This window comes from Marinomonas sp. THO17, from assembly GCF_040436405.1.
Lineage (GTDB): Bacteria > Pseudomonadota > Gammaproteobacteria > Pseudomonadales > Marinomonadaceae > Marinomonas.
On record NZ_AP031575.1, the window covers coordinates 2,499,495 to 2,557,165 of the forward strand.

Genomic DNA, 57,671 nt, shown 5'->3' on the forward strand with positions numbered 1-57,671 from the left:
AAAGAGTAGCTTTTGTACCGCGATGCGGTAGTTTTCACTGCCTTCGATGCTGAGATAATTCTTTGATTTTTCCTGGAACAACAAACGCTCTTCCGCTTGCTTTACCGCCTTTAGAATGGGCGTATGGCCCTGTTCGTCCTTGTACACACCAACACCAAGGTTAATTTTGTTTGGGTTGGAATCTTTTTTGAAAGCGTCGTTTAGACCCAAAATTGGATCTGCTGGAGCAGCTTGGATATGTTCAAACATGTTAACTCCCCAAGAGGGTTATTTTCTTTTTTTATTATGGATTAGAAGATAGTAAAAATCAGATACATGGTACTCCAAGACATGAGTAACCGCTATAAAACAGGGAGAAAAGCGACAATAAAAACTGTAGCGAAATGTCACAATGTGACAGTGTTTGGTATTTTTACCGTAAAGAAACTAACGCCAAGTCAATAACTTGCCTGGTAAAGAGGGACCAACAACATATTTGCACTTAGGTAAGTGCAAATGGTCAATTGATGTAATTTCTAACGCTGAGAGAGTTAGTCATCCCAGCCGTTGGAAATATTATGATGTAAACGTTTTTGTTCCAAATGTTGCTCAATAGCACGTCGCGCTTTGAGCATGCGAGCGGCGTCTTCTTTTTGGTTGCGTTGCTTCTTCTCGTTATCCAAGCTGATGGAAGCGTGAAGAATATCGGTTTTTACTTCTGTTAGTGTTTCAGACAAATTGCTCATCCCAATCCCCCTCTTTTAGCCTTTCGATGTCTACAGATGTGCAATCAGCACTGTCATCGATCGTTGAAAAAAGTCAAAATAGACAGACAACTTACTTAATGAGTTATAAAAAACGTAAATCGATCAAAAATCAATCTGTTTTTACGTGTTTTTTATGACAAACCAATGAAATTAACCTTGGCGGACATCAATGGACGTTTCTTTTATTCTTGATTCTCTAAATGATAAACAGCGCGAAGCGGTAGCGGCGCCACTACAAAACAGCTTGGTATTAGCTGGTGCAGGATCAGGGAAAACCCGCGTATTAGTACATCGTATTGCTTGGTTGATGCACGCTTATGAACTGTCACCATACAGCTTGATGGCAGTGACTTTTACCAATAAAGCGGCTCGTGAGATGCAAGGGCGTATTGAAGAACTGGTTGGGGTGCCACCACAAGGTATGTGGGTCGGCACCTTTCACGGTTTAGCGCATCGCTTGTTGCGTGCCCATTGGCGTGACGCGGGCTTAAAAGAAAATTTTCAGATCATGGATTCTGACGATCAACTGCGTTTAATCAAACGTATTATGCGTGAGCTGAGCATAGATGATACTCGTTGGCCACCTAAGCAAGTGGCCTGGTTTATTAATGCGCAAAAAGACGAAGGTTGCCGAGCTGCGCATGTGCCAGACAGTCATGATCCTTTTATGAAGGGCATGCGAGAACTCTACTATCACTATGAAGAAGCTTGTGAGCGTGGTGGCTTATTGGATTTTGGCGAGTTGCTGCTGCGTGCTCATGAACTCATGCTGAGCACGCCGGCATTATTGCGTCATTACCAAGAGCGTTTTCGTCATGTGCTGGTGGACGAATTTCAAGATACCAATAGTATTCAATATGCTTGGTTAAGAGTTATGGTGGGGGATCAAGGCACCATCACCGCAGTGGGCGATGACGATCAGTCCATTTATGGGTGGCGTGGTGCAAAAATTGAAAACATTCACAATTTCAGTAAACACTTTACCGATGTTCATACTATTCGTTTGGAGCAAAATTACCGTTCTACAGGACATATTTTGAATGCCGCTAATGGCTTGATTCAAAACAATGATGATCGTTTAGGCAAAGAGCTGTGGACTGACAGTGGTGAAGGCGAGCCGATTTCCATTTATGCAGGTTTTAACGAACAGGATGAAGCACGTTTTATACTGGGAGTTATTAAAGAATGGCGTGACAAAGGCACTTCCCTGACAGATATGGCCATTTTATATCGTTCCAATGCCCAGTCACGTGTCATAGAGGAATGCTTGGTTAGGGAACAGATTGCTTATCGTATATATGGTGGACACAGATTCTACGATCGCTTGGAAATCAAAAATGCCTTAGCCTATGCGCGATTAGCCTTGGATCCTAACGATGATGGTGCCATGGAAAGGGTGGTTAATGTGCCACCACGTGGTATTGGTGAACGCAGTATTGGTACCTTACGCGAGATAGCACGAGATCAAGGCTGCTCTATGTGGCAGGCGGCACAAGAGGTGGTACGACAATCTTTGATGCCAGCGCGTGCGACCAATGCCATCAAAACTTTCTTACACTTGGTAGAAGGTTTGATTACCACGGTTCAGCAGCTGGACTTGAATCTTAATGACATTTTTGAACAGATTATCGACGAAGCCGGTTTGATTCCTTTCCATGAAAAAGAAAAGGGTGAAAAAGGCGAAGCGCGTATTGAAAACTTGAAAGAGTTAATTGGCGCGGCGGGTGGCTTCAGTTGGAACGACGAAGACGAGGAATTTAGCTCACCTTTGATGGCCTTTTTGGATCAAGCGGTTTTGGATGCGGGTGATGCGCAAGCGGATGAATATCAAGATGCGGTGCAGTTGATGACCTTGCACTCCGCAAAAGGCTTGGAATTTCCTTTGGTGTTTCTGACTGGGGTGGAAGAAAATATTTTTCCGAGCAAAATGTCCTTTGAAGAGCCAGGGCGCTTAGAGGAAGAACGTCGTTTGTGTTATGTGGGCATCACCCGTGCCATGGAGAAACTGTACATCACCTACGCTGAATCCCGTCGATTGTTCGGTAGTGAATCCTTTAACAGTCCATCGCGCTTTATCAAAGAAATTCCCCAAGAATGTTTACAGGAAGTACGCTTGCGCTCGCAGATCAGCCGCCCTGTGTCATTACAGCGTCCCGATTTTCAAGCTGAAAAAGCTAAGCTGCAAAACAGCAGTGTGTTAAATCGCTATCAAGCACCTGAAGTAAACGTCAGCATGGGGGATAAGGTAAAGCATCCGGTATTTGGCGAGGGCCTAGTGGTGAACTACGAGGGACAAGGGCCACAAGCGCGGGTTCAGGTTAACTTTGATGACGAAGGCACTAAGTGGTTGGTGTTGTCTTTTGCTAAGCTGGAAGTGCTGTAAGCAATTGAAAATAAATAACTGTCGCCTTTTTGTCACCTAAATGTCGTGACGCTTTTTAGATGGAGTCGCTAGTCTGATGAAAAACGGTAATCAGGATTTAAACATGGTGGTGAAAACACTTAGGTTACAAAGAGGTTGGTCGCAGGACCAACTTTCACAGCTATCTGGATTAAGTGTTCGTACTATTCAGAGAATTGAAAAGGGAAGCGCTCCTGGCCTAGAGTCATTAAAATCCTTGGCTGCCGTTTTTGGTGTGTCCATTAATGATCTTCAAGGAGAAAACACGATGACGGTTCAGACGGAAAAATCCGACAATATGGCGGAAAAAATAGCTGAAATTAGGGTGAATAAAATAAGCCATTTCTACAAACGCTCGATTCGATATGGTGCCATTATTTGTGTGTTGTTTGTTATCAATGTTTTTACCAATCCCGGTTATATTTGGGCCGTTTGGCCCCTGCTCGGTTTAGGGATCAGTCTTGCCATTCGTGGCTTAGATGCATTTGGTATCGTGAACTGGTTCGGCCCCGAGTGGGAAAAGCGACAACTAGATAAACAATTGATAGACAAATAATCGTGAGTTAGCAGTACTCACTTTTTATAGCGCCTTAGGTAAGAATGAATGAGCTTTATTCATTCTTACCTTTTATTTTCAACTCAGCAAATTTCTAATAATTTCTATAAACTACTCTTATCATAACAAAGATAAAAATAAGGGAGAGAAGTGATGATAAGAGTCGGTTTAGTTGGTTATGGCTTGTCTGGACAAGTATTTCACGCTCCTTTTATTGCCCATGACCCCAACATGACCTTAGCTTATGTATGCACTTCTAAGCTGCAAGAGGTTAAATCGACTTGGCCTGAAGTCAAAGTGGTCTCACAAGCGGAAGCCATATTTTTGTCAGCTGATGTGGATTTGGTGGTCATCACAACGCCTAATCAGTTGCACTTTTCACAAGCTAAAATGGCCTTAGAAAATGGTAAACATGTGCTATTAGAGAAGCCATCTGTAACCAGTATTCAAGAAGTAGAAGCACTTTGTATCCTAGCGAAACAACAAGAGCGTATTTTTTGTGTTTATCAAAATCGTCGTTTTGATGGCGATCTGTTGCGTTTAAAAGCCCTTATTGATAGCGGTGAATTGGGTACTCTTAAACATTTGGATTCACGCTTTGACCGTTTTCGACCTTTCCCACAATCTCGTTGGCGTGAGCAGCCGGGAGTGGGGACAGGCATTTTTTGGGATCTAGGTCCCCATTTATTGGATCAGGCGTTGTTTTTGTTTGGTCCACCAGTCTGGGTGCAAGCCAGCATTGATAGATTGCGTGAAGGAAGTGTGACTCATGATTGGTTTGAAGTAGAACTAGGCTATCAAGACAAGCGTATTCGCTTGGCTTCCACGCCTTTTGAGGCTGGCGCCATGCGACGTTTTAACGCCCGTTTTGATGGTGGCAGTTGGCACTGTGTTGGGCTTGATCCTCAAGAAGAAGCCTTACGTGCAGGACAAATGCCTTGGCAGCAAGACTTTCCATCACAAGGCGCTGCACAGCAAATTACGCGTTATGTGGCTCATTCCCAAGATCAAATTGAGGTAATTGAAGAGGTCGCAACACAAGGTCAATATGCGGATTTCTATGTCCAGCTGAGTGCAGCCATTTTGAGGAATGCACTGCCTCCTGTGTCCATGGAACAAGCTTGTCAGTTAGTGTATTTACTGTGTTTGGCAGAGCAATCAGCCGAAACGGGGCAGCGGGTTTCTTGGCATTATACTGTTGATTGTTAACTTTAATGCAGGATTTTATTGGAAATACTGACTTTTCATTCAAAAAAGGTTGAGCCTATTTCCGACAATTCTTATTATCTATCGCCCATTTGATGTTTTGTGTATCAAATGGGTGTTTTTCTGTCTGACCTCATAATAAAAAAGACCGTAAGTAGAACTGTTAAAGTCTGTTTATTGGCCACACCTCATTGTGTGACGATGATGATTGCTTATCGTGCCCACATATCCCAGACAGTTCTCAATAAGTAACTGGCTTCCTAAGGGAAATAATAAAATGCGTAATCTAATGCAATTGGGCAAATTGGCTTTGGCCGGTGTATTTGCCTTGTCTTTGGTCGCTTGCGGCGGCTCTGATAAAACGGAAGAAACGGCACAGGCCTCTCAAAAAATGGCAACTATCCACTGGAAAATGGTCACAACTTGGCCAAAAAACTTTCCTGGACTAGGAACGGGTGCGGAAGCGCTGGCGAAAAACATCAAACAGATGTCTAACGGTCGTTTGGACATTAAAGTGTATGCAGCAGGTGAACTGGTACCAGCATTGGAAGTATTTGATGCTGTGTCTCGTGGTACGGCTGAAATGGGTCATGCTGCCTCTTATTACTGGAAAGGTAAAGTACCTGCCGCTCAGTTCTTTACGACGGTGCCATTTGGACTGACAGCACAAGAGTTTAATGCTTGGATTGCCTTTGGTGGTGGACAAGCATTGTGGGAAGAAGTGTATGCCCCTTTCAATTTGATTCCTATGCCTGCCGGTAACCCTGGGGTACAAATGGGTGGCTGGTTCAATAAAGAAATTAATTCTCTAGAAGACTTTCAAGGTCTAAAAATGCGTATGCCGGGGTTAGGTGGTGAAGTACTTAAAAAGGTAGGTGCTACTCCAGTTAATTTACCCGGAAGTGAACTTTTTACTGCGTTGCAAACCGGTACCATTGATGCAACTGAATGGGTTGGTCCATATAATGATCTTGCCTTTGGTTTGTATAAAGCGGCGAAATACTACTATTACCCGGGCTGGCATGAGCCGGGTTCAGCAGTGGAAGCCATTTTCAATAAAGATGCCTTTGAAGCCTTGCCTGATGATTTACAAGCCATTGTTCGTGCTGCTGTGAAGCAGGCTAATTTGGATATGCTAAGCGAATTTACGGCGCGTAATAATGCGGCTCTGCAAACCTTGCTTGAAGAGCATAATGTAGCATTGAAAGCTTTCCCATCCGATTTACTATTGGCTTTGAAACAGGCTTCTTTTGAAACCTTGCAGGAAGTGGCTGCAAATGATCCTCAGAGTGAAAAAGTTTACCAGTCATTTAAAACCTTCTTAAACTCGGTTAGTAAATGGCATGATGTATCCGAACGTGCCTTTATTAACGCCCGTGCTGCTGAGTAATAGACTTTTTTAAGTCTTATAAATGATGAAAAGCGCTTTTATATCAGTATAAAAGCGCTTTTTTCGTTTTATGGTGGCAGAAATCGTAAATAAATAACAAAAAACCTTGAGGAGGAGCGTCGCAATTCATACTATCTCAATCACTTAGTGCAAAAAATGTGTCTATTCTTGGGGGAATGTAATGACCTAAGGGTGTGATTAGGGTTGCACATATAGAATGTTTTCAAAGCTAAGTCTTATAAAAATAAGTGAAAATAGCCTCTTGAGGGAAAAATAATGAGCATAATAAAAAACTGGAGCAAGCTGACATTGCTCGGCTTAACAACAGCAACTTTAGTGGCTTGTGGTGGCTCGGATAAAGCTGAAGAAACAGCTCAAGCCGAAACCAAAGCAGAAGTGATTAACTGGAAAATGGTTACCACTTGGCCAAAAAACTTCCCTGGTTTAGGTACTGGTGCGGAAAATTTGGCCAAAAACATCAACGAGATGTCTAACGGCCGCATTAACATTAAAGTATACGCGGCGGGTGAATTAGTACCGCCTCTCGAAGTGTTTGATGCGGTTTCCCGTGGTACGGCGCAAATGGGTCATGGTGCGGCGTATTACTGGAAAGGCAAAGCCCCTGCGGCGCAATTTTTTACCGCAGTTCCTTTTGGTTTTACAGCACAAGAAATCAACTCCTGGATTCACCAAGGCGGTGGTTTGAAATTGTGGGAAGAAGTGTACGAGCCTTTTAACCTGATCCCAATGGCCGCTGGTAATACTGGTGTACAAATGGGTGGTTGGTTCAATAAAGAAATCAATTCACTAGAAGATTTCCAAGGCTTAAAAATGCGTATCCCTGGTTTGGGTGGCGAAGTCTTGAAGAAAGTCGGCGGTATTCCTGTTAACTTGCCTGGTGGTGAAATCTTCACTTCCTTGCAAACCGGTGCGATTGATGCGACTGAGTTTGTTGGTCCATACAATGACTTGGCATTTGGTCTGTACAAAGCCGCTAAGTACTATTACTACCCAGGCTGGCATGAGCCAGGTTCTACTATGGAAGCCATTTACAACAAAGAAGCGTTTGAAGCTTTGCCAAAAGATCTACAGTTGATCGTACGTGCGGCGACTCGTCAAGCCAATGCGGAAATGTTGGATGAATTTACGGCCCGTAACAACGAAGCTTTGCAGACCTTGATCAATGAGCATAATGTCGTTTTGAAGCCTTTCCCTGATGATGTACTGTCTGCTTTGAAAAAAGCCTCAACTGAGACGTTAGAAGAAGTGGCGGCTTCGGATCCAATGAGCAAGAAAGTCTATGACGCTTTCAAAGATTTTGGTGGCAAGGTAAGAGCGTGGCACGAAGTGTCTGAGCGTGCTTACATTAATGCTCGTGAAATTGATTAAGTCATAAAAGCGAGTTTACAAAAACGCCTTTTGTCTCAGACAAAAGGCGTTTTTTTGTGGTGCAGAGTAACGGACGTTTAGTCGCTCATGCTGCCCAATTCCAGTAGGGTGGCATTACCACCAATCGCAGTAGTGTTGTTGGAAACAGTTCGTTCCGTCACAAAGCGTAATATGTAGTGTGGTTTAGCTATGGTTGACAGTGTTTCGCTATCCGTTTCAGCAACTAACTGACAAATAAGACCGGATTTTGCCGCGAGCGCTTGATTTAATTGTATGGCTTGGTTTGGCTCACATATTACTGCAACGCCGGCAAGGTCTTCTGCTTCAATAAGAGAGTCTTTAGCAGATTCTGCCACATTTTGAATGACGCCTTCAGGGACAAAAGGCATGATAAAGTCCATGATTTGCTGACCTTCTGGACCGACTGTGATCACCGTATTACCTGCGATAAGAGCAGTGAAAATCTGACCAACTAAACCTACTTTGGCCTTGTCTGAGGTAATGTTTGAATAGCATAAAAAAGTACCGCGCCCTTGGTTTGACAGGGTATTACTTTCACCCGTTGGGCCGGGCATAATACGTTTTTCTGCAATTTCTTTATAGGCATTGTCAATTTGCCACGACGCCATTTGCTTTTGTTCTGCTGAAAAGGCGTACAAGCTTTGTAACAGCTTTTCCGCACGGCCTTGTACTCCAAGCATGTCCCATTTTTCTAACACGGCTTGCGCGACCTGAATTTGAATAGGTTGTACGATTGTCATGTCTCTCTTCCTCCCTTATAGGTCTTGTTCTGTCGCGAAACGTTGCAGGTAGTGAGGTCCGCCTGCTTTAGGTCCAGTACCGGATAAGCCTTGGCCACCAAAAGGTTGCACGCCAACGACGGCCCCAACTTGATCACGATTGATATAAAGGTTACCGACACGAGCACGGTTAGCAATACAAGCACAAGTGGTTTCATTACGACTGTGTACACCCATAGTCAGCCCAAAGCCAGAGTGGTTGATGGTATCGATGATTTTATTTAGATCACGTGCTTTGTAGCGAACCAGGTGCAAAATCGGCCCAAATTTTTCGTCGCTTAACTGATCAATACTATCGATTTCGAATGCAGTAGGGGCCACAAAGGTGCCTTGGTCGGCGAATTCAGGCAGCTCTGATTGTGCGATCAGTTTACCAAGCTTATTCATGTGCTCGATGTGCTCAAGCAGCATTTGTTGAGCTTTCTGATCAATCACTGGGCCCACATCGGTACTGTGTAGATAAGGTAAGCCGACGGTTTGCTCTTGCATGGCACCTTTGATCATAGGAATAACGCGATCAGCAATGTCTTCTTGTACGAACATGACACGCAATGCTGAACAACGTTGTCCTGCCGAAGCAAAAGCCGAGCGAACGGCATCACGCACCACTTGCTCAGGTAAAGAAGTGGAGTCAATGATCATGGCATTTTGACCGCCTGTCTCTGCAATCACTGGCACAGGAGAAACATTTCGTGCTGCAAGAGTGCGGTTGATTAATTGCGCTGTCCCTGTCGAGCCAGTAAAGGCCAAACCAGCGATGCGAGGGTCGCTGGTCAAAGGAGCGCCCAATTTGGCCCCTTTGCCTGGTAACAAATGTAATACGTCACCTGGGACACCCGCTTCATGTAGTAACTCGATTGCGCGCACAGCGATCAGGCTGGTTTGTTCTGACGGTTTAGCAACCACGGTATTGCCTACCACCAAAGCGGCAACCACTTGACCGGTGAAGATGGCCAACGGGAAGTTCCACGGACTGATACAGGTAAAGACACCACGACCTTTTAACTGTGCTAATTTTTCTTGACCTAAAAAATCGGTGTATTTATGCGGTTCAGCAAAGTGACTGCGAGCTTGTTGTGCGTAGTAACGACAGAAGTCGACGGCTTCACGCACTTCATCAATGCTGTCTTGAATGGTTTTACCTGCTTCACGGTGACACAAAGCCATTAGTTCAGCGTAATGGGTTTCCATCAGATCGGCCATTTTGTCTAAGCAATCAGCACGTTCCCCGGCAGGACGTGCAGACCACTCAGGAAAAGCGGCTTGGGCAAGATCAATGGCTTTAGTGACGCTGTCTTGGTCAGCCCAATCGATTTCACCCACTGATAAAGAATGATCGTATGGACTCTTAATCTGATGGGTTAAACCCGTAGACAATTTTTCACCGCCGACGATGGGGTAAGCACGCCATTGTTGATTTTGTCCCATGAAAGCGTCTATTTTGGCTTTGAAAGGTTGCCATTCGGATTCGATTTCAATATTAGGGCCAAAAGAATTTTTTCGGTCAGTAAACAATTTACTTGGCAAATTGATGTGCGGATTAGCCAAAGATTGACGACTTTCCAGCGTGGTTACTGGATGGTGTACTAGGTCTTCAATTGGGTATTTGGCATCGATTAAACGGTGCACGAAAGAGCTGTTGGCACCATTTTCCAACAGGCGGCGAACCAAGTAAGGTAGTAAGTCTTTGTGGCTACCGACAGGCGCGTAAATACGCACGCACAGGTCATTTTCTTTGATCAAATGATTATAAAGAGCATCGCCCATACCGTGTAGACGTTGGAATTCAAACTCGTTATTGGTGGCGCCTAATTGTTTTGCCAAGCAACTGATGGTCGCTATGGTGTGTGCGTTATGGCTGGCAAACTGTGGGAAGATTTGTGCACGTGTGTGTGGACTCAATAAAAAGTGTGCACAGGCTAAATAAGACACATCTGTCGCTTCTTTACGGGTGTAAACGGGATAGCCATCTATACCTTTTTGTTGGCACAATTTGATTTCAGAATCCCAATACGCGCCTTTTACTAGACGTACCGGAATGCGATCTCCTTGTTCTTTGGCAAGGGCAGCAAGCCACGTCAATACAGGTAAAGCGCGTTTTGAATAAGCTTGTACCACAAGACCGAATAAGCCCCAGCCTTTAGTCACTTGATCACGATAAAGTTTTTCAAACAGGTGCAAGGACAACTCTAAACGATCTGCTTCTTCGGCATCTATAGTGATGCCAACCTTTAGAGAGCGCGCTTTCTCAATCAAACCTTTTACGCTGTCAAAAAGCTCGGTCATAACACGTTCTTTATTACCCGCTTCATAACGTGGATGTAATGCCGACAATTTGATGGAAATAGTCGGTCGATGACCCGTGTTATAGGTATCTTTGCCAACGGACTCTATCGCTTGTTCGTAGGATTTTAGGTATTTTGCGGCATCATCAGCTGTCAGAGCGGCTTCGCCCAGCATGTCGAAAGAGTAGGTGTAACCTTTGTCACGATAGCTTTTACCACGTGATAAGGCTTCATTAATGTTACGGCCAAGAACGAACTGATGTCCCATGATTTTCATTGCCTGATTCATGGCTTTACGAATCACGGGTTCGGAAACACGGTTTATCATACGGTTAACTAAGTTGGCTGGGGTGCCATCTTGGCGTTCGTCCATGGTGACTATCTTGCCTGTCAACAATAAACCCCAAGTAGATGCATTCACAAAGAAGGAGTCTGAATTTTGTGCATGAGAAGCCCAATCCGCCACGCTGAGTCTGTCTTTGATAAAAGCGTCCGCAGTTTCTTTATCTGGCACACGCATTAGGGCTTCAGCTAGGCACATTAACAAGATGCCTTCTTTCGTATCTAGGCTGTACTCTAGCAATAAGGCATCAATCATAGACATGCTATCGTCGTCTTTACGTACTTCAGCAATTAACTCGGAGGCCGCTTGAGTGTGAATCGCCAACTCAGCTTCCGTTGGTTTGGCTAAAGGCAAAAGCTCTTTCAACCAGCTTTCTTCGTCCGCTTTATAAAGAGGGGAAATGAGCTGCCATAACTGGTTTAATGGTTGCTCGATGAAGTTGGGTTGTAATACCTCAATCGCTTTAAACATGACTGTTTTCTCCCGTGAACAGCGAAGATCAAAAGTGTGTTTGACTGCTGTACATTGTTATAGAGCACATGGCACTTGATGAATGAATAGATTTAGTAAAAATCATCAAGCGTATGTCTGGATAATGGGCACACTTTAGTGACAGAAGGGGGAAACTGTCTTTCGAAAAAGTCGTTTTTTTTTATAAAAAAATCTGGCTCGAGTTAGGAAGTAGAGGATTTTGGTGATTTAAGCGGATTTTTTTGCAACATTTTTGAGGGAACCTGCCTGTCACTTATTAAGATTAGTTCAGGATGAGAATTTGTCTATTTAAGATTGCCAAATTGCTTCTGGTATCGCAAAGGCGTAATGCCTAAGGTTTGTGAAAACACATTTGTCATTGCACTTTGGCTAGAAAAACCGCACATTTCTGCGACTTGAATCGGGGGGAATCCTTCGCGTAATAGGGTTTGGGCGCGCTCAATACGTTTACGCATGAGATACTGATGTGGTGTCATGCCGGTACGTTCTTTAAATCTTTCATGGAACTGACTGACACTTAAAAAGCAGAAATTTGCCAACTGATCTATATGTACTTTGCGCGAAAGGTTCAGCTCGATGAATTGATCAAGTTTATCTATGTCCAGTTGATTGCCACGAGTACGTACATCCTTACTGTTGACCTGATGTCGAATGGCACTCAATAAGGTATTGCCGCAGGCACGCGCTAATATTTCATCATTTGGATACTGCTGTAACTCACCAGATAAGGCTGAGGCTAAAATTTGCAAGCGTGGACTGAGTTCGAAATAGGCGGCTTGATCGAAAATACGCGAGACAATTTCGTATTCTTCATCCGTGATGCTCTTTTGCGGTGGCACAGGTAAATTGACCACCATAATACGGTTTTCACCTAGACCAGCAAAAGCGTGAGTATTTGCTGAAGGTAAGATGCAACCTTCACCAGAGTGCAGTTCTTTTCCCTTGCCTTGAATATCAAAATCCGTATTGCCATCCAGCACAATGACCAACTGATGGTAATCATGATCATGGGCATCTGCCTCGTTGGGCAGACTAAATACATCGGATTCAGACGAAGTCAAAATTCACCTATTGGGCTATACGTAAAAATAAAGTATAGCCCTGTTAGTTAGGCTTTAATAGTGGTAGGTTTTTGTTGGGCAAGCTCTCAATTAAAAAGGGCACCCTGATATTGAGTGCCCTTTGTATAAGTTGTAGAGGGAAGTTACGCCTCGACTTGAATCACCAAATTGCCTAAAGCGCCTGACTTTAAAACTGCTTCATGAGCTTGAGGTAAGGCTTCTAAAGGGTAGCTTTGACGAATGACGGGTTTTAATACTCCCTTTTCAAACAAAGGCTTGAGGGCTTTCGCTATTAGGGCCAATTCAGCCGGTTTGACATTGGCTAGGGCCACACCCATAACAGCGGCATCGCGTGCCATTAAATCTCGTGGGTTAATTTCCACTGTGCCACGGTTACCCACAACAGCAACACGACCGCCAAATGCTAAGGCTTTTAAGTCTTGATCTAGGTTGTGGTTTGCTAGCATTTCAATAATGACATCAAATCCTGTTTCTAGAGATTGGAATGGCGCTAAATGGCCGTCTTCATTGTGCATGATAACGGTTTCAACCCCTTGTTCACGTAATAACTGAGCACCTTCGGTACTGCCTGCACTGGCAACAACGTCCATGCCAGAGGCCAGCGCCAGCTGAATGGTGGCAACGCCAACGGCACCTGTACCACCATGAATCAGTACTTTATCGCCTGCTTGGGCATTAGCGCGACCAAACAGCGCACGGTGTGCTGTGGTGTAAGGGATGCCCAAACAGGCGCCTTCAGCAAAACTCAGCGCGTCGGCTAATGGGTAAGTGTGGGTGGTGGCACACACACAATATTCAGCAGATGAGCCCGTTAAGTTGCGGCTAAAATAAACACGTTGACCAACTTTAAAACCACTTACAGCACTACCGACTTTGACGACCGTGCCGGCACCATCTGAACCTGGTGTGTGTGGAAAGTTGGCTGTGTAGTTGTTGGTACCTGAGCGAATGTAGGTGTCCACAGGGTTCACACCAGCAGCACCCACTTTCACTAAAATCTGCTCTTCGCTTATTTCTGGCTGAGCTGCGTCAACCAGAGCCAGTGCACTGGCTGGGCCATAAGCTTGGATTTGCATTGCTTTCATAATAATTATCCTCAGTCTGCGTAGACTTGCTCAGGCAACCAAGTTGCCAGATCAGGCCAGATGGACAGCATTAGTAAGACCACCAGCTGGATGATGATAAAAGGAAAAACCCCTTTATAAATGGATTGGGTTTTGACCTCTGGTGGCGCAACACCGCGTAAGTAAAATAGTGCAAAACCAAAAGGTGGTGTCAAGAACGAGGTTTGCAGGTTGATGGCCATCATAATACCCAACCATACAGGATCAAGACCCATTGCCAACAACACAGGGGCAACAATTGGCACCACCACAAAGGTAATCTCAATGAAATCCAGTATGAAACCGAGGAAGAACATCAGTAACATCACCACTATCATGGCACCAACCACACCGCCTGGAAGTTGCGAGAAGAAGTCTTCAATCAGTTCCTCACCACCGAATCCACGAAATACCAAAGAAAATAATGACGCACCTATTAGGATCATGAACACCATACAGGTTACTTTGGTGGTGGAGTAAACCGCCTCTTTTAATGTTGCAAGATTCAGTTTGCCGCTTAGCAAAGCCAACAATGCTGCACCTAAAGCACCGACTCCGGCGGCCTCAGTTGGTGTTGCTAAACCTGTTAAGATGGATCCTAGTACAGCAAAGATCAGAATCAGCGGTGGCATTAAACCTTTGAATAATTGCAATGCCAATGGCTCGGTCGAGCTGCCGCGTAATTCTTCGCGGGGGACCGCAGGGGCTTTATGAGGCTGTAGCCAAGCAACTACTACAACATACAATATGTAAAACACCACCAGAATCAAACCTGGAATCAAGGCACCGACAAATAAATCCCCAACCGAAATGGTTTTAGGGGAGAAAATACCCATTTGTAATTGTGCTTTTTGGAAGGCGTTGGACATGACATCGCCAAGCAATACCAGTGCAATCGATGGTGGAATGATTTGCCCTAATGTACCTGTCGCACAAATAGTGCCAGTTGCTAAGGCTGGGTCATAACCTCGACGTAGCATAGTTGGCAATGAAATCATCCCCATGGTAACCACAGTGGCACCGACAATACCGGTACTGGCGGCCAATAGCATGCCCACTAGAATGACGGAAATTCCCAAACCACCGCGCAGGGTGCCAAACAGCATGGCCATGGATTCCAATAGCTTCTCTGCTAATTTGGATTTTTCCAGTAGCACCCCCATGAGCACGAAGAGGGGCACGGCAATCAGAGTTTCGTTGCGAACAATACCAAATAACCGATTGGGCAAGGCTTCTAGAAAGACACTGTCAAAGGTGCCGAATAGAGAACCAACAGCAGCAAAGATCAGCGCGGTACCACCCAAAGAAAAGGCGACCGGGTAACCAAAAAGTAAGCAGATACACACGCCTGCAAATAACCATAAAGGTAAAAATTCCACCATGAGTTAAGCTCCCTTTGTGGCGCGGATTACGCCTAGATTCTTAAGAATATCTGCGAGGCCTTGAATAATAAGTGTCACCATCATAATTGGAATCAAGGTTTTCAACAGATAAACGAAGGGCAAGCCACCCGGTTCTTGTGATGTTTCTAATACGCGCCAAGAAGCTCCAACGTATTCTAAGCTTAGATACCCTGTATATAAGGTAAAAGGGAGTAGGAAGAAAAGTCCGCCAATCAGATTCACCCAGGCTTTTTTAGTCGCACTAAAATCACGATAAAAGACATCCACGCGAACGTGTTCGTCGGCTTTGAATGTGTATGCTGCACCCAGCATGAAGACCAAGGCATGAAAATACAGAACGGATTCTTGTAAAGCAATCGAGCCGATACCAAAACCATAGCGTAATAATACGATGAGGCAGGTAAGGAGCATCATCAGTAGTGTTAGCCAAGCAACGCATTTCCCTGTGTATTCAGAAATCGCCTCAGCTAAACAAATGAGTTTGTTAAACATGAAAGTACCCACAGTTTTTATTCATTATTGTGTTGGATTTATCCCCACAGAAAAATCCGTCAGTAAGTCTATTGGATAACGTTTCGCTTGAAAACTAAATGGCCAATATAAGCCATTGGAAAACCAGTATTTCTCAATAAAAATCGGATTTTCGGTTAAACGGGGAAGTTTTTTGTGGTTTTTTCATTTTTTCTTCTATGATTTTTATGACGACTTTTGTGTGGCGTGATTGCTGACGCGGTTGCTAAAGACATTTTCTGTAGCCCTCAATTCCTTCTAATAAGATGTGGGAAGGTATTTTTTCGGAAATATTTCAATCTTTAACATTTTTGTCATATTCGCCTTTTATAGTGAACAACATCGAAAGAGCTATGGGCATTTGCCCATAAATATTTGATTACAACCACTGAGGTTTATGTGATGAAAAAACTAGTTGCAGGTCTAGCAGTAACAGTAGCGGCATTAGGCATTTCAGCTAACGCTGTTGCAGATGTTGATCCGAATTTGATGTCATACAGCAAAGCAAGTGGCGTTTCTGGCAACATTTCTAGTGTTGGTTCTGATACTTTAGCGAACTTGATGACATTATGGGCAGAAGACTTTAAGCGCCTTTATCCAAATGTAAACATCCAAATTCAAGCGGCTGGTTCTTCTACTGCGCCACCAGCTTTGACAGAAGGTACGTCTAACTTCGGTCCTATGTCTCGTAAAATGAAAGACAAAGAAGTGGCAGCTTTTGAGAAAAAATACGGTTACAAGCCAACGGCAATTCCAGTAGCAATTGATGCTCTAGCAGTATTCGTTCACAAAGATAACCCTATTAAAGGTTTGTCTCTTCCACAAGTTGATGCGATTTTCTCTTCTACCCGTAAAGGTGGTCACAAAGAAGACATCACTACTTGGGGTAAAGCAGGTTTAACTGGTGCTTGGGCGAATCGTGATATTCAATTGTTCGGACGTAACTCAGTATCAGGTACTTATGGTTACTTCAAATCACACGCTTTGTTTAAAGGTGACTACAAAAACTCTGTAAACGAGCAACCTGGTTCTGCTTCTGTTGTACAGTCTGTTTCAACGTCACTTAATGGTATCGGTTACTCAGGTATTGGTTACAAAACCTCTTCAGTGCGTGCGTTACCATTGGCGAAGAAAGAAGGCGATGCTTTCATTGCTGCTACCCCAGGAAACGCAGCAACGGGTAAATATCCACTGTCTCGCTTCCTATACGTTTACGTAAACAAAGCACCTAACAAGCCACTTGCTCCACTAGAGCGTGAGTTCGTTAAGATGGTACTTTCTAAGATGGGACAAGAAGTGGTTGTAAAAGACGGCTATGTTCCACTACCAGCAAAAGTGGCTGACAAGTACCTAAAAACGCTAGGTGTTAAATAAGCAGTCGCTAAAGCGAGCTTATAAAATGGTTTTAAAAGTAGGAGGGCAGAAACGCTCTCCTACTTTTCTCTGTTTTATAGGTTGTCACAAAAACGTCACACAAATAAAGATGAATGCGGATGACTAAATCAACTGACCATCAGATGCCGGAGCTGGATTTCGATACGCCAGCATTAAAGCGTCATCGTAAAATTCGCGCCCTAAAAGACCGTATTGCCGGTATGGGCATCGCAGTAGGAGGCAGTAGCGTTATCCTAGCTGTACTGCTGATCTGCTTTTATTTACTTTATGAGGTTGCTCCTCTTTTCTCTGGAGCCAGCATTGAGCCACAAGCCAGTTACAGTTTACCAGCGGCGAATCAAGGCGAAAGCTTATACTTAACCACCGAAGAGCAAGCCGAAGTCGGCATGCGAGTGGCCAGCAACGGTAACATCATTTTCTTTTCTGTAGCTGACGGCAGCATTATTAAAACGGTGGAGAATACGCGTACCGAAAAAGTGACAGCGTTTGCGGTGGAATCCGATACCAGTCATTTAGTGGCCTTTGGATATGAAGACGGTAAAGTTGTTATCGCTAAGCATGTTTACCGTACTACTTATCCTGATGGAAAACGTAAAATCACTCCTGATGTAGAATACCCTTACGGTGAAGAAGCCATTGCGGTGGCGGATTTTCCGATTGAGTTGATGTCATTTAGAGACGGTGAAGATGGCTTCACAGTGGCAGCGATGGGAGGTCAACAGACTGCGGTGACTAAGGTCACTAAGGAAGTCAACTTCATAACGGAAGAAGTGGAGTTAAGTGAAGAGCGCCAAAGTTTCCCATATGTGGCGGATGTTGTCAGCTTATTGATCAGTGGTGATCAGCGCTACCTCTATGTAGCAACGCACTCTGGTGAATTAAGCGAGTTTGATTTACGTGATTTTAGCGACATTCGTTTGAAGGACGAAATCTCTTTGTTCAATGACGATGCCAAATTGGTGTCCATGAGTTATTTATTGGGTCAGTCGTCCATAATGGTGGCGGATTCCACAGGTCGTGTAAGTCAATGGTTTAATGTACGTGATGATGCGACCAACGAAGAGAAACTGACCTTTATTCGTGATGTAAAACAGCCTGTCGGTTTGGTCGGCATGGCAATGGAGCATCGTCGCAAAGGTTTTGCGACCTTAGATGATCGTGGCATGGTGGCTATTTACAACGCTACTTCAGAGCGTCAGGTCATTGATGAGAAGTTGAGTGACAACACTGCTCGTATGATCAGCTTTGCTCCTCGTGCGAATGGTTTATTACTGGAAGACAGCGAAGGTCTGCATTTTTTCCATGTGGATAATGAGCACCCAGAGGTGTCGTGGTCATCTATCTGGGGCAAAGTTTGGTACGAAGGCTATCAAGAGCCGACTTACACTTGGCAGTCCTCCGCAGCCAATAACGATTTTGAACCTAAGTACAGTTTAATGCCATTGGCCTTTGGTACCATTAAAGCAGCTTTCTACGCTATGTTAATGGCTGTGCCGTTGGCTATTTGTGGCGCCATTTATACGGCTTACTTCATGGCACCTGGTTTGCGTCGTAAAGTCAAACCTGTGATCGAGCTCATGGAAGCCTTACCGACGGTTATTTTGGGTTTCTTGGCTGGCTTGTTCTTTGCTCCTTTCCTAGAAGAAAACCTAGCGGCAACCTTCAGTGTTTTGGTGGTACTGCCCGTTGGTATTTTATTGTTTGCCTACCTTTGGTCGCGTTTGCCGCAAAATATTCGTTGGTTGGTGCCTGACGGATGGCAGCCAGTACTGTTGATTCCTGTCATCGTGTTTTTGGCTTGGTTGTGCTTGGCATTGAGTCCAACCATTGAGTTGAACTTCTTTGATGGCAATATCCGCGGCTGGATTACTAATGATTTGGGCATCACCTTTGACCAACGTAATGCTTTGGTGGTCGGCTTTGCTATGGGTTTTGCGGTTATTCCGACCATCTTCTCTATTACGGAAGACGCTATTTTTAGTGTGCCGAAAGCGTTAACACAAGGCTCTTTAGCCTTGGGTGCGACTTACTGGCAAACTATGGTTCGTGTGGTGTTACCGACTGCTAGTCCAGGTATTTTCTCGGCAGTCATGATAGGCATGGGGCGTGCTGTGGGTGAAACCATGATTGTGTTAATGGCAACAGGTAACACGCCTATTATGGACATGAACATCTTTGAAGGCATGCGTACTTTGGCGGCCAACCTGGCGGTAGAAGTACCAGAATCAGAGGTGGGCAGTTCACACTATCGTATCCTCTTCTTGGCGGCGTTTGTGCTCTTTATTTTTACCTTTGTGGTAAACACAGTCGCTGAAACCGTGCGTCAGCACCTACGTAAGAAATACGGGTCGCTATAATGAGTACTGATATGAAAATGAAGAAAAAGTCCGTATCTGAGTGGGTCAAATCTGGTGATCCTTGGGTATGGCTAAATGCCGGTGCGGTGGCAATTTCCGTCATCATGGTGATTGGCTTATTGTTGTTGATCGCTGTGCGTGGTTTGGGGCATTTTTGGCCAGCGGATGTCGTAGAAGCTCACTATGAGTTGCCAGGTCATCAGGGTTATAACATTGTCGCCGAGCGGGTGGAAAGTGTTGAAGTACCAGCCGCACAGTTACGTGAAGCTGGTATTGATATTCCTGACCATCATAAGTTAATGGAACGCACTCTCATGAAAACTGGTAACCGTGATGTTTACGGTTCGGATTTCCGTTGGGTGATTGATGAGTACTTAACGGACGTGAAGCGCCCAGAGATGTTATTTACGGCGGAGCGTCACGAGTGGGGTAACTTATATGGTTTCTTAAAAGCCGTGAAACAAGAAGGCAAAGTGGTATCAGAAACCTCTGATCTGACGCCAACAGAATCCTCTTTGGCTACTTGGAATGCGTTTGAGCAAAGTATTGAGCGCGCTACGGCTATTTATGAAGACATTCATGAAATAGAGAAAACTGACATAGGTAAAATCAACTATGCCTTAGAGCGCATTCGTCTTGAACAACGTCGTTTGGAACTAGAAGGCAAGTTGACACCACAAGCCGTCGCGGATTTTGCCGCTGAACGTAGTCAGTACGATGAAGAATACAAACAATTGCAACAAGACTTGATAGAGCTGTACGCAAAAATCAATCGTGACACTTTTGTGGTGCAAGTGATGGATGGTTCAGAGCATGAATTACCTGTTGCTAAGATTGTGCGTGCCTATCGTGCTAACGCTATGCATGTTGGGCAAAAAGTGGCTTTCTACTTCGCAAAATTATGGGAATTTCTCTCTGCTGAGCCTCGTGAAGCCAATACTGAAGGTGGTGTGTTCCCTGCGATTTTCGGAACCGTAATGATGGTTTTGTTGATGACTGTCTTGGTTACGCCGTTTGGTGTGGTTGCGGCCGTTTATCTACGTGAATACGCCAAGCAAGGGGTATTAACACGTACCATTCGTATTGCAGTCAATAACTTAGCAGGTGTACCTTCCATTGTTTATGGTGTGTTTGGTTTAGGTTTCTTTATTTACTTTTTAGGGTCAGGTATTGATCAGGCCTTTTTCCCAGAAGCTTTACCTGCTCCAACCTTCGGTACTGGTGGTTTAATGTGGGCTTCGATTACTTTGGCCTTATTGACCGTACCTGTGGTGATTGTGGCGACTGAAGAAGGTTTGTCACGTATTCCTCGTAATGTACGTGAAGGTAGTTTGGCATTAGGCGCAACCAAAGCCGAAACCTTGTGGCGCGTGATATTGCCAATGGCGAGTCCAGCCATAATGACGGGAGTTATTCTGGCGGTTGCCAGAGCCGCCGGCGAAGTGGCGCCATTGATGCTGGTGGGTGTGGTGAAATTAGCGCCATCCTTACCTCTGGATGGAAATTATCCATACATTCACTTGGATCAGAAATTTATGCACCTAGGTTTCCATATCTATGATGTGGGTTTCCAAAGTCCAAACGTGGAAGCGGCACGTCCATTAGTGTACGCAACAGCTTTATTGTTGGTCGTGGTGATTGCTTTGCTGAACTTAGCAGCAGTGACCATTCGAAACCACCTACGTGAAAAATACAAATCGCTGGAAATGTAAGCGGCGGAGAAGAGATTATTATGAGCGACGTAAAAACACATTCAATTGATATTTCAGCGATGCAGCGCAGTCAACAGGCTTTGCGTATTGAAGACGAGACTGTTTGCCTCTCAGTGAAGGATTTGCACCTGTTTTATGGTCAAAAAGAAGCGCTTAAAGGTATCGATATGGTGATACCTGAAAAAAAGGTTACCGCCTTTATCGGACCTTCTGGTTGTGGTAAATCCACACTTTTGCGTTGTTTTAACCGTATGAACGACTTGGTTGACTCTTGTCGCATAACAGGTCAAATCAACCTACACGACGAAAACATCTATGCCAAAGGGACTGACGTAGCGGAGTTGCGTCGCCGTGTGGGCATGGTATTCCAAAAGCCGAATCCATTTCCTAAAAGCATCTATGAAAACGTAGCTTATGGCTTGCGTATTCAAGGCATTAATAAAAAGCGTGTCTTAGATGAAACAGTAGAGTGGGCATTACGTTCAGCGGCCTTGTGGGATGAAGTAAAAGACCGTCTGCACGAAAGTGCGTTAGGTATGTCTGGTGGTCAACAACAACGTTTGGTTATCGCGCGAACCGTGGCGGTAAAACCAGAAGTGTTATTGTTGGATGAACCAGCATCAGCGTTGGACCCGATTTCAACACTGAAAATTGAAGAATTGATTCACGAATTAAAAAATGATTTCACCATCGCCATCGTAACGCACAATATGCAGCAAGCAGCGCGTGTATCGGATTACACCGCTTTTATGTACTTGGGTGATTTGATCGAGTTCGGTGACACTAATACCCTGTTTACTAACCCTGGTAAGCAACAAACGGAAGACTACATCACTGGACGCTACGGTTAGGCGGAGGATTTATTATGCAAGAATTAACGACAGATCATATTTCTCAGCAATTTAATAATGAGCTTGAACAGCTTCGTCAGCACTTTTTAACCATGGGTGGCGTGGTAGAAAAGCAAGTTCAAGATGCGGTTCAAGCACTATTGGATGCTAACGGCTCTTTAGCGGAAGACGTTAAAGATAAAGACGCTACGGTCAATCAGTTGGATGGTCTGATTGACGAAGAATGTACGCGTATCTTGGCAAAACGACAGCCTGCGGCGTCGGATTTGCGTATGATTCTTTCCATTAGTAAAGCGGTTAGCGAGTTGGAAAGAATGGGCGACGAGGCGAAAAAAATCGCTAACTTGGCCATGAATTTAATTTCTGAAGGTGAGGCGCCACGTGGCTATGTGGAAATAAATCGTATTGGCCAAATGGTGTCCCGTATGATTCACGATGCATTAGATGCCTACGCTCGTTTGGATATCGATACAGCGATTAAGGTGGCCAAACAAGATAGAACGGTAGACCAGGAATACAACACTGCTCTGCGCTCACTGGTGACTTATATGATGGAAGATCCTCGCAGTATCTCGCGAGTGATTAATGTGATTTGGGTATTACGCTCTCTTGAGCGTATTGGTGATCATGCTCGTCATACTTGCCAGCACCTGATCTATATGGTTAAAGGTGTTGATGTACGTCATGTGCACGTCAATGATTTGGCGGGTGAAGTCAAAGACGCCTAAGGTATTCATTTTATTAAAAAAGCTTCACAGTCTTGACTGTGAAGCTTTTTTTTCGCTTATTAGGTTTTTTCTCTGTTGGCGAAAGGACGGATTTTGCTAACATGGATTTTTCTTTAATTCATGGCAGCATATTGATGTTTACTCCAGACACTTCCTCTTATTCTCAATCGTCTGAAATCTATTATCAAAGCTTGAATGAACAGCTTAATGCTTTGTTCGCTGACGAGCGTGATCTTATTTGTAATGCGGCTCAGTTATCTGCTTTTATCATGCAAACCATTGATGACTTAAATTGGGCCGGGCTTTATTTTGCTCGTGACAATGAGTTGGTCTTGGGGCCGTATGTGGGAAAGGTTGCTTGTACTCGAATTCCCTTTGGCCGTGGTGTATGTGGAACGGCAGCTCAGACCTTAGTTGTGCAGCGCATTGATAATGTTCATGATTTTTCTGGCCATATTGCTTGTGATGCGGAATCGGCTTCTGAGTTGGTTATTCCTCTGGTCGTCGAGGGCAAGTTGGTTGGGGTGTTTGATATCGACAGTCCAGTTGAAAAGCGTTTTAGTGAACAAGATCAGGCAGGGATTCAAGCCATGTTGGATACCTTTGTATCGTCTTGTGATTGGCAATGGCAGTTTTAGCTCATTCAACTCAGCATAGAAAAATAATCTGACAAGACCGCCAATGTTTCCTTGTGTAGTGTTGGCAGCAGTTCAATTGCAGCGGCGATGGGAGAGGCTTGCTCATTGGCTGATGCCGCTTCTATGATAGCGCATTGCTCCGCCAGCTGATTGGCTGCCATGTTTAAACTAGCGGACTTGAGGGAGTGGCTGACTTGTTTGAGCTGCTGATAATCCTGTTCTTGCCAAGCTGTTAGCAGGAGTTCCAACTTCTGTGAGCTGTCTTTGACAAACTCTAGTCGAATTTGATTGACGGTATTCTTTCCAAGTAGCTGGGTGAGAGAATCTAAATATGCTGTATCTATCATATTGTCTTCCTATTGATTGCCTTCACCACTTCCTAAGTTATCAATAATTGGATCAAACTGCTCTTGGGTAAGAGGATAACTCAGTGGAAGATAAGCAAGTGACGATGAATTAATGACTTGAGTATAGTAGCAACAAAGTTGAGCGCCATTTCTTTTCCATTCTTCTAGGGCACTTAGAAGATCGTCTGTGAAGGCGGCGGCATTGCCCAAAATAATCAAATCAAATGTCTCTTGCGGAAGTGGGGTTTCATCTTGATGCAGTTGCACGGACAGATTTTGGCTGGTCATCATAAGTTCCAGCACCCGTGATAAATTTTTATCTTGTTCTAGAATTAGCACTCGCTTACCAGTAGCTTGCTGCCGAGTGTTTTTAATCTGTTCAGTAGGGTTGCTGGAAACATAGAAGGGCAAATCCACCCAAAATTCACAACCTTGGTTCTCGGCACAGGAAAAATGCATTTCTCCCTTCATTAAATAAATAAGCTGGTGACTTAAGGTTAAATTGAGTCCTACTTGGTTCGCGTCTGGTGCCATTTGCGGCGTAGGTAAATTTGGATTGCGTCTCAAGTTCTGTTGTAAAGCTTGAGACATACCCACTCCAGTATCACGAATGGCCAATTGCATTACTTGAGTTTCATGAGTGCCGTCGGGTAGCAATAAAGTAGGAGCAGCCAGTGCCGAAGGACGTAATTGGATGCTGATGCTCCCAGATGGGCTGTGGGCAATGGCGTTTTGCATTAAGCCGAGTAGAATCACTTTAAAACGCTCAAAGTCCAAATGAATGTTATCGGGTAGTGCGGTATCAATATAAAGAATGCTGGCCAATTGTTTACGTGCCATTTGTGTCTCAATCAGGCTGAGGCAAGAACGCATATGCTGCCGCAATGAACCTTCACTGATGTTAAGTTGCAGTTTTTTGGCTTCCACTAAGGTTAAATCGGTTAGCATTTCAATGGTGTGTAATAATTGGTGACTGGATTCTTCAATGTGTTTGGTGAGCGCTTCCGATACTTCATTTGTTGATTGTCGTAAAGTTTTGACCGTTCCTAAAATGGTGTTAATGGGCGGGCGAACTTCTTGACTGATAAAACTCAACATGTTCGCTTTATCATCATGGGCGGTTTGGATGTCCAGTTTTAGTTGTGTATTTCGACCGTTGGCAAAACGTAATTGTGAAAAGCTTTTTGCTATAAAAAAGCACAGGCACAGTAAGCATAAAAGTAGACTCACCGATAAGAATTGAATGTAGTAGAGTTTGTCTTGCAGTGCTTTATGTTGGCTGGTAATGAATTTATTGCTGCCTGTGTTTACTAAGCTGACAAACTCACCTAATTGAGGATCCAGTTTCTCAATACGTGAAATCAAATTGGGCAAATAGCTTAAATCACCTTCTTCGACTCTACTAACATGAAAACTAAGTAGTTCTAATTCACCATTAATGATGTTCAGCAAGCGAGTAGTACGTCCTCCCTCAAACTCTCTTACCAAGTTGCCGACATCGCCATCACGAAGAAGATCGATGCGACTCATCAACAGACTGTATTCCGCAAAAATAGAATCACGAAATTGGCTTGGTCTAGCTTCAAGGCTAATCAGAAAATTGAGGAAGCGATAGGTTTGCACCTGTAATTGCAGAGCATTCCACAAAGAGCTTTCAAACACTCGACGACTGTTATCACGAGCACTGTCACTGGTATAAGTAATGATTCCGAACAGAGCAATGGTAATTAAGATGATGAGCAATATGAAACTATACAACATCCATTGTTTGAACCGAGAAAGCCAATTTAACCCTTTTGATTTAGGCACCAGCCTTACTCCGAACTAGGTACTATCTTAATGTGATTGATTTGCCAAATAGAGCGGCCAAAATAGATTTCCGATTTGAGACTTTCATTTTGGTCAAAGGGGTAAATCAGCATAATAGGACCTAGATTACGAATACTCATTGGTACGCCGTCTCTGTGTGTTGCGAAAATGGCACCATGCTCGACAAAATCACTGACAGGGACTCTGGTCATGTATTTATTTAATGCGGTAACTTCCAAAACGTCACCGTTGGCATTAAGGGCGGCCAATAAATCGATCGCAGAGAAGCCTCGATAAGTATGGAGGCCTTTGGTCCAAGGGTTGTTTGTAGTGACAGAATATTGAGGTAAGGCTTCGAGCATGGGCAGATCAAATTTGACTTGAGAATCTTGCAACATATTGTCCATATCCCCAGATACGGTCAGAATGACGCGTTGAGTAGGCATGTCGAGAGCCATAGTGAATGAAGAAAGGCAGCCAAATAAAACGATAAACAAACGAGAGGCTGATTTCATACATGACTTCATAAAAAATCCTTGGGGCAGAGAATTGACTATTGCTTACACATTGTTGAAATTATCAAGAATGCTGTTGAAATACCAGTTTAAGCCGAATTTTTCACCCAACACTCCCTTCCTTGGGAGTGTTATAGGTGATTGTTTTAACCTAACTCAGTCAATCGTGAGCAGGCCGCTTGATGGTTGGATGTATCATTGATTTTTAAAAGTTGTGGTTTATTTTGTGCGCACTGTTCCGTTGCACTTGGACAACGGGTGCGAAATACACAGCCCGATGGTGGGTTGATCGGCGAAGGCAAATCTCCAGGCAAAAGCTGAATGCTTTTGCTGCGTTCTACTTTAGGATCAGGCACAGGCACCGCCGATAATAATGCCTTGGTGTAGGGGTGCCTAGGGTTATCATACAAGTCATGCTTATCGGCTAGTTCAACGGCATTGCCTAGATACATGACCAACACACGATCCGAAATGTGTTTAACCACACTTAAATCATGGGCGATAAAGACCAGAGATAAGCCCATTTCTTTCTGCAAGTCTTTTAATAGATTCACGACCTGAGCCTGAATCGACACGTCTAGCGCTGAAACAGGCTCATCACAAACAACCAACTTAGGTTTGAGAATCAAAGCCCGTGCGATACCAATACGCTGACATTGACCACCTGAGAACTCGTGTGGGTAACGGTTGATGACGTTTGGCAACAGACCAACTTTGGCCATCATCTCACGTACCTGCTGCTTTACTTGCTGCTTACTCAGCATAGGTTGGAAAGTATGCAGGGGCTCGGCAATGATATCACCGACTGTCATTCGTGGATCGAGCGAGGCTAGTGGATCTTGGAAGATCATCTGCAATTCTTGGCGCTTAGCTCGCATTTGCTTCTTGTCTAGCTCGGTCAAGTTTTCACCTAACCAAACCACATCCCCTTGAGTAATGGGCACAAGACGAAGTAAAGCGCGTGCTAAGGTGGATTTACCACAGCCGGATTCTCCTACCACTCCTAAGGTTTCCCCTGGGTATATAGATAGGTTTACCCCATCCACGGCTTTCAATGCTTTGGCCTTGGTCCAGGGCCAAGCATTGTCGGCTTTAATATTAAAATGGACTTTTAAGTCTGTGACTTGCATTAAAGGTTTCATCATCGTGTCTACACTCATGATACAAGGTTCCAATCAACGGCTTTGTGACAAGCACGTAATTTTCCCGTTTGATATTCTTGCAATACAGGGGCTTCCTGCGAGCAGCGAGCTTCTGCGTAATCACAGCGAGCTTGGAAAGGGCAGCCGCTTGGTAGGTTTAATAGATTTGGTGGATTACCTGCTATCGTGGCAAGTACCTCGTCCTCGCTGTCCAATCTTGGAATGGCTTTTAATAGTCCTTTGGTATAAGGATGAGTAGGTTGATAGAAAACATCTTCTGTGGAGCCGTATTCCATGGTTTGTCCTGCGTACATCACTAAAACTTTGTCGCATAAGCCTGCCACCACGCCCAGATCGTGTGTGATCATTATGATAGAGGTATTGAAGTCCTGCTTTAGTTCACTCAACAAGGTCAAGATCTGCGCTTGTACCGTTACATCCAGTGCGGTTGTTGGCTCGTCAGCAATCAATAATTTCGGCTGACAAAGCAATGCCATGGCGATCATCACGCGTTGACGCATACCACCTGAAAACTCATGGGGGTACATATTCATACGTTTTCTTGCTTCCGGCATTTTAACCGCATCGAGCATCTTAACGGCTTCTTCAAATGCTTCTACCTTGCTCATTCCTTTATGCAGTATCAAGACTTCAATTAGCTGCTTGCCTACTTTCATGTAAGGGTTGAGCGACGTCATTGGATCTTGGAAAATCATGGCGATTTCTTTCGAACGAATGCGGTTCATCTGTTTGTCGGATAAGCTCAAAATATCTTGTCCTTCAAAGCGTGCTTGTCCTTCGATCATGCCGTTTTTGGCCAACAGTCCCATTAAAGCAAACGCGGTTTGGCTCTTACCAGAACCAGACTCGCCCACAATGCCTAAGGTTTCCCCTTGCCCAAGAGTAAAGTTCAGATTATTTACCGCAGTAACAACGCCATCTGGAGTGCGGAAGTTTACGCGTAAGTTATCCACTTCTAGCAAATTCATGGTGTCTCCTTAACGGTCTTTTGGATCAAGGGCGTCGCGTAAACCGTCGCCGAGGAAGTTAAAACAGAATAGGGTGACCACTAAGAAACCTAATGGCCAAGCCAATTGCCAAACCGCGATTTCCATATTCTGCGCGCCTTCTGAAATCAACGCGCCCCAGCTGGTCATGGGCTCTTGCACCCCTAAACCTAGGAAGCTGATGAAAGACTCTAGCAGAATCATATTTGGTACCAACAAGGTGGCGTAAACCACCACAATGCCCAGCACATTTGGCACAATATGGCGCAAGATAATTTTTGGCGTTGAGACGCCTGATGCGTATGCTGCCTCTATGTATTCTTTGTTTTTCAGACTTAAGGTTTGTCCTCGTACTATCCTTGCCATGTCGAGCCATGAAATGGCGCCAATAGCGACAAAGATTAAAAAGATATGTCGACCAAATAAGGTCATTAAGATGATGACGAAAAACATGAAGGGGAAAGAATTTAAAATTTCCAGAAAACGCATCATCACGCTGTCTACACGGCCACCAATGTAGCCCGAAGCAGCACCATATAAGGTGCCTATAACAATGGCAACTAGACTTCCCATTAGGCCAACCATAAGAGATATTTGGCCACCTTGTAAGGTACGTACAAAAATATCTCGACCTAAAGTATCGGTACCAAAATAGTGACCATTTTCAATGTTAGGGCGGCCCAAAACAGAAATGTCCGATAAGGCTTCCCAGTCGATGTCGTCGTAATTCCATTGACTGAACAGTGGACCAAATAAAGAAATAGCGGCTACTAACGCTAATAAAATTAAGCTGGTTACTGCTGCATGGTTAGAGAAAAAGCGGCGCCGTGCGTCTTGCCATAAACTGCGGCCCTCTACATCAGCAACTTGTTCTGCAAATTGCTCAACGGCCTGAATTTTGTCTTTAGTCGTGATCATGATTAACAGACCTTAATAACGGATTTTGGGATCGATAACAGCGTATAAAATGTCAACAATGGCATTGAAGAGAATAGTCAGTGTGCCTACTAAAATAGTGACTCCCATTACCATGGAGTAGTCGCGATTAAGCGCGCCATTGATAAAATGCTGACCTATGCCACCTGTGCCAAAATACACATCGACAATAACCGAACCTGTAACTATGCCAACAAACGCAGGTCCTAAGTATGAAACTACTGGTAAAAGGGTTGGGCGCAAGGCATGTTGAAAAATGATGCGATGTTTAGGTAAGCCTTTAGCGTGTGCAGTGCGAATGAAGTTGGAGTGCATGGTTTCAATCATGCTGCCACGCGTAATACGGGCGATCTGCGCTATGTAACTGGTGGACATCGCAATTACTGGCATAATCAGATAAGGCCACGCACCGCCATTCCAACCACCTGGTGGTAGCCAGTGGTTATAAATCGAGAAAAATAGGATACAAATTGGTGCTAGAACAAAATTAGGTAACACAATGCCTAGGTTCGCGAAGGCCATGATGGAATAATCCATCCAAGAATTTTGCCGCAATGCAGCGATGATGCCACAACCAACGCCAATTAAAACAGCGACAATGAAAGACCAAACTCCAATCTCGGCAGAAACCGGAAAGCTTTGGGCAATCAGTTCATTAATGGTGAAATCTTTGTAGCGAAAGGATGGACCCAAATCCCCTTGCAATAAGCCACCAAGATAATAAAAGTATTGGTTAATGATAGGTTCATCCAGATGGTATTTAGCATTGATATTGGCTAAAACTTCTGGTGGTAGAGTGTGCTCGCTGGAAAAAGGACTGCCAGGCGCCATATGCATCAGGAAAAACGATATCGTAATCAAAACCAATAAGGTAGGAATCGCTTCAAGAATACGTTTAGAAATAAATGTCAGCATAGAAATTACCGAATACGATTCAGAATAAAGAGTATAAGTACTGAATCCGTTGAACAATCAAAGTAAGCCCAGCACACATTGCTGGGCTTCTTAAGGACAGCTCGCCTTAGTGCTTGATAATGTACATATCGCGCGCGTAGACGTTGTCTTCCGGGTTCGGTGCATAGCCACCCACATAAGGTTTAACAAGACGTTTGTTCACATATTGGTAAATGGGAGCAACCGCCATGTCTTGCTCAATGGCAATTTCTTCAGCTTTGTTGTAGTTCGGCGCAGGATCTTTCATGGTACGAGCATCGTGCAACAACTTATCGTATTCAGCATTGCTGTATTTACCGTCGTTGTTACCGTGCGAACTGGTTAGCAAGTCCAACATAGTAGAGGCTTCGTTATAATCGCCTATCCAACCTGCACGAGCCACATCAAATTGTTGATGCTTCTTTGTTTCTAGGTAGGTTTTCCATTCTTGATTTTCTAGCATGACGTTAACCCCCAATGTTTTTTTCCACATGGAAGCGATCGCGATGGCGATTTTCTTATGGTTGTCATTAGTGTTGTACAGCAAGGTGAAGGACAAAGGATTGTTTTTGTCAAAGCCTGCTTCCGCTAGCAATTCTTTTGCCTTTTCATTACGTTCTTTTTGTGACCAAGTCGCATAATCCGGTGTGTCTGGATTGAAGTCATTTATGACTTCAGGGGTGAAAGAGTAAGCTGGAATTTCACCCACGCCAGTCACGTATTTGGTAATCACATCACGGTCAATTGCATAAGATAAGGCTTTACGAACACGTACGTCATTGTAAGGTGCTTTGGTGGTGTTGAACTGATAGTAGTAAGTCCCTAGGTAAGGCGTAATGACGACTTGATCAGGAATTTCACGTTCTAATTGCTTGAAGTGATCGTTTGGCAACTCGTAACTTAGATCCATTTGACCTGCTTGGAATCTCTTAAGTTCTGCGTTTGGCGATTCAATTGGCAAGTAGGTCACCTTGTTGATAACGGTTTTATCGTTATTCCAGTAGTTTGTGTTACGGGTAAAAACCATTTTTTCGTTAACAATCCACTCGTCCATTTTATAAGCACCGTTACTAACCATGTGCTCAGGCTTGACCCAATCTTCCCCCCACTTTTCAACCACTTTCTTAGGTACTGGGAACATAGTTTGGTGAGAGGTCATTTTTACAAAATAAGGAACAGGGCGTTCTAGCGTGACTTGGAAAGTATGATCATCAATGGCTTTTACCCCTAAGGTTGACGGGGCTGCTTCTCCAGCAATAATTTTGGAGGCATTGGCTATGGCTGGAATTTCCATAAACCAAGCGTATGGAGAAGCTAATTTAGGGTCAACTGCACGAGTAAAAGCGTAGACAAAATCTTCCGCAGTGACAGGGTCGCCATTAGACCATTTGGCATCATTACGTAGATAAAAGGTATAAATTGTGTTGTCATCGTTTACGACATAGTGAGTAGCAACGCCTGGGATTTGATTGCCATCGCCGTCTTGGTTATACAAACCTTCAAATAGATCTTTGGAACGGATAGAACCCGGTGTGCCTTCAATTTTTTGAGGGTCAAGCGTGGCTGGTTCTGAGCCACCACCGCGCACTAATTCCTGTTTGTCTGCCAAGACAACACCTGCAGGTACGTTGGCCGCTTGCACTTGCAAGGGACTGATAGAAGCAGCCAATATGGCACTGGCGACGAGGGTTTTAGAGATTTTCATAATGTTCCTTTTTTTGTTAGCTGATTGATGTCTTTGTAATGGTGAGGCGTTTGACTGTTGCGAGTCAGTTTCGCCCTGAAGTTTCCATAGTTCATGAATTAACAAAAGGTCACAATCGAAATATCGAATCAGGGTATGCGTTTTGTAAAAGGTCGAATGAATAAAATTTAAATGGCATGAGTAAGGTATAAAAAATCCTTTTAAAGCATGGAATTAAAAAAGGATTTTTTATTTTTTAGATAACTTCATGTTTATTATAGTGAACTCGATTCGAACAATTAGTGAGCTTTAATATATAGATTTCGCGTATATACAACAGCTTGGGAGTTCGGTTCGTATCCTCCCACATAGGGTTTAACAACGGCTGCGGAAGTGTATTGATAGATTGGTGCGACCGCCATATCTTCTTGGATCGCTAATTTCTCAGCTTCTTGATAAACCTTAGAAGGGTCTTTCATAGTGCGAGATTGGTTCATTAGATTGTCATAGGCCTGACGTTTATAGTGTCCGTAGTTGTTTCCATGCTCAGACGTCAGTACGTCTAATGTACTGGATGCTTCGTTATAGTCGCTAATCCACGCATAACGACCCACTTGGAAGTTTCCTGAACTCATGGTTGAAAGTGCCGTTTTCCACTCCTGGTTTTCCAAGGTTACTGTTACACCCAGTGTCTTTTTCCACATGGCAGCGATGGCGATGGCTAACTTTTTGTGTAGCTCATTTGTATTGTAAAGGAGCGTGAAATTAAGAGGGTTAGAGTCAGAGTAACCCGCTTCCGCTAGCAATGCTTTTGCTTTTTCATCACGCTCTTTCTGAGTCCAAGTGGAGTAATCCAATTTCGGTGGTGTATAGCCACTGACGGCTTCAGGAGCAAAACCATATGCAGGTAGCTGACCCGTTCCGAGTACATATTTAGTGATGATGTCTCGGTTGATGCTATACGAAAGCGCTTTGCGTACTCGAACATCGTTAAATGGCGCTATATTGGTATTGAATATGTAGTAGTAGATGCCCAGCATAGGGTCTATGCGTACTTCATTTGGAAGGTCTTGTTTGATCTTTTTGAAGTGATCTAATGGAAATCCTGCCACGTCCATTTCGCCAGCTTGATAACGTTTAAATTGAGCACTTGAAAGTGGGATAGGTAAGTATGTGACCTTGTCAATTACTGTCTTGACGTTATTCCAATAAAGTGGATTGCGTTCAAGTACCATTTTTTCGTTTATGTTCCAAATTTTGAGCTTATAAGCACCATTAGAAACAATATGTTCAGGCTTGGTCCAATCATCGCCCCATTTATCGATGGTCTTTTTGGGAGCCGGGAACATAGTGGGGTAAGTAATCATTTTCATAAAATATGGAACCGGGCGTTCCAGTGTTACTTGGAAGGTATAATCGTCAAGAGCTTTTACCCCAAGTTCAGAGGGAGCAAGTTTACCATTGATAATTTTATCAGCATTGACGATTGATGGGATCTGCATATACCAGGAATAGGGAGACGATGTTTTCGGATCGACCGCACGTTGGAATCCGTAAACAAAATCGTGAGCGGTAACAGGTTCGTTATTAGACCATTTAGCATCTTTACGAAGGTTAAACCTATAGACAGTATTGTCTTCATTTACGTTATAACTGGTTGCGACCCCTGGTTCTAAGTTACCTTCAGGGTCTTGGCTATATAGCCCTTCAAATAAATCGAATGCTCTTATCCAGCCAGCATCTTCTTGTATTAGCTGGGGGTCAATTGAAGTAGGCTCTTGTCCACCAGAGCGAACGATTTCTTGGTTTGGGGACAGCTTTACTCCATCTGGGACGGTAGCCGCCAGTAATGGCATGGCGAATAGCGATGAGGATAGGAGTATTGTCAGACACAGATTCTTATTAACCTTCATATTATTCCCTAAAATAATTCGTAATTTCCATATTGGATATTGGTTTTGAAAAGCTTACGGAAGGTGCGAATAGGTCTTCTTAAAGACTCGAAGGAGACCTACATCTATGTAGGGCATTAGGGCAGCACAGGAGCTTGCTGCCATAGTCACTGGACTTGTTCGAACCTTCCTTGTCCAAACTGGTAAAAATTTATTATTTTTACCTATGACCCCATTAGAGATTAGTTTATAGGATAATGCAACCCGTGATATTCTTCTTAAATCTAACTGATTTTAAAAAGGTGAAAAGTGATTACTCAGCCCTTTCATGCAGTCGGCGCTTTCTTTAAGTCATTGCCGCTTATTCTCTCACCTGGAATGCGTTTGTTCATACTTGCACCCTTGATTGCCAATATCATCTTAATGGCACTGATTTATATGGTGGCGTTGAGTTATTTCCAAGATTTATTGAATTGGGCAACGGGTTATTTGCCTGAATGGTTGTCGTTTATTAGCTGGCTGGTAAATTTGATCTTTGGCGCAGTGATTGCCGTACTCTTGTTTTATAGCTTTTCTGTTGGTGTGAATATTTTGGCTGCACCTTTTATGGCATTTTTGGCCGAGAAGGTGGAAGAGAAAACGACTGGCAAGGTATTTGATGAAGCGCTGACTTTTGCTGGGATTATGTCAACTATTGGTCGTAGTTTGCAGCGAGAAATGCAAAAAATTCTTTACTTTGTACCACGCTTTTTGCTGTTATTAGTTATGTCTTTCATTCCTTTGGTGAATGTCATCGCGCCAGTTCTGTTATTGTTGTTTTCAGCTTGGATGCTGGCATTACAGTACATGGATTATGCTTTCGACAACAACAAAGTGGCTTTTTACGACATGCGCATGGCGCTCAGAAGTAAGCCCTTACTCTGTTGGACCTTTGGCGGTATTGTTATGGTGTCATTAACCATTCCGCTGTTTAATTTGTTTGTGATGCCGATTGCTGTTGTGGCAGCGACGTTATTATGGGTGTCCATCTTTAGGGTAGAGAATGGGGATTTCTCTGCGTTGTTAAACTCTCAAAATGGAATGAAATAATGTCGCTTAAAATATTAGTTGTTGATGACGCATCATTTACGCGAGATCTGATCCGGCGAACCTTGCGTAAGCAATTTCCAGCGGTCGAGATTGAAGACGCGGTGAATGGCCGAAAAGCACAGCAACTGTTGAATAAGACACAATTCGACATGATTCTGTGTGATTGGGAAATGCCTGAAATGACAGGCGTGGAATTATTAAAGTGGTGTCGTGAGCAACCCAAATATCTAAAAGAAGATGTGCCATTTTTGATGATTACCAGCCGTGGAGATAAAAACCACGTAGTGGAAGCTGTTCAGGCGGGTGTAACCGATTATTTGGGCAAACCTTTCTCAGGCGAGCAATTGATTAATAAGGTGTTCGCTGCTGCCAAGAAACACAAGTTGTCTGCGCAATTGACTTCTAAGAAGCCAAAAGCCGCTTCTGGCTCATCACAAGGCATCGCTGCTGCGTCCATTGATGTGTTGATGGGCGGTGCTTCAAAAGTCACTTCACAGGGTTCTAAAATCATCAATCCTACTGAACCAGAAGTCAGTGTGAAAGATGTAAAGATTCCCACACTGGTTCGATTCGAGAATAAGCAGTTCCGTTGCATGGTGATTAAGTTCGGTAAACAAGAAGCCACTATGTTAATTAAGAGTGACGATGTGGTGCCACAAGTGCTTGGTCAATCCGTATTAGATTTAGAACATAATGGGGCTGTGAATCGCTTGAACTATTATGTTGAGTCGGTTGCAACAACTGAAAAAAAACCGGATTCGACTTTTTTGACTGTGGTACTTCGCTTAATTGACCAAGACGCTGATAAAGAAGCTTTTATTAAGAGTTTGTTCGATCATCTTTGAGTAAATGATGAGGATGTTTGATGACTAAAAAAGTGCTTCATTCAGTGCTTTTTTGTTGTTGATTATTTCTTTACTGGGTTACTTTTCTATTCCACCTTTGATGACATTATGCTGTCAATAGCGTCTTTACGTACTCGATTGGCCGGGAAATGACAGGAAAAAGTACTGCCTGAACCGGGTAAACTGCGGATTTGTAATTTGGCATCATGATGTATTAATACGTGCTTTACTATCGCCAGTCCTAAGCCCGTGCCTCCAGTTTTTGAGCCGCGACCTTTATCAACACGGAAAAAACGTTCGGTTAGACGTGGAATGTGCCGTGGGTCGATTCCTAAGCCCTGATCTTTTACTGAAAAAATACCATTGAGCTCACTGGATTCCCATTTGATTTCAATTTCACCGCCGTCTGGCGAGTATTTGACGGCATTTACGATCAGGTTTGAAAAAGCGCTATACAACTCTTTATAAGAACCGTAAATACGTGCATCGTCAGCAATTCGGGTTGTCAGCTTGTGCTGTTCTGACAAAATAGGAGTCGTGGTTTTGACAATAGAATCAATAATCTCGCCCACTTTATACCACTGATTTTCTTCGCGTTTGTCATCACTTTCTAGACGCGACAAAAGCAGTAAGTCTTCGATCAGCTGTTCCATGCGTTCGGATTGTTCCGCCATATTTACTATGCCTTTCTGCATATTTTGGGGCAGGGTATCCTTGAACATATCCAGGGTTTCCACATAACCTTTTATTACCGTTAGAGGGGTTTTGAGTTCATGTGAAGCGTTGGCAACAAAGTCTTTACGCATCTGCTCTAACAAGTGTAGACGTGTGATATCACGAACAAAAATAAGGTGATCGTTTTTATCGTAAAGGGTGGTTTGGATTTCCAGATATACACCATCTTTTGCCGGGGATTTGATTACCAAGGGTTCGCCGAAACGTTTTTGCGTAAAGTATCGGAAAAACTCGGGACTGCGCACTATGTTGGTAATGACTTGGCCACGATCAACCGGTCGCATGAGACCTAGAAAATGCGCTGCTGAGTTATTCCACCACTCTAAATTGCCTTGGTTGTCCGCCATGATAACGCCCTCTTTCAAGGCGCTGGTGGAGCTTTCAATACGCGTTAACGCTTGGCGCATACGGCGTTTGGATTTGCGTTGCTTCTTTTGTAAACGATATACGGCATCGAACACTTCGCCCCAAATACCGTTGGATTCTGGTGGCGCGGCACGACCAGAGTGACGTAACCAGTTATGAAATTGATACAGCTGGTACATTTGCCAGTATAAAGTGCCCAATGTATAGAGCAGCAAAACACCTAAAAAATGGCCTAATATATATCCGATTACCGCGCAGGCAATGAAGCCTGCCAACCAAGAAATAATGGTGTTTCGCCAGATGGTTTTCATGCCGACCTTTTTGCTGAGAAGCGGTAGCCAGTGCCCCGCACGGTTTGAATCAAGAAGTCATGGGTATTGCCAATGGCTTTACGCAAACGACGTATGTGTACATCGACAGTGCGCTCCTCCACGTAGACATTCCCCCCCCAGACTTGATCCAATAATTGCGCCCTTGAATAAGCGCGTTCTTGATGAGTCATTAGGAACTTCAGCAAACGGTATTCTGTCGGCCCCATGTCCAATGGACGAGCTCCAATAGTGACTCGTTGACTGATTGGATCAAGTGTTAGACCTTCTACTTCAATGGGTTCATCAATGCCCTGTGGTGTAGCGCGACGTAATACCGCTTTCAATCGAGCAACTAATTCACGAGGTGAAAAAGGTTTGGTGATGTAATCGTCCGCACCCACTTCTAAACCTTGAATTTTGTTGTCTTCTTCACTTTTTGCGGTCAGCATAATGACAGGTATTTCCGCTGTCGTGCTGTCTTTTTTGATACGTCGTGTCAATTCAATGCCACTGCCGCCAGGCATCATCCAGTCAACCAAAATCAAATCGGGTCTATGGTCCACTATGATTTCATGGGCTTGCTGAATGTTTTCTGCTTCCATGTACTCGTATCCTGCCATTTCTAGGGCAATGGCAATCATCTCGCGTATGGAAGACTCATCATCAATAATTAGTACTTTCTTACCGGTCACAGGATTCACCCTCATCTCAGGAACGGTTTTATTAAAGCGATCAATTATGACAATTTAGTTAAAGTGTCATATGTTTGCCACATTTTACACAAAATAGCTGGTTACTAAGCCAATAAAGACACAAGCACCAATGCGATTGTTGTCTAGGAAAGAGTGAAAACAGGCTTGTCTTTCTCTTTCTCTTGCTTGTTGATACTGTTTATAAAACAACCAAATACAAATCAATAATGCGACAAAATATGGCCAACCCAGTGTCGCGAAGAAGCCTACCCATGTCAAAAGAGAAAGCGTTAAAGCTTGTAAACACAGAATCACCAAAAGATCATATTGACCAAATAAGATGGCAGTGGATTTGATGCCGACTTTTACATCATCAGCACGATCCGTCATAGCGTAGTAGGTATCGTAAGCTATAGTCCAAAAGCAATTTGCTAAGAATAGCATCCATAAGAGAGGGTCGTTTAAGCTACCTCCCTGGGCGCTATATGCCATGGGAATGGCCCAAGAAAAGGCTAGCCCTAAGAAGAGTTGAGGCAGATGAGTATAGCGCTTCATGAATGGATACAGAGCCGCTAAGCCCAAGCCAATAAAGGATAAAAGTATGGTCTGTTTATCGGTTAGTAGCACCAGAATGAAGCTGACTAAGGCCAATACAATGAATAAAATCAATGCTTCATTGGCGCTAACACGGCCAGATGGTATCGGACGGTTTTTGGTTCGTTCTACATGGCCATCTACTTTTCGATCGGCATAATCGTTAATTACACAGCCTGCTGAACGCATGCTAAAGACGCCCAGTATGAAAATAATTACAATCGACCAATCTGGTTGTCCGTCTGCCGCTAGCCATATGGCCCATAAGGTTGGCCACATTAATAATAGGGAGCCGATGGGACGATTAAAGCGAGTTAATTCGGCGTAGTCTTTTAGCTTGTTCATAATAATCCAAATGGCGATTTGAAAGCAGAGATTGTGTCAAAGAAGGCTTCGTTAACCAAGATACCAGTGCCATATTGATGAAAAACTGAACGTCTTGCCCAAACGTTACCTGAATGCTCTGGAAACATGCTTGTAGGCAGTTCAGCAATTTCGATTGGGCTACGTTGTAAAGACCTGTGTTGAAATAGATAACCACCTAGAGGTTTATTTTTTAGGTGAGGCACTTTTCGCCAATGGCCTAAAAGGGAACGTGCAGGAATAATTGAGCGGGCATAAATCACCGTAACCCCATCCAGTTTTAACAATACAGTACGCACGCGGACGGCCGCTCTAGGAGCAAGTTTGAGCTTATGCCTTTCTCTAAAACTTGGGGTTCCCCAACCATCTTCGATGACCTCAACACTCAATTTGGAAATACTGCGCAATTTACGGGTTAGCGATTGCTTGGTGACCAGCCAAGGCCAAAGATGGCTTGGAATCTTGCTTTTGTTAGCACGATGAATCGCCATCCAGCGATAGTCAAATTGCTTGGTAGCAAGCGAATTGAATCGTGTCATAAAGTCAGATGTTCATTTTTTCAATTAATGCGACCATTTTGTGAAGCTCACTGGAGGACTGATATACCTGAACACGACACGCTTCAGCTTGTTCTAGGCTGATACCCACTTCTAATAAGACAGATGGTTCTATTTCTAAACCTTGGCGAAGCTGGTGAGAGATATACAAAAGCTTAGCTAATTTAGCGTGTTCACCATAATAGTGTGGTTTTTTGCTGTAACGAATAGCCGTCCAGATGTTATCTGGTAAGCTCCAGTAACGTAATAACCAAGAGCCTAATTGTTCCTTGGTGAAATGCAAAATCTGCATTTCTATAATTTCCGTAGCCAAATGAGAATTGGCTTCGCAATAGCGCGATAGAATCGAAAAGTGGGGTGGCAATATGCTACTAATGGCCAAATAACCAAAGTTCTGCAGTAAGCCAGCCAAATAAGCATGGCCTAATTTGGGGCAGTCTTCACTGGGCATGACTTTGACTAAGGCTTCCATGAGAACCGCATTGGAAACCGAGTCGAGCCAGAAGTTTTCGTAATGTCTTGGGCCATTCTCAGGTGTTTGAAAAGCATTACCCATGGACAAGCCTAATGCCAAGTTCATCACCATATCAAAACCCAACACACGTATGATGGCATCTTCGACGGATTCAATGGTTCCAGGAGCGCCATAATAAGGAGAGGAAGCCCAACTGATCACCTGCGCCGCCAGACTTGGGTCCAGTGCAATGACCTCACACAGTTCGTCAGTACCGGCGGTTTCATCGCTTGATAAACGAATGATGCGGTGTGATGATGCTGGTAAAGGGGGAATTTCCAACGTTTCTTCTAGGCGCTGTTTCAGGCGAATGGATTGGAAACGGCCGAGGGCTTGCAGAATCTGTTCTTCGTCATTTTCATGATTGCTGGCGGCTTGCTTGATTTGGTCTACCGGGATGGAAATGTTTTCAAAGCGATTGAGAGGGCCTGAAAACATGTCTTTTAGCTCTTCGCTAGAAATGTCGCGATAGGGACTATCAGACTTGAGACGAATTTGCAGAGTCTCACTTTCAAAGATGCTGGCATCCAAGATACTGGAAACACTATTGGGTTTGATGAGCGGGTCGCCATCACTGTTAAAATGGGGGATGGGTTCAAAGCGGCGTTTGGTAATACGCGCTAAGGCCGCTATGTCTAACATATGGTGTTCTGGGAAAATCACTTGCAAACGACCTGTATGGTCCACTAAATGTACCACACGCAGCCTATTACTTGGCTGTAGTTCTGCTGAAACGTCCATATGAAGTACTCTGTAAGAACAAGGATTTAGGTAACTGAAAAAGCCCCATGATAGGGGCTTTTATTTTACAGATTTTATCAGCAAAGATCTAATTAGTGGTTTAGAATCTGGCTTAAGAACATTTGCGTGCGGTCATGTTGTGGGTTGTCAAAGAACTCAGCAGGTTTGTTGGCTTCGACAATTTCACCCGCATCCATGAATACCACGCGGTCCGCTACGGTTTTCGCGAAGCCCATTTCGTGGGTTACACACACCATGGTCATACCTTCTTCAGCAAGCTGGATCATAACGTCCAGTACTTCCTTGATCATTTCTGGATCAAGGGCTGATGTTGGCTCATCAAACAGCATGATACGAGGTTGCATGCATAGACCACGAGCAATGGCCACACGTTGTTGTTGACCTCCAGAAAGCTGACCTGGATATTTCAGTGCTTGGTTAGCGATTTTGACACGCTCCAAGTAATGCATTGCCATTTCTTCCGCTTCTTTTTTCGGAGTCTTACGAACCCAGATTGGCGCAAGTGTCAGGTTTTCCAAAATAGTCAGATGCGGAAACAGATTAAAGTGTTGGAACACCATGCCTACGTCTTTACGAATGGCTTCAATGTTCTTTAAATTATCGTTCATTTCGATACCATCGACCAGAATGCTACCTTTTTGGTGTTCTTCAAGACGGTTGATGCAACGCGTCATAGTCGATTTACCGGAACCAGACGGTCCACATACTACGATACGCTCGCCTTTCTTGATACTAAAGTTGATGTTCTTTAATACGTGAAAGTCGCCATACCATTTGTTTACGTCCGTGAATTGGATGATTGCTTCTTCGCCCGGCGCTAGTTGGGCAAGTGCCATATTTTGTTGAGTCATTTTATGAAGGCCTCTAAATTCTTAATTAATTCCGCTTGTGTCCAGTATCTAACTTACGTTCTAGTGCCATGCTGTAGCGAGACATACCGAAGCAGATAATCCAATAAATAAAGCCGGCAAAGGCGTAACCTTCTAATGCTGTTCCAAGCCAGTTAGGGTCTTGTTTTGCTAGTTGAATCATACCCAGCAAATCAATCATTCCAACGATGTAAACCAGAGTAGTGTCTTTAAATAAACTGATAAAATTATTTACTATCCCCGGAATAACCAGCTTTAATGCTTGAGGCAAGATGATTAGACACATTGATTGCCAATAGGTTAATCCCATTGCATCTGCTGCTTCGTACTGACCTTTTGGAATGGCTTGCAAACCACCACGAATAACTTCGGCAGTATATGCGGCAGAGAATAGGGTAATACCAATTAAGACACGCAATAACTTGTTGAAGTTCATGCCTTCAGGCAAGAATAATGGGATCATTACCGATGCCATGAACAAGATAGTGATCAAAGGCACAGCACGAATGGTTTCAATGAAAACCACGCAAACAGATTTCACTATTGGCATATCAGATCTTCGACCAAGTGCTAAAACAACGCCGAGAGGAAATGATGCGACAATACCGATAATACCCAGTAGCATGGTTAGAAATAAGCCTCCCCATAGAGGTGTTTCTACAATGCTAAGGCCAAATACACCTCCTGAAAATAGGAAGTAGGCAATAACTGGATAAACAAAGATGATTGCAATGGATAAATACAGCTTATTCACTACTTTGATGGCATACATTCCCACCATCAAAACTAGTATTATCGCTGCGATATTGATTCTCCAGTATTCTTCGGGTGGGTAAAGACCATACATAAACTGATCAAAGCGAGCGTTTATAAATGCCCAGCATGCACCACCTGCAGTACATGCATCTTTATTGTTCCCTTCCCAAGTCGCATTAAGTAGTCCCCACTGTATGACAGGAGGAACAATTAAATAAATGATATAGAGGCTGAGCAGAGTCAGCACAACATTCAAGGGAGATGAAAAAAAGTTATTACGTATCCAAGCGACAGGACCAACCGAATCAGACGGTGGTGGGAGGCTTGGAGATGGTTTAAATTCGATCGCCATAAGTTTGCCTCCTTAACGCTCAACTAATGCCATACGCTTGTTATACCAGTTCATAAAGAGTGAGATAGACAAACTCAAAGAACCGTAAACCAGCATACAAAGACCAATGGTTTCAATTGCCTGACCGGTTTGGTTCAGGGTTGTTCCCATAACAACCAGCACCAGCTCAGGGTACGCAACCGCACCGCCTAAAGAGGAATTCTTAGCAAGATTTAGATACTGGTTTGTAAGAGGAGGAATAATAACGCGCAGGGCTTGTGGAAGTACAATTAGACGTTGAGTCAGAGTATCAGACAATCCGAGTGAGCGAGAAGCTTCTGTTTGCCCCCAGTTTACTGACAAAATGCCAGCACGAACATTTTCAGCAATGAAGGCTCCAGTATATGTAGAAAGCGCAATTAACACTGCCACAAATTCAGGAATCAGAACCATGCCTCCAGTTACGTTAAAGCGGCTCTTATTTGGAAGTTCAAATTCAACGGGAAAGCCCGATAGTACAAAAGCGATTAGAGTGACGCCCACTATCGTAGCAAGAGATGCCCAGTATGCAGGGAACCATTCTCCTGTTTTCTGTTGACGTTGCTTTGCCCATCGAATAATGAAAAATGAAGCAAGTATAGAAATGAAGAAGGCAGCAACAACAAAGCCCATACCCTCTTGAAAATTTGGGCTAGGTGAGTAAATGCCGCGGTTATTAAGGAAAAAATCACCAAAAATAATACTGTTTCGTGGGTGCGGCATAGCGGCTAATACCGCGAAATACCAAAAAAACATTTGTAACAGCAAAGGTAAGTTACGAAGTGTCTCAATGTAAACTGTGGCTAGGCGTGCAACTAGCCAGTTATTAGATAATCGGGCAAGGCCCATAACGATACCAATAATCGTGGCCAATATAATCCCTAAGATCGAAATAACAAAGGTATTTATCAGAGCAACAAGGAATGCCCTTCCATATGTATTTGCCTCTGTATACTCAATCAGGTGCATTAATATTGGAAAGCCAGCCGGTTCATTTAAAAATTTAAATCCAGTTGAAATTCCACGCGTATCTAGGTTGGCTTGTAGATTGCTGAATAAGTAGTATCCAGCCAGAACGACAAGAACCAACAAAACTGCTTGAAATATCAGGGCACGATTGCCTGCATCATTCAAGAAGCTTGAATTTGAGTTTGCTTTTTCGCTCATCTTAGTCCAGGCAGTATTATGCTCGTCAGATGTGTTTTATAAATAAGACTGGCGCAGCACACTTATACAGTAAAGTGGCTGCGCCAGTTGTTTAGATAGGTTTAAGAGATATTAACGAACTGGTGGCGCGTACATTACGCCGCCTTCAGTCCATAGATTGTTAATACCGCGTGGTAGACCTACAGGCGTATTTGGACCAACATTTTTCTCAAATACTTCACCGTAGTTACCTACTTCAGCAATGATGTTGTATGCCCAATCAGCACCTAGACCTAGAGACTCACCCATATTACCTTCAGCACCTAGCAGACGACGGATGCCTGGATCTTTTGATGTTGATTTGATTTCAGCAACGTTACTAGAGCTGATGCCCATTTCTTCAGCGTTAACCTGTACAAACATTGCCCAAGTAACGATGTCTTTCCATTGGTTGTCGCCATGACGAACAACTGGACCTAGAGGTTCTTTAGAAATGGTTTCTGGCAGAATAATATGTGCTGAAGGATCTGCTAACTTGGAGCGGTGTGCTGCAAGACCAGACTTATCGGTTGTGAATACGTCACAACGACCAGTAGCGTAGGCAGCTAGAGCTTCGTCTGCTTTTTGTACGATAACAGGAACGTAGTTCATCTCGTGCTTACGGAAGAAGTCCGCCATGTTTAGCTCAGTAGTAGTACCTTGTTCAGTACATACTGTCGCACCATCAAGATCCATTGCAGACTGAACACCTAGGTCTTTACGAACCATGAAACCTTGACCGTCATAGAAATTCACTGCAGTGAAGTCTAGACCCAAAGCGGTATCACGAGTGTAAGTCCAAGTCGTGTTACGAGAAAGAATGTCGATTTCGCCAGACTGAAGCGCGGTGAAACGTTCTTTAGCAGAAAGTGGAGTGAATTTAACCGCTTGAGCATCACCAAATATTGCAGCAGCCGTTGCACGGCAAGCGTCAACATCAATACCAGTCCAGTTACCTTTATCGTCCGCGTTGGAGAAACCAGGAACACCTTGGCTAACACCACACTGAATGAAGCCTTTAGCCTTTACATCGTCAAGTGTCGCAGCAGCTGCTCCAGTGCTGATTGTGGCAGCAATGGCAGCGGTAGAAAGAAATTTACCAACATTGGATTTCATTGTATTGAGCCTCCCAGGCGATTTTTTTATGTATGTTGTAATTATTGCAGTTTTGATAGATCTGAATTTGAATCTATGAGATCGGTAAAGCAAACATAATGCCAACATTTAATTATTCTTGTTGTCTTAGATATGCAGACGAATCCTCTAGGGGATCGTCACATCCCCCTATAGAATTACTCTTTTGCGCCTTAGTCAAGAATAAAATATTAAAAAAGAAGACTAATGTACTCATTGCTTGCACTTTTTTTTCTTAAATATAGGCTACCAATTAATCTTATGTTTCCATGAGATGGAACCAGTAAGACCAAATAAAACAAAGTGTTAAGTTATGCTGAGAAGTTATTTTTGCTCATTTTTGGGGCGATTTGACAAAACACCGACTCCAAATTGTGCGACAGACATTTCTTGCTTTATTTTGGTGCTTTTTTGTTGAAGATGAAAGCCCTTACAAAATATATTGGTTAAAGCGCTTTCCCAAAATTGTGCTCTGCATGATAAACTTAAGCATTCTTAGCAGTTTAGTAAGGAGATCCATATCAAATGGATAACTCAGCAAAACCACTTGATCGATTGGACAAAAAAATACTTAGAGAATTGCAAATAAACGGTCGTTTATCCAATGTTGAATTGGCAAGTCGTGTTGGTTTGAGTGCCACTCCTTGTTTAGAGCGTGTACGTAGATTGGAGCGCAATGGTTACATTACAGGCTACTGTGCCTTAGTAAACCCAAAGAAAGTCGATGCGGGTTTGTTGGTATTTGTTGAGATCCGTTTGAAAACCACGTCCCCTGAAGGGTTTAATGAATTTAAAACAGCGGTGGCGGAAATCCCTGAAATTTTAGAGTGCCATCTAATTGCGGGGGATTTTGAGTACTTACTAAAGGCGCGCGTCTCTAGTATGGATTCGTATCGATTACTGCTTGGTGAAACCTTGCTGACCTTACCGCACGTTCGAGAGTCGCGTACTTATGTGGCGATGGAAGAAGTAAAGAACACCACGGTAGTGAATATACCTTAGACGTTAAGGTACTGAGCATGATTCGGTAGCCAGCGATTTAATAAAGGCGGAATGTGCTCAGGATATTCTTGATAGAGTAGCCCTGCGGCCTTCTGTACATCATCTAGTAAGGCTTTATCTCTTTGCAAATCAGCGACTTTAAACTCCCACAACCCTGTTTGACGCGTCCCCAATAACTCTCCTGGACCGCGTAATTCTAAATCCTTCTCAGCGATTTTGAAGCCATCACTGGTTTCACGCATAGTAGACAGTCTGGCCTTGCCTTGCTGACCAAGTGGTGCTTTATAGAGCAAGACACAATGACTGGCAGCTTGACCACGACCCACACGGCCTCTTAGTTGGTGCAATTGAGCCAGACCGAGACGCTCAGGGTTTTCAATGACCATTAAGCTGGCGTTTGGCACGTCTACACCTACTTCAATCACGGTAGTCGCTACCAGCAGCTGTATGTCGCCAGCTTTAAAGCGGCTCATGATGTCCGCTTTTTCTTGTGCTTTTAAACGGCCATGCACTAGGCCAATACTGATCCCTGCTAATTGCTCTTGCAGAACCTGCGCTGTGTCTTCGGCAGCCTGACATTGCAAAGCTTCGGATTCTTCAATAAGAGTGCAGACCCAGTAAGCTTGCTTACCCTGCTGACAGGCGCTTTGTACTCTGTCTATGACTTCTTGTCGCCTTTGGTCAGATACCACAATAGTGTTAACAGGCGTTCGACCAGGTGGTAATTCGTCTATGATAGAAGAGTCTAGATCCGCGTAAGCGGACATGGCCAAGGTACGAGGAATTGGCGTGGCCGTCATGATTAATTGATGGGGTTGAACACCGTGTTTCATGCCTTTTTCTCTCAAGGCCATGCGCTGATGAACCCCAAACCTATGTTGTTCATCTATGATGGCCAGAGCCAATCGATCAAACTCAACCGATTCTTGGAACAGGGCGTGGGTACCAATGATAATATGCGCTTCACCAGAAGCGATTTTATGTAGTTCGGCTTCCCGTGATTTGCCTTTTAATTTACCTGTCATCCAAGCGACATTAAGGCCTAGAGGTTCAAACCATTGGGTAAAGTTAAGATAATGCTGTTCAGCAAGAATTTCTGTTGGAGCCATGACGGCCACTTGATAACCTTCTTGAACCACAGCCGCTGCCGCCAAAGCGGCGACCAAAGTTTTACCTGAGCCCACGTCTCCTTGCACCAAACGTAACATGGGGTGACCCTCTGCCATATCCTTTAGTATGTCTTGAAACACTCGTTGTTGCGCATTGGTTGGCGAGAAGGGTAACTGCCCCAGCAGCTGTTCACTGAGTTGTCCTGCACTAGTGACCTGAATGCTAGCATCTTGCTTGGCTTTGATGCGTTTACCAATGAGAGACAGTTGATGCGCCATTAATTCTTCAAAAGACAAGCGATATTGCGCTGGGTGACAACCCTGTTTGAGTTGCTCCAGATTGGCATCCCGTGTTGGGTGATGTAAGAACTGAATGGCATCGGACAAAGAAGACAAGCTGAACTCTTGACGTATATCGTCTGGCAGCCATTCTTTTAGATTGTAAGGAGTGAGACGCTGCAACGCCTGTTCGCATAATTGGCGAATCTTGGTTTGCGTCACGCCTTCTGTCAGAGGGTATATGGGAGTGAGTTGATTGGACGCTAATGGTTCTTCATCATCACTTATTACTCTGTACTCTGGATGGTAGATTTCAAAACCAGCACTACCGCGACGTAATTCACCGAAGCAACGCACTCTTTTACCGGCTTCTAATTGTTTCTTTTGAGCGGCAGAAAAATGGAAAAAGCGAAGGCCCAAGCTGCCACTATGATCTTTAATGCGACACAGCAAGCTACGTCGCTTGCCCATTTTCACCTCGCAGCTTATGACGTGCCCTTCGATAACCGCCTCATCACCAAAGCTCAGTTGTCCAATGGGCATGACGCGGGTTCTGTCTTGATAGCGAATAGGCAGATGAAACAGTAAATCCTGAACCGTATGCAGGTGCATACGAGCCAGTTTTTCTGCCATGGCTTCGCCAACACCTTTTAATTCACGCACATCCTGTGTGTCTAATCCATCTATCATTGTCTTATTTGCTGTTTATAAATTAAGATGCTGACACGCTTCGCGAATGGATTGGCTTACCGCCTCAATGGCTTTAGGGCGCGGAAAGCTTGCTCGCCATGCGAGTGCGACAGTTCGTTTTGGCGCCGGTGATGCAAAGGGACGCACTTCCAGCATGGAGTGATCGATATTGGTTGCGGCTGACTTAGGTAATACGGTGACCCCTAATCCTGAAGAAACCATATAACGAATGGTTTCAAGCGAACTACCATTGACTATGGTGCGGTTATCTTCGACCTCGTTGTCGGTGGATAAAGGACAAGCTTCTTGTACTTGTTCACTGAAACAATGCCCTTTGCCCAATAGTAATAAGTTGTCTGTGGATAACTGGTCGGTATTGATGACATCCAGTTTAGTCCAAGCGTGATGCTTAGGCATGAGCACCACAAACTCTTCTTCATAAATAGGCTGAGTTACCACATCAGGCTCTTGGAAAGGTAAAGCCACAATAATGGCATCCAAATCACCGTTACGCAGCTTAGGGCGCAGATTTTCAGTTAGATCTTCTTCTATGATCAGCGGCATGCCAGATGTTAATTTGTTTAATGACGGGATCATTACAGGAAATAAATAGGGGGCTATAGTGAAAATGGCACCTATTTTAAGCGGACCCGTTAGTTGATTTTTTCCCGAGTTGGCCAGTTCTTTGATCATATTGGCCTGATCTAGAACGCGTTTGGCTTGAGCGATAATTTGTTCGCCTACTGGTGTAATGTACACAGAGCTTTTGCTGCGTTCGAAAATGGCAGTGCCAAGCTCCTCTTCCAGTTTCTTAACGGCCACACTTAAAGTGGGTTGGGACACATAACAACGGTCTGCCGCACGCCCAAAATGTTTCTCTTCGGCCAGCATTACAATGTATTTTAATTCCGTTAATGTCATAGTCTACCTTGCCCTTTCGAAGATTCATTATTAATAACTATGATAATACATAATTTAATAAAGTATACTCGTAGATTTTTGTTACCAGCATATTCTTAATGGACACATTTCATGGCGAGATTAGGATTAGGTGGTCAAATTAAGCATTGATATAGGCAATTTACATGGCAAAGATATGCATTGCAGGCTGTGGTGACCTTGGTTCAGGCGTAGCGTCCTTATTATTGTCCGATGGTCATCAGGTGACAGGGATTCGACGTACTGGCACAAGTTTTCCTAATGGAGTGAGTGGCATCACGGGGGAGTTACGTACTCTGCCTGCTGCACTACTGCCGGAAGCGGATTTGGTGTTTTTGATCATGACGCCAAGTGAACGCAGTGAGCAAGGGTATCGCAGCGCTTATTATGAGACAGCGCAAGCGATTGTAGAGCGGTACCAGAATGCGCCACAAGAACCAATTATTGTGTTTGTCTCCAGTACCAGTGTGTATGATCAGCAATATGAGCTTATTACAGAGCAAACTCAAGCTCAGACAAACAGTCCAACGGCGTCAGTTTTATTGGCCACAGAAGCTTTGTTAGCAGAGCACTTTTCTAGTGTGGCTGTGCGTTGCTCGGGGATTTATGGGCCCGGTCGATATGCCTTGTTGAAAAAAGTTCAGTCAGAGCAAAGCTGGGGTGATAACAGCTGGACTAACCGTGTGCATCGTGATGATGTCGTTTCCGCCTTGTATAAGATTGCTCAACTAGCATTGGATCAACAAGCACTGCCTGAGCACATTATTGTGACAGATCAAACACCAGTTTCTATGTGGGAAGTAAAGCTTTGGTTAGCTTCACTGCTAGGGGCAAAAGTGAAAATTGATGCAAACGATGGATTCATGCCCAAATCAGGTAAGCGCATCCAGGCGGATTATTTATTGCAGCAGGGCTGGCAGCCAGTGTACCCAAGTTATGTGGCGGGTTATCGTGAGCTTGTTAAGGCTTATTTGCAGACATAGGTATTATATAAAAGAGAGGTTTGCTGCTTTATTTAAGTCATAAAAAAAGAGGCAAGAGAGCCTCTTTTTTCATTCTGTCATGGCGGGAATTAGTCTTCCAGCACCATAATGCCTTCAATTTCCACTTGCACGCCTTTTGGTAGAGCACGCACACCCATTGCTGCACGCGCAGGGTAAGGTTCTTTAACGAATTGTGTCATCACTTCGTTTACCGTAGCGAAGTTGTTTAGATCCGTCATGAAGATATTGAATTTTACTACTTTTTCCAAAGAGCCGCCGGCCGCTTCACAGACTGCTTGCAGGTTTTTAAAAACCTGTGTGGTTTGTTCAACAATGTCTTCACTAATGACTTCCATTGTCTCAGGGACCAAAGGAATCTGGCCAGATAAATAGACTGTGTTACCAGCACGTACGGCCTGAGAATATGGGCCAATAGCGGCGGGAGCATTTGCTGTATGAATCACGTTTTTTGACATGGTTATCAGTCCTTAAATATTTTTTTAGGGGAGGGCTGTCAGCGCCCAACAATGGTTTCGCGGGACACTTTTTCTACGCAACGAACCGCCTTTATACGGCGCATGACATCAGCTAAACCAACGCGGCTGGATATGGTGATATTAAGGCGCAAACGGCTGACTCGACCACGCTCAATAATGTCGAGATTCGATACTTGAAAATCGGTATCGCTAATAGAACTGGCAATTTTAGCTACCGCACCGCGTTCATTAATGTAGGTAACAATCAAGCTAATGTGTAACTCTTCTTCTATCTCTTTACCCCAAGACATGTGAATAAAACGCTCAGGACTGGATAGATGATCTTGTATGTTGGGGCAGTTTAAGTGATGGATGATAATGCCTTTATCGACCTGTACGAAGCCGACGATAGGATCTCCAGGAATAGGTGCACAACATTTAGCATAGGAAATGAGCATGCCTTCAGAGCCATTCACTTTGAAGGATTTGGGCGTCACCAAGGTTTCTTCATCTATGTTTGGGAAAAGCTCACGAGCCACTAAATATCCAACATGGCGGCCTTTCCCTATGGATTCCAGCAAATCGTCTAGACTATCCATCTGATGGTTGCTCAGCACTTGAGTGATTTGCTCAGGAGTCAACTCGTCGATATTGGTTTGGAAAGCATTTAATGAGCGTGTTAACAGGCGACGGCCAATGGAGATGGCATTTTCTCTTTGTTTGTCTTTTAGATAATGACGAATATTGGTACGTGCTTTGCCCGTAATGGCAAAACTTAACCAAGCCACATTGGGTTGAGCATTTTTGGCTGTAATGATTTCTACTGTTTGACCACTTTCCAGTTGCGTGCTCAGTGGTGCAAGACGACGATTGATACGACAAGAGATACAAGAGTTACCAATTTCCGTATGAACACCGTAGGCAAAGTCAACCGGAGTGGCGCCAGAAGGCAGTTCTATAATCTGACCATTTGGCGTAAACACATAGACTTCATCAGGAAATAAATCGTTTTTAACGTTGTCGACAAACTCAATGGGGTTGCGCGCTTTTTGCTGAATTTCTAATAGACTTTTGACCCATTTAGTGGCTCTGTCGTGACTGTTTGGCGCTTTGTCGCTGCCATTGGTTTTATATGCCCAGTGTGCAGCAATACCATTATTCGCCACTAAGTCCATTTCTTCAGTGCGAATCTGAATTTCCATCGGAATACCGTTAGTACCCAACACTGTGGTGTGTAAAGATTGATAACCATTGGATTTAGGAACCGCAATGTAGTCTTTAAAACGACCTTCAATTGGCTTGAATAACGCATGAATGACGCCAAGAATGCGGTAACAACTGTCGTGGCGATCAGTAACAATGCGTACTCCCATAACATCCATGATTTCATCTAAAGAACGGCGCTTTTTGTCCATTTTTTGATAAATGCTATAGATGTGTTTTTCGCGCACGCTAATTTTGGCTTCAATGTAATCTGCCGCCAATTCGGAACGAATGGTATCTTCTAGCTTTTGAATGTCTTTGATGCGCTGTTGACCGTACTTCTTGTGAATAGCACGTTGTAGCATACTGGCGCGCATTGGGTAGTAGGCTTGAAAAGCTAAGGACTCCAAATCCACGCGAACATTATACATACCCAAGCGATTGGCAATGGGCGCATAGATGTCTAAGGTTTCTTTCGCAATACGGCGTTTTTTGTGCGCTGGCATAGCATCCAGGGTGCGCATATTGTGCAAGCGGTCTGCTAATTTCACTAGAATGACACGAATGTCGTCAGCCATCGCCATGGCCATTTTTTGGAAGTTATGAGCTTGCTTTTCGATCTGGCTGTTGAATTCCAAATGGGTCAATTTACTGACGCCATCTACTAAGCTTGCGACTTCTTCGCCAAATTGCTCAGCCAACGCTTCGCGGCTGATCCCTGTATCTTCAATAACGTCATGCAAGAGTGCGGCAGCTAGACCGTCACTGTCCATTCGCAATTCCGATAGAATTTTGGCTACCGCTAGGGGGTGGGTAACATAAGGTTCGCCACTTTTGCGCTTTTGGCCATCGTGGGCTTGCTCCGCGTAATAATAGGCGCGTTTGACCTTAGCAACTTGCTCGTAGGGTAAATACTGGGCTAACCCTTGCGCTAATTCTTCAATGGTATACATCGCTCACCTCACAAAGGCAAACACGAGGTGCGACGGTTGTGTAATGAGCGATACCATACATAGAGCTTAAAACTCGTGAACAGGTCGTTGTTGCAAGTCAACATTATTAGCGTTAATCAGGTTGTCAGCGATTTCACGCAATGCAACAACGGTAAATTTGTCGCCTTCAAGTGCGACTTGAGCATCTTCGCCGCCTGTCGCTAGTTGACGTGCGCGCTTAGACGCTACCATCACTAATTCAAAGCGGTTATCAACATTTTCTAAGCAATCTTCTACGGTAACTCGAGCCATTTTTGACCTCTGTGTTTAATTTATCTGTTTATCCAAGGTTAATTTTACTGAACGGCTTCTCATAAAGACAAGAGATCATTGATGAGATTGCCATTTTTTTCTTGTATTCTCGGGGTTTTAGCACGCATAGCGGTAAAAATGGCCGCCAATTCATTAAGTGCTGTGTCAAAATCGTCATTGATGATGACAAAGTCGTATTCATGGTAGTGAGACATTTCGTCTACTGCTTTGGACATGCGGCGTTGGATCACATCTTCAGAATCCGTAGCGCGACTTTTTAAACGCTCTTCCAGTGAAGCCAAGGATGGCGGGAGAACAAAAATACCAATGGCGTCTGGATAGAGGTTGCGTACTTGGCGAGCGCCTTGCCAGTCTATCTCTAGGATCACGTCTAGGCCTTGGTCAAGCATCTCAAAAATTGCTGCTTTGGAAGTGCCGTAATAGTTATCAAACACTTGTGCGTGTTCAAAAAAAGCGTCATCAGCAATCATGTCTAAAAAAGTTTCCACATCGGTGAAATAGTATTCGCGGCCGTTTTCTTCTCCCTCACGTGCTGCTCGTGTGGTATGAGAAATGGAAATTCTTACCATATCATCTTGCTTTAAAAGCGCTTTATAAAGGGAGGATTTTCCCGCGCCAGAGGGTGCCGAAAGGATGAAAAGGTTGCCTTTTTGTTTGCCCATGAGATTTGCTTCGTATACTAGCCAATGTGAAATTGTGAGCCGTCAATTGTACCACAAAATTTTCTTTTTATTGCTAGTGTTGAGTGTTCGTTGAGGCTGGTAAATGGCTTTGAATCTAGCAATTAAGGTCTTGGATTTGAGTGCTTTGCAGGAAAAAACTGAAAAGCCGACTAAGCTTGAACATAAAGATGCACAGTTAAATTTGCATAAGGAAAGGTCGTAATGGAGTTTTCTTCTCAATTTGACGCGAATAGCCTTTTATATACATCTAGAAAAAACTGTAAGGTACTTTCGGTAGAGGTTGATGCCGACTATCAAACGGCGTTTATGAATCGTCTCGGCAGTTTACATTATGATGATAAGGATGTTGAGTTCCTAAAGGTTTCCTCTGCAAGTGAAGCCGCCGCGGTGATTGCTGAAAATCCAGATATTGCGGTTATTTTTCTCGATGTGATGTTGGAATCCGAGCGTTCTGGTTTGGACGTGGTTGGTGCTATCCGAGAGGTCATAGGCAACCATTTGGTTCGCATTGTATTGCTGGCTGGGCAGCCGGATGTGGTATTGCCAGACAGTGTGTTCAAAGAATACGACATTGATGACTATTGGAGTAAAGCGGAATTAACCCAAGCTCATTTGCAGGCCATAATATTGAGAAATATTCGTACTTGGGACTATAAGTTGATGATGCAAGAAGCGCGTCACAACATGCAGCAACTATTGTATTCCTGTCAGCGATTGTCATCGAAAAAAGACATGCTTGAATACACACAATCTATTTTAGAAGAAATCAGCAACTTGTTGAGAATAGAGCATGGCGGCATAGTGTGCTTTTTTAATTCAGAACAAGAAAAGCTTGAAGACGCTTTAATTATTGCAGCGAATGGAGATTACTCAGAATGTGTGCATCAATTTGTCGCTCGCATCATAGATGATGAGGTTCTCTTTGAAGCTGCGCGGCAAACCAGTTTGAGTAAGCAACACTCTTTTCTTGATGGCTACTCGGTATTGTATTTTTCAAATCAAGAGTTAGATGGTCGAGATTACATTATAGTGTTAAAGCTTGAGCGCACTTTATCGGCTAGTGAGATCAATCTTTTACAGGTGTTCTGTGAAAACATCAGTGCAGGTTTTCGTAATGTCGCTCTTCATAACAAATTATCTGAATTGGCCTACATAGAACCTACTTCCGGAATACATAATAAAAACTGGTTAGTGCGAGAAATTCGTCACATGTTTCCTTGGGAGAGGGATAAAGCCAAATTACTGATGCTGCATGTTGAAGATTTGGCCTACACAGAATCCATCCTAGGTTCTAAGTATTGTGACCAACTCACGTTATCTTTATACGATTACTTATGCGATTTTTTCGATAATGCGGTAGATGTTGCTCTATTTGAACGCGATACCATAGTGATGATTATTTATGACAATAAGGAATATCACGAAGGCAATTTAGCGCAGGTGATGCACCCGAGTATTGAAGTAGATGATTCTACTCATTCATTGGATTTAACTGTGAGTCTGTTGAATATCGCGGATTTTCCAAATTACGATGCCGAGCAGTTGGTCAGTGTAGGGAAAAGCACCCTAGAGCGAGCCAAGTATGAAAAGGTGCATTTTTTGGCGTTTTCTGAGGAATTAGCGTCGGCTATGTTCGGGCGATATGAATTGCTGAAAGAGTTGCGAGAAGCCATAGTTAAAGATGAGATAGACGTTTACTTTCAGCCCAAAGTCAACTTGCATGATGGGAAGCTGATTGGTTTCGAATCACTGGCAAGATGGCGTCATAAGAATGGAAATTTTGTCCCCCCGGATCAGTTTATTGCCTTGGCAGAAAGTTGTGGCTTGGTCGATAGGGTAGACCAACAAATCTTACGTAAAACCTGTAAAGCCATTGGTCATTTGAAACAATTGGAAATCGAAGTGCCTATATCGGTGAATGTAGCAGGTAATGAAATTGCTAGGCCAAATTACTTTGAGCAATTCACACGTATTTTGAGTGAAGAAGGCGTAGACAATAGTTTAGTTGAGTTGGAAATCACCGAGTCTCAATTTATAGAAGAGAAAACCTCTATCAATCGGCATTTAGATACATTAAAGGAAGTGGGTGTTAGGGTAAACATAGACGACTTTGGTACAGGGTATTCGTCACTTACCTATTTATCCACCTTGTCGGTTTCGACGATTAAAATTGATCACAGTTTTGTTTGGCGCATGGAAAACTCTGCAAAAGATTGGAAAATCTTGAAAATGATTATCGAACTTGGACGTTCTTTGGGCTTAGAGGTAATTGCAGAAGGCGTTGAAACTGAGCAGCAAAAAAAGCACTTATTAGCCTTAGGATGTGAACTGGGGCAAGGATATTTATTTGCAAAGCCAATGCCTTTGGAAAAGGTCATTGCTTGGGTGAAAAATAAAGAAGAATAAAGGTGCATGGGCTGAAACTTTATATTATCACGCGTGACTTTAATGCCATTGATAGAGCAAGAAAGGATACTTATATTTCTTCAGCCTTAGGGCTGGCAAACCAGCCTAACGTCATCCATATAATGCCAATCAGTAACAACCCATAGAGTGGTGGTTGCCACGATTGTTGCCAGTCATACCAAGTTCCAATTAGTACCGGGCCCAGAGCAGCCAAAGTATAGCCTATCAATTGTGACATACCGGATAAACTGGCTGCTTGTTTTGGGGTGTCGGTTCTTATACCGATAAAAGACAGTCCCAAAATAAAGCCCATGCTGATGCCAAAACCATAGCTTAATGACCAGAACCCCGACCATTGCGGTGCGTAAAGCCAACCTAAAATACTTATGACGGTTAAACTGGTTGCACACAAGCACAAACGTCTATGACTGCCTAAATATTGAATAAAAGGTGCCAAAATAAGCGAAGGTAACGCACCAGCGAGTTGCATATAGCCTTGATACAAACCTGCAGTGGTATCAGAGTAACCATGGCTGACTAGAATAGCTGGAATCCATGCCACTACTATGTAATTGAATAAAGAGTTAATCGCCAAAAAGCTCACCACTTGCCATGACGACAAACGACGCCATAGTGTGCTATTGGTTTCACCGCGCGTATTCTTAGGTTGATGTTGCTGTGTAATCTTAAAACCAAACCACACCAACACGGCAGGTAAAATAATCACCGCCTGACACGCCAAGGCAAATGACCAACCGCTGATAGGCAATTGGATTCGATTGGCGAAGTCGCTCAAAGGTACGGCAAGGCTGGACATAACAAAGCCGCCAACGCCCATCATCAAGACATAAATAGCGGTCAGTTGTACAACGAACTCAGGAAATTCACGTTTTAGCAAACTGGGTAAGAGTACATTGCCTATAGCAATGCCTGCGCCTATTAAAAGTGCGCCTAAATACAAACTACTCATTGAACCAGTAGCACGTACTAACATGCCTAAAGCGATCAGAGCCATGCCAGTGGCGAGAATTTTTTCGATACGGAAAAAACGCGTTAGCCATGACGCCAAAGGCGCGAAGGCAGCAAAGGCCAGTAAGGGAATACTGACCAATAAGCCGGATTGAGAGCTATTTAATTGCAAGGTTTGGCTGATGCGGTCCAGTAATGGTGGTAAGCCTGTGACAGGTCCACGCAAACACAAGGCAATCAGGAAAATAAAAAGCAGCAAGAAACAAGCGTCGTGTTTTATTAATCGTTTTACTGTTTTCACAAAAGTCCTTAAATTAAAAATGCCGAATGCGTGCGAAATATCGACATTATATGCTTAAGTGATGAGGTGAAGTAAGGACATGTCAAGGATGATCAAATGTATACTGAGCTTGGTATTGGGTGATGTTTTGGTTTCTGCTTGTTTGCAAAAAAAGGAAACTTGGGCCAGTTTTAAATATGCCTTTTTGGTTGAGCATGAAAAAGTTGGTAAAAAGGTGATTTCACAGTAAAATAACTCTTACAAACTTTTGGTAAGTAATGGTGGGAAGGTTAGTATGGGCGTTTCTATAAAGACACAAGACGGTAAAGTCATTGAATTTACACGTGGCAATGTGTTGTCGAACAAATGTCCTTCACGAGAAATTTTAAAGCACGTCACCAGTCGATGGGCGGTGATGATTTTTATGGTATTGCGTGATGGCGAGCGCTATCGCTTCAGTGATTTGCGACGCAGTATTGAAGGGGTGAGTGAAAAAATGTTGGCGCAAACGCTGCAGACCTTGGAGCAGGATAACTTTGTGCAACGTACCTCATATCCCGTGGTGCCTCCCAAAGTGGAATACAACCTTACAC

Annotated in this window: 51 protein-coding genes (2 of these 51 cut by a window edge); 18 read left to right on the forward strand and 33 right to left on the reverse strand. The window is 43.8% G+C overall.

What is annotated here, in order from left to right:
* Together ABXS85_RS11910 and ABXS85_RS11915 are read right to left on the reverse strand one after the other, a co-directional pair.
* On the reverse strand, nt 1-249 hold the 5' end (the start) of the coding sequence (locus tag ABXS85_RS11910) for an amino acid aminotransferase (RefSeq protein WP_353666754.1). 948 nt of this gene lie to the left of the window's left edge; 249 of the gene's 1,197 nt are visible here — the first part of the coding sequence; the start codon lies at nt 247-249; the stop codon falls past the left edge of the window.
* A 281-nt stretch (nt 250-530) separates the two neighbouring features.
* Nucleotides 531-725 carry a hypothetical protein gene (locus ABXS85_RS11915; protein ID WP_353666755.1) on the reverse strand — a complete coding sequence of 65 codons (195 nt, stop codon included), beginning with the start codon at nt 723-725 and terminating at the stop codon, nt 531-533.
* Between the two features lie 190 nt (nt 726-915).
* Between ABXS85_RS11915 and uvrD the strand changes: the two genes are divergently transcribed.
* The 5 genes from uvrD (at nt 916) to dctP (ending at nt 7,688) form a co-directional block, all read left to right on the forward strand.
* Nucleotides 916-3,129 (forward strand): DNA helicase II, encoded by a 2,214-nt coding sequence (gene uvrD, locus ABXS85_RS11920; protein ID WP_353666756.1) that lies wholly within the window; start codon nt 916-918, stop codon nt 3,127-3,129.
* Between the two features lie 76 nt (nt 3,130-3,205).
* Nucleotides 3,206-3,703 carry a helix-turn-helix domain-containing protein gene (locus ABXS85_RS11925; RefSeq protein ID WP_353666757.1) on the forward strand — a complete coding sequence of 166 codons (498 nt, stop codon included), beginning with the start codon at nt 3,206-3,208 and terminating at the stop codon, nt 3,701-3,703.
* A 153-nt stretch (nt 3,704-3,856) separates the two neighbouring features.
* Entirely contained in the window at nt 3,857-4,912 is a 1,056-nt protein-coding gene (locus ABXS85_RS11930; protein WP_353666758.1) for a Gfo/Idh/MocA family oxidoreductase, read from the forward strand.
* 274 nt (nt 4,913-5,186) lie between these two features.
* The gene (locus tag ABXS85_RS11935) at nt 5,187-6,299 is read left to right on the forward strand and encodes a TRAP transporter substrate-binding protein (protein ID WP_353666759.1); all 1,113 of its coding nucleotides are present in this window, start codon (nt 5,187-5,189) and stop codon (nt 6,297-6,299) included.
* 276 nt (nt 6,300-6,575) lie between these two features.
* Nucleotides 6,576-7,688: a TRAP transporter substrate-binding protein DctP gene (gene dctP, locus ABXS85_RS11940; RefSeq protein ID WP_353666760.1), complete on the forward strand. Its 1,113-nt coding sequence runs from the start codon at nt 6,576-6,578 to the stop codon at nt 7,686-7,688.
* A 77-nt stretch (nt 7,689-7,765) separates the two neighbouring features.
* Here dctP and ABXS85_RS11945 read toward each other — a convergent pair whose 3' ends face one another.
* The 6 genes from ABXS85_RS11945 to ABXS85_RS11970 form a co-directional block, all read right to left on the reverse strand.
* Nucleotides 7,766-8,449, reverse strand: a complete 684-nt coding sequence (locus ABXS85_RS11945; protein ID WP_353666761.1) for a 1-pyrroline-5-carboxylate dehydrogenase — start codon at nt 8,447-8,449, stop codon at nt 7,766-7,768.
* Between the two features lie 15 nt (nt 8,450-8,464).
* Nucleotides 8,465-11,587: a bifunctional proline dehydrogenase/L-glutamate gamma-semialdehyde dehydrogenase PutA gene (gene putA, locus ABXS85_RS11950; RefSeq protein WP_353666762.1), complete on the reverse strand. Its 3,123-nt coding sequence runs from the start codon at nt 11,585-11,587 to the stop codon at nt 8,465-8,467.
* 305 nt (nt 11,588-11,892) lie between these two features.
* On the reverse strand, nt 11,893-12,669 hold the full coding sequence (locus ABXS85_RS11955; RefSeq protein ID WP_353666763.1) for an AraC family transcriptional regulator: 777 nt from the start codon (nt 12,667-12,669) through the stop codon (nt 11,893-11,895).
* Nucleotides 12,670-12,812: 143 nt separating this feature from the next.
* The gene (locus tag ABXS85_RS11960) at nt 12,813-13,775 is read right to left on the reverse strand and encodes an NADPH:quinone reductase (protein WP_353666764.1); all 963 of its coding nucleotides are present in this window, start codon (nt 13,773-13,775) and stop codon (nt 12,813-12,815) included.
* 11 nt (nt 13,776-13,786) lie between these two features.
* On the reverse strand, nt 13,787-15,175 hold the full coding sequence (locus tag ABXS85_RS11965; protein WP_353666765.1) for a TRAP transporter large permease subunit: 1,389 nt from the start codon (nt 15,173-15,175) through the stop codon (nt 13,787-13,789).
* A 3-nt stretch (nt 15,176-15,178) separates the two neighbouring features.
* On the reverse strand, nt 15,179-15,688 hold the full coding sequence (locus ABXS85_RS11970) for a TRAP transporter small permease subunit (RefSeq protein WP_353666766.1): 510 nt from the start codon (nt 15,686-15,688) through the stop codon (nt 15,179-15,181).
* 420 nt (nt 15,689-16,108) lie between these two features.
* On the opposite strand from ABXS85_RS11970, the gene ABXS85_RS11975 reads away from it, so the two are divergent.
* The 6 genes from ABXS85_RS11975 (at nt 16,109) to ABXS85_RS12000 (ending at nt 23,387) form a co-directional block, all read left to right on the forward strand.
* Entirely contained in the window at nt 16,109-17,080 is a 972-nt protein-coding gene (locus ABXS85_RS11975; protein ID WP_353666767.1) for a phosphate ABC transporter substrate-binding protein PstS family protein, read from the forward strand.
* Nucleotides 17,081-17,199: 119 nt separating this feature from the next.
* Nucleotides 17,200-19,458 carry an ABC transporter permease subunit gene (locus tag ABXS85_RS11980; RefSeq protein ID WP_353666768.1) on the forward strand — a complete coding sequence of 753 codons (2,259 nt, stop codon included), beginning with the start codon at nt 17,200-17,202 and terminating at the stop codon, nt 19,456-19,458.
* A gap of 11 nt (nt 19,459-19,469) precedes the next feature.
* Entirely contained in the window at nt 19,470-21,170 is a 1,701-nt protein-coding gene (pstA, locus tag ABXS85_RS11985; RefSeq protein ID WP_353666769.1) for a phosphate ABC transporter permease PstA, read from the forward strand.
* 20 nt (nt 21,171-21,190) lie between these two features.
* Nucleotides 21,191-22,021: a phosphate ABC transporter ATP-binding protein PstB gene (gene pstB, locus ABXS85_RS11990; protein ID WP_353666770.1), complete on the forward strand. Its 831-nt coding sequence runs from the start codon at nt 21,191-21,193 to the stop codon at nt 22,019-22,021.
* Nucleotides 22,022-22,035: 14 nt separating this feature from the next.
* Nucleotides 22,036-22,749, forward strand: a complete 714-nt coding sequence (gene phoU, locus ABXS85_RS11995) for a phosphate signaling complex protein PhoU (protein ID WP_353666771.1) — start codon at nt 22,036-22,038, stop codon at nt 22,747-22,749.
* 134 nt (nt 22,750-22,883) lie between these two features.
* A complete protein-coding gene (locus tag ABXS85_RS12000; RefSeq protein WP_353669775.1) occupies nt 22,884-23,387 on the forward strand; it encodes a GAF domain-containing protein in 504 nt (167 codons plus the stop codon).
* Between the two features lie 5 nt (nt 23,388-23,392).
* On the opposite strand, the gene ABXS85_RS12005 is transcribed toward ABXS85_RS12000, so the two are convergent.
* The 9 genes from ABXS85_RS12005 to ABXS85_RS12045 all read right to left on the reverse strand — a co-directional run bounded on the left by ABXS85_RS12005 (nt 23,393) and on the right by ABXS85_RS12045 (nt 33,673).
* A complete protein-coding gene (locus ABXS85_RS12005; protein ID WP_353666772.1) occupies nt 23,393-23,734 on the reverse strand; it encodes an Hpt domain-containing protein in 342 nt (113 codons plus the stop codon).
* Between the two features lie 9 nt (nt 23,735-23,743).
* Nucleotides 23,744-25,543, reverse strand: coding sequence for a HAMP domain-containing sensor histidine kinase (locus ABXS85_RS12010; RefSeq protein ID WP_353666773.1), 1,800 nt, complete (start codon nt 25,541-25,543; stop codon nt 23,744-23,746).
* A gap of 5 nt (nt 25,544-25,548) precedes the next feature.
* Nucleotides 25,549-26,058 (reverse strand): hypothetical protein, encoded by a 510-nt coding sequence (locus ABXS85_RS12015; protein WP_353666774.1) that lies wholly within the window; start codon nt 26,056-26,058, stop codon nt 25,549-25,551.
* Between the two features lie 146 nt (nt 26,059-26,204).
* Nucleotides 26,205-27,218, reverse strand: a complete 1,014-nt coding sequence (gene oppF / locus ABXS85_RS12020) for a murein tripeptide/oligopeptide ABC transporter ATP binding protein OppF (RefSeq protein WP_353666775.1) — start codon at nt 27,216-27,218, stop codon at nt 26,205-26,207.
* Nucleotides 27,215-28,189 (reverse strand): oligopeptide ABC transporter ATP-binding protein OppD, encoded by a 975-nt coding sequence (gene oppD, locus ABXS85_RS12025; protein WP_353666776.1) that lies wholly within the window; start codon nt 28,187-28,189, stop codon nt 27,215-27,217. Before oppD ends, oppF begins: the two co-directional genes overlap by 4 nt.
* Before the next feature lie 9 nt (nt 28,190-28,198).
* Nucleotides 28,199-29,125 carry an oligopeptide ABC transporter permease OppC gene (oppC, locus tag ABXS85_RS12030; protein ID WP_353666777.1) on the reverse strand — a complete coding sequence of 309 codons (927 nt, stop codon included), beginning with the start codon at nt 29,123-29,125 and terminating at the stop codon, nt 28,199-28,201.
* A 12-nt stretch (nt 29,126-29,137) separates the two neighbouring features.
* Entirely contained in the window at nt 29,138-30,058 is a 921-nt protein-coding gene (gene oppB / locus ABXS85_RS12035) for an oligopeptide ABC transporter permease OppB (protein WP_353666778.1), read from the reverse strand.
* 106 nt (nt 30,059-30,164) lie between these two features.
* On the reverse strand, nt 30,165-31,781 hold the full coding sequence (locus ABXS85_RS12040) for an ABC transporter substrate-binding protein (RefSeq protein ID WP_353666779.1): 1,617 nt from the start codon (nt 31,779-31,781) through the stop codon (nt 30,165-30,167).
* Between the two features lie 278 nt (nt 31,782-32,059).
* Complete coding sequence (locus ABXS85_RS12045) at nt 32,060-33,673, reverse strand: peptide ABC transporter substrate-binding protein (RefSeq protein ID WP_353666780.1); 1,614 nt, start codon at nt 33,671-33,673, stop codon at nt 32,060-32,062.
* 288 nt (nt 33,674-33,961) lie between these two features.
* Between ABXS85_RS12045 and cysZ the strand changes: the two genes are divergently transcribed.
* Nucleotides 33,962-34,741 (forward strand): sulfate transporter CysZ, encoded by a 780-nt coding sequence (gene cysZ, locus ABXS85_RS12050; RefSeq protein ID WP_353666781.1) that lies wholly within the window; start codon nt 33,962-33,964, stop codon nt 34,739-34,741.
* The gene (locus ABXS85_RS12055; protein ID WP_353666782.1) at nt 34,741-35,586 is read left to right on the forward strand and encodes a response regulator; all 846 of its coding nucleotides are present in this window, start codon (nt 34,741-34,743) and stop codon (nt 35,584-35,586) included. Before cysZ ends, ABXS85_RS12055 begins: the two co-directional genes overlap by 1 nt.
* Before the next feature lie 86 nt (nt 35,587-35,672).
* Here ABXS85_RS12055 and phoR read toward each other — a convergent pair whose 3' ends face one another.
* The 9 genes from phoR to ABXS85_RS12100 all read right to left on the reverse strand — a co-directional run bounded on the left by phoR (nt 35,673) and on the right by ABXS85_RS12100 (nt 44,776).
* Nucleotides 35,673-36,998, reverse strand: a complete 1,326-nt coding sequence (gene phoR, locus ABXS85_RS12060; RefSeq protein ID WP_353666783.1) for a phosphate regulon sensor histidine kinase PhoR — start codon at nt 36,996-36,998, stop codon at nt 35,673-35,675.
* Entirely contained in the window at nt 36,995-37,690 is a 696-nt protein-coding gene (phoB, locus tag ABXS85_RS12065; protein ID WP_353666784.1) for a phosphate regulon transcriptional regulator PhoB, read from the reverse strand. The genes phoR and phoB overlap by 4 nt, the downstream gene beginning before the upstream one ends.
* Nucleotides 37,691-37,774: 84 nt before the next feature.
* A complete protein-coding gene (ubiA, locus tag ABXS85_RS12070; RefSeq protein WP_353666785.1) occupies nt 37,775-38,629 on the reverse strand; it encodes a 4-hydroxybenzoate octaprenyltransferase in 855 nt (284 codons plus the stop codon).
* On the reverse strand, nt 38,626-39,186 hold the full coding sequence (locus ABXS85_RS12075; RefSeq protein ID WP_353666786.1) for a chorismate lyase: 561 nt from the start codon (nt 39,184-39,186) through the stop codon (nt 38,626-38,628). Before ABXS85_RS12075 ends, ubiA begins: the two co-directional genes overlap by 4 nt.
* Nucleotides 39,187-39,190: 4 nt before the next feature.
* The gene (locus ABXS85_RS12080; RefSeq protein WP_353666787.1) at nt 39,191-40,459 is read right to left on the reverse strand and encodes an HDOD domain-containing protein; all 1,269 of its coding nucleotides are present in this window, start codon (nt 40,457-40,459) and stop codon (nt 39,191-39,193) included.
* A gap of 92 nt (nt 40,460-40,551) precedes the next feature.
* Nucleotides 40,552-41,331: an amino acid ABC transporter ATP-binding protein gene (locus ABXS85_RS12085; RefSeq protein WP_353666788.1), complete on the reverse strand. Its 780-nt coding sequence runs from the start codon at nt 41,329-41,331 to the stop codon at nt 40,552-40,554.
* Between the two features lie 25 nt (nt 41,332-41,356).
* On the reverse strand, nt 41,357-42,457 hold the full coding sequence (locus ABXS85_RS12090) for an amino acid ABC transporter permease (protein ID WP_353666789.1): 1,101 nt from the start codon (nt 42,455-42,457) through the stop codon (nt 41,357-41,359).
* A gap of 12 nt (nt 42,458-42,469) precedes the next feature.
* Nucleotides 42,470-43,642 (reverse strand): amino acid ABC transporter permease, encoded by a 1,173-nt coding sequence (locus tag ABXS85_RS12095; protein ID WP_353666790.1) that lies wholly within the window; start codon nt 43,640-43,642, stop codon nt 42,470-42,472.
* Between the two features lie 111 nt (nt 43,643-43,753).
* The gene (locus ABXS85_RS12100) at nt 43,754-44,776 is read right to left on the reverse strand and encodes an amino acid ABC transporter substrate-binding protein (protein ID WP_353666791.1); all 1,023 of its coding nucleotides are present in this window, start codon (nt 44,774-44,776) and stop codon (nt 43,754-43,756) included.
* A gap of 543 nt (nt 44,777-45,319) precedes the next feature.
* Here ABXS85_RS12100 and lrp point away from each other — a divergent pair.
* Nucleotides 45,320-45,796, forward strand: coding sequence for a leucine-responsive transcriptional regulator Lrp (lrp, locus tag ABXS85_RS12105; protein WP_353666792.1), 477 nt, complete (start codon nt 45,320-45,322; stop codon nt 45,794-45,796).
* On the opposite strand, the gene recG is transcribed toward lrp, so the two are convergent.
* Together recG and ABXS85_RS12115 are read right to left on the reverse strand one after the other, a co-directional pair.
* Nucleotides 45,793-47,874: an ATP-dependent DNA helicase RecG gene (gene recG / locus ABXS85_RS12110; protein ID WP_353666793.1), complete on the reverse strand. Its 2,082-nt coding sequence runs from the start codon at nt 47,872-47,874 to the stop codon at nt 45,793-45,795. The two genes, lrp and recG, sit on opposite strands and share 4 nt — an antisense overlap.
* 15 nt (nt 47,875-47,889) lie before the next feature.
* Nucleotides 47,890-48,795 carry a hydrogen peroxide-inducible genes activator gene (locus tag ABXS85_RS12115; RefSeq protein ID WP_353666794.1) on the reverse strand — a complete coding sequence of 302 codons (906 nt, stop codon included), beginning with the start codon at nt 48,793-48,795 and terminating at the stop codon, nt 47,890-47,892.
* A 164-nt stretch (nt 48,796-48,959) separates the two neighbouring features.
* On the opposite strand from ABXS85_RS12115, the gene ABXS85_RS12120 reads away from it, so the two are divergent.
* Complete coding sequence (locus ABXS85_RS12120) at nt 48,960-49,796, forward strand: NAD-dependent epimerase/dehydratase family protein (RefSeq protein WP_353666795.1); 837 nt, start codon at nt 48,960-48,962, stop codon at nt 49,794-49,796.
* A gap of 89 nt (nt 49,797-49,885) precedes the next feature.
* Here the strand turns inward: ABXS85_RS12120 and ABXS85_RS12125 are convergent, their stop codons facing one another.
* From ABXS85_RS12125 to gmk, 4 genes are all read right to left on the reverse strand, one after another.
* Entirely contained in the window at nt 49,886-50,272 is a 387-nt protein-coding gene (locus ABXS85_RS12125) for a RidA family protein (RefSeq protein ID WP_353666796.1), read from the reverse strand.
* 38 nt (nt 50,273-50,310) lie between these two features.
* Nucleotides 50,311-52,428: a bifunctional (p)ppGpp synthetase/guanosine-3',5'-bis(diphosphate) 3'-pyrophosphohydrolase gene (locus ABXS85_RS12130; RefSeq protein ID WP_353666797.1), complete on the reverse strand. Its 2,118-nt coding sequence runs from the start codon at nt 52,426-52,428 to the stop codon at nt 50,311-50,313.
* 66 nt (nt 52,429-52,494) lie between these two features.
* Nucleotides 52,495-52,719: a DNA-directed RNA polymerase subunit omega gene (gene rpoZ, locus ABXS85_RS12135; RefSeq protein WP_353666798.1), complete on the reverse strand. Its 225-nt coding sequence runs from the start codon at nt 52,717-52,719 to the stop codon at nt 52,495-52,497.
* Nucleotides 52,720-52,778: 59 nt separating this feature from the next.
* Nucleotides 52,779-53,402: a guanylate kinase gene (gene gmk / locus ABXS85_RS12140; protein WP_353666799.1), complete on the reverse strand. Its 624-nt coding sequence runs from the start codon at nt 53,400-53,402 to the stop codon at nt 52,779-52,781.
* Between the two features lie 222 nt (nt 53,403-53,624).
* On the opposite strand from gmk, the gene ABXS85_RS12145 reads away from it, so the two are divergent.
* Nucleotides 53,625-55,829, forward strand: a complete 2,205-nt coding sequence (locus ABXS85_RS12145; protein WP_353666800.1) for an EAL domain-containing protein — start codon at nt 53,625-53,627, stop codon at nt 55,827-55,829.
* A 70-nt stretch (nt 55,830-55,899) separates the two neighbouring features.
* On the opposite strand, the gene ABXS85_RS12150 is transcribed toward ABXS85_RS12145, so the two are convergent.
* Complete coding sequence (locus ABXS85_RS12150; protein ID WP_353666801.1) at nt 55,900-57,099, reverse strand: MFS transporter; 1,200 nt, start codon at nt 57,097-57,099, stop codon at nt 55,900-55,902.
* Between the two features lie 88 nt (nt 57,100-57,187).
* Between ABXS85_RS12150 and ABXS85_RS12155 the strand changes: the two genes are divergently transcribed.
* Both ABXS85_RS12155 and ABXS85_RS12160 read left to right on the forward strand, forming a co-directional pair.
* Nucleotides 57,188-57,328 carry a hypothetical protein gene (locus tag ABXS85_RS12155; protein WP_353666802.1) on the forward strand — a complete coding sequence of 47 codons (141 nt, stop codon included), beginning with the start codon at nt 57,188-57,190 and terminating at the stop codon, nt 57,326-57,328.
* A gap of 45 nt (nt 57,329-57,373) precedes the next feature.
* Nucleotides 57,374-57,671: the 5' portion of a helix-turn-helix domain-containing protein gene (locus tag ABXS85_RS12160; protein WP_353666803.1), read on the forward strand. 113 nt of this gene lie beyond the right edge of the window; 298 of the gene's 411 nt are visible here — the first part of the coding sequence; the start codon lies at nt 57,374-57,376; the stop codon falls past the right edge of the window.

Bases quoted from the DNA above. Each gene is read 5' to 3' on its own strand.
- ABXS85_RS11915 (WP_353666755.1), bottom strand. From the start codon at position 725: ATGAGCAATTTGTCTGAAACACTAACAGAAGTAAAAACCGATATTCTT.
- uvrD (WP_353666756.1), top strand. From the start codon at position 916: ATGGACGTTTCTTTTATTCTTGATTCTCTAAATGATAAACAGCGCGAA.
- ABXS85_RS11925 (WP_353666757.1), top strand. From the start codon at position 3,206: ATGAAAAACGGTAATCAGGATTTAAACATGGTGGTGAAAACACTTAGG.
- ABXS85_RS11930 (WP_353666758.1), top strand. From the start codon at position 3,857: ATGATAAGAGTCGGTTTAGTTGGTTATGGCTTGTCTGGACAAGTATTT.
- ABXS85_RS11935 (WP_353666759.1), top strand. From the start codon at position 5,187: ATGCGTAATCTAATGCAATTGGGCAAATTGGCTTTGGCCGGTGTATTT.
- dctP (WP_353666760.1), top strand. From the start codon at position 6,576: ATGAGCATAATAAAAAACTGGAGCAAGCTGACATTGCTCGGCTTAACA.
- ABXS85_RS11945 (WP_353666761.1), bottom strand. From the start codon at position 8,449: ATGACAATCGTACAACCTATTCAAATTCAGGTCGCGCAAGCCGTGTTA.
- putA (WP_353666762.1), bottom strand. From the start codon at position 11,587: ATGTTTAAAGCGATTGAGGTATTACAACCCAACTTCATCGAGCAACCA.
- ABXS85_RS11960 (WP_353666764.1), bottom strand. From the start codon at position 13,775: ATGAAAGCAATGCAAATCCAAGCTTATGGCCCAGCCAGTGCACTGGCT.
- ABXS85_RS11965 (WP_353666765.1), bottom strand. From the start codon at position 15,175: ATGGTGGAATTTTTACCTTTATGGTTATTTGCAGGCGTGTGTATCTGC.
- ABXS85_RS11970 (WP_353666766.1), bottom strand. From the start codon at position 15,688: ATGTTTAACAAACTCATTTGTTTAGCTGAGGCGATTTCTGAATACACA.
- ABXS85_RS11975 (WP_353666767.1), top strand. From the start codon at position 16,109: ATGAAAAAACTAGTTGCAGGTCTAGCAGTAACAGTAGCGGCATTAGGC.
- ABXS85_RS11980 (WP_353666768.1), top strand. From the start codon at position 17,200: ATGACTAAATCAACTGACCATCAGATGCCGGAGCTGGATTTCGATACG.
- pstA (WP_353666769.1), top strand. From the start codon at position 19,470: ATGAAAATGAAGAAAAAGTCCGTATCTGAGTGGGTCAAATCTGGTGAT.
- pstB (WP_353666770.1), top strand. From the start codon at position 21,191: ATGAGCGACGTAAAAACACATTCAATTGATATTTCAGCGATGCAGCGC.
- phoU (WP_353666771.1), top strand. From the start codon at position 22,036: ATGCAAGAATTAACGACAGATCATATTTCTCAGCAATTTAATAATGAG.
- ABXS85_RS12000 (WP_353669775.1), top strand. From the start codon at position 22,884: ATGTTTACTCCAGACACTTCCTCTTATTCTCAATCGTCTGAAATCTAT.
- ABXS85_RS12005 (WP_353666772.1), bottom strand. From the start codon at position 23,734: ATGATAGATACAGCATATTTAGATTCTCTCACCCAGCTACTTGGAAAG.
- ABXS85_RS12015 (WP_353666774.1), bottom strand. From the start codon at position 26,058: ATGAAATCAGCCTCTCGTTTGTTTATCGTTTTATTTGGCTGCCTTTCT.
- oppF (WP_353666775.1), bottom strand. From the start codon at position 27,218: ATGAGTGTAGACACGATGATGAAACCTTTAATGCAAGTCACAGACTTA.
- oppD (WP_353666776.1), bottom strand. From the start codon at position 28,189: ATGAATTTGCTAGAAGTGGATAACTTACGCGTAAACTTCCGCACTCCA.
- oppC (WP_353666777.1), bottom strand. From the start codon at position 29,125: ATGATCACGACTAAAGACAAAATTCAGGCCGTTGAGCAATTTGCAGAA.
- oppB (WP_353666778.1), bottom strand. From the start codon at position 30,058: ATGCTGACATTTATTTCTAAACGTATTCTTGAAGCGATTCCTACCTTA.
- ABXS85_RS12040 (WP_353666779.1), bottom strand. From the start codon at position 31,781: ATGAAAATCTCTAAAACCCTCGTCGCCAGTGCCATATTGGCTGCTTCT.
- ABXS85_RS12045 (WP_353666780.1), bottom strand. From the start codon at position 33,673: ATGAAGGTTAATAAGAATCTGTGTCTGACAATACTCCTATCCTCATCG.
- ABXS85_RS12055 (WP_353666782.1), top strand. From the start codon at position 34,741: ATGTCGCTTAAAATATTAGTTGTTGATGACGCATCATTTACGCGAGAT.
- phoR (WP_353666783.1), bottom strand. From the start codon at position 36,998: ATGAAAACCATCTGGCGAAACACCATTATTTCTTGGTTGGCAGGCTTC.
- ubiA (WP_353666785.1), bottom strand. From the start codon at position 38,629: ATGAACAAGCTAAAAGACTACGCCGAATTAACTCGCTTTAATCGTCCC.
- ABXS85_RS12075 (WP_353666786.1), bottom strand. From the start codon at position 39,186: ATGACACGATTCAATTCGCTTGCTACCAAGCAATTTGACTATCGCTGG.
- ABXS85_RS12080 (WP_353666787.1), bottom strand. From the start codon at position 40,459: ATGGACGTTTCAGCAGAACTACAGCCAAGTAATAGGCTGCGTGTGGTA.
- ABXS85_RS12085 (WP_353666788.1), bottom strand. From the start codon at position 41,331: ATGACTCAACAAAATATGGCACTTGCCCAACTAGCGCCGGGCGAAGAA.
- ABXS85_RS12090 (WP_353666789.1), bottom strand. From the start codon at position 42,457: ATGGCGATCGAATTTAAACCATCTCCAAGCCTCCCACCACCGTCTGAT.
- ABXS85_RS12095 (WP_353666790.1), bottom strand. From the start codon at position 43,642: ATGAGCGAAAAAGCAAACTCAAATTCAAGCTTCTTGAATGATGCAGGC.
- ABXS85_RS12100 (WP_353666791.1), bottom strand. From the start codon at position 44,776: ATGAAATCCAATGTTGGTAAATTTCTTTCTACCGCTGCCATTGCTGCC.
- lrp (WP_353666792.1), top strand. From the start codon at position 45,320: ATGGATAACTCAGCAAAACCACTTGATCGATTGGACAAAAAAATACTT.
- recG (WP_353666793.1), bottom strand. From the start codon at position 47,874: ATGATAGATGGATTAGACACACAGGATGTGCGTGAATTAAAAGGTGTT.
- ABXS85_RS12115 (WP_353666794.1), bottom strand. From the start codon at position 48,795: ATGACATTAACGGAATTAAAATACATTGTAATGCTGGCCGAAGAGAAA.
- ABXS85_RS12120 (WP_353666795.1), top strand. From the start codon at position 48,960: ATGGCAAAGATATGCATTGCAGGCTGTGGTGACCTTGGTTCAGGCGTA.
- ABXS85_RS12125 (WP_353666796.1), bottom strand. From the start codon at position 50,272: ATGTCAAAAAACGTGATTCATACAGCAAATGCTCCCGCCGCTATTGGC.
- ABXS85_RS12130 (WP_353666797.1), bottom strand. From the start codon at position 52,428: ATGTATACCATTGAAGAATTAGCGCAAGGGTTAGCCCAGTATTTACCC.
- rpoZ (WP_353666798.1), bottom strand. From the start codon at position 52,719: ATGGCTCGAGTTACCGTAGAAGATTGCTTAGAAAATGTTGATAACCGC.
- gmk (WP_353666799.1), bottom strand. From the start codon at position 53,402: ATGGGCAAACAAAAAGGCAACCTTTTCATCCTTTCGGCACCCTCTGGC.
- ABXS85_RS12145 (WP_353666800.1), top strand. From the start codon at position 53,625: ATGGAGTTTTCTTCTCAATTTGACGCGAATAGCCTTTTATATACATCT.
- ABXS85_RS12155 (WP_353666802.1), top strand. From the start codon at position 57,188: ATGATCAAATGTATACTGAGCTTGGTATTGGGTGATGTTTTGGTTTCT.